The following is a 57671-nucleotide window of genomic DNA, read 5'->3' as shown; positions in this document are numbered from 1 at the left end:
CGATACAAATACAGAAAAGTCGGATTTTGAAATCGGTATTTATACACTTGCCGATCTAGGTACCGATCCACATACGGGAAAAACGATTAGCGCACCACAACGCATCAAGGAAATCATCGAGGCCGCCAAACTCGCTGATGAGGCAGGTTTGGACATCTTCGGTGTTGGCGAGCATCACCGTCTGGACTATGCTGTATCGGCGCCGCCAGTTATGTTGGCAGCCATCGCCCAGTTAACCAAGCGTATTAAGCTGACCAGCGCGACTACTGTGCTCAGCACCGTTGATCCGGTACGGCTGTTCGAGGACTTTGCTACGTTGGATATCTTATCAGACGGCCGCGCTGAAATCATAGCCGGCCGGGGAGCTTTTATCGAGTCATTTCCGCTATTTGGTTATGACACCAACGATTATGATGCCTTGTTCTCTGAACATCTGGATTTGCTTTTGAAGCTGAACAAGAACGAAACCATCTCGTGGAATGGTCGTTTTCGCCCGTCCTTGAATCAAGCACAGATTGCACCACGTCCTGTTCAAAATGAACTGCCTGTCTGGGTAGGCGTCGGCGGAACGTACGAAAGTGCAGCCCGCGCAGGTAGGATGGGGGCAGGTATGGCGTTGGCTATCCTGGGCGGCGATCCGGCACGCTTTACACCGCTGGTCGACATCTACCGTGCAGCGGGTGCAGAAGCTGGTCATACGCCAGAGCAGCTCCAGGTAAGCGTAACGGGACACACGTTCCTCGCGAAAACCACACAGCAAGCCAAGGATGACTTTTACCCGTATTATTCCAATTATTGGTCATACCTGAATCGTCAGCGAGGGATGAGTGGAAGAAAAATATCGCTTGCCGAGTATGAGCAGATGACGAGTCCAGAGACAGCCTTGTTCGTGGGCAGCCCGCAGCAAGTCATTGAGAAAATCCTTCGACAATACGAGCTGTTTGGGCATCGGCGGTTTATCGCCCAGCTTGACATTGGCGGTATGCCTTTTCATAAAGTCGTCGAGGGGATTGAACTGTTGGCAACGGAAGTAGCTCCTGTCGTACGGAGAGAAACGAAAAAGTAATACATGACCACACTTTGCTTTGGTGCATACCGAAGAAGTGTGGTTTTTTGTGTGAATCAGACTAACAAATGGTGTCTAAAATTCGTTCATTTTCAGATATTCCGTGTCGTAGTTTCCTTTCCTTTCCTTCATTACGATAGAGGTGTAAAAGTTATGGAATATTCACGCAATTTATCGTGAGCAATGATGGGAGGAGATTACAAGCAATGATGAATGGCAACGAGTATTTAGAGAGCTTGAAGGACGGTCGGGTTGTTTATCTGAACGGCAACCAGATTCATGATGTTACCACTCACCCTGCTTACCAGAATTCTGCCAGATCGATTGCGCGCATGTACGAAGCGCTGCACGATCCGCACAAAGCTCACATTTTGACCACCAAAACAGAGGAGGGACACATCACCCACAAATTTTTTAAAGCACCGAAAAGCGCCCAACAATTATTGGAGGCACGAGATGCGATTGCGGAATGGTCCAGACTGAGCTACGGCTACATGGGAAGAACGCCTGATTACAAAGCTTCTTTTACCGCCAATCTACATGCCTTTGCCGACTATTACAAAGGCTTTGAAACCAATGCAAAGCGATGGTATGAGAAGGCAGTGAAGGAGGTACCATTCTGTAATCACACGATCATAAACCCTCAAGTCGACCGTTCAAAACCGCTGCATGAGAATCGAGACGTTTTCGTCCGTGCTGTTGGCGAACGCGACGACGGCATAATTGTAAGCGGTGCCAAAATGGTAGGAACAGCCGCTGCTTTAACGCACTATAACTTCGTCTCGAATTACGGACCAACCGATCTTGGAGACGGCGATCAGAGCCATGCCCTTATCTTTTTCGTGCCGATGAATGCACCAGGGTTAAAAATGATCAGCCGACAATCATATGAACAATCCGCAGCGAAAAATGGGTCGCCTTTTGATTACCCGCTCTCGAGCCGTTTCGATGAGAATGACGCAGTAATCGTGCTCGATGATGTGTTTATTCCTTGGGAAAACGTCCTTGCCTACAAAAACATCGAAGTGACGAACGGATTCTTCGTACAAACAGGCTTCTTCCATCGCTTTGCACTACACGGCTGCACTCGTTTTGCCGTTAAGCTCGACTTCATGGCCGGTCTTTTAATGAAGGCCACGGAGATGTCAGGGACCAACCAGTTTAGAGGCGTGCAAGCCAATATCGGCGAACTGCTCGCATGGCGAAACACGTTTTGGGCTCTCTCGACAGCGATGTGCACGGAGGTGACTCTTGGACCAAACGGCATCGTTTTTCCAGGTGCAAATGCAGGGACAGCCTATCGTGTGTTGGCGCCAATGGTCTGGTTGAAGGTAAAAAGCATTTTCGAGACAGTCGTTGCCGGGGGATTGATTCAATTGCCATCCAGTGCAAGTGATTTCCTGAACCCCGAGATCCGCCCATACCTGGATAAGTATTACAAAGGCTCAGGAGTCAGTGCGGAAGAACGCGTCAAGCTGATGAAGCTGGTTTGGGATGCAATTGGCACGGAGTTTGGTGGACGACACGAGCTGTATGAAGTCAACTACGCCGGCAACCAAGAAAACATACGTCTAGAGACCTTGAAGATGGCTGATGCTTCGGGTCAATCAGCGAGATTTCACGCATTCGTTGATCAAGCGATGAGTGATTACGACCTCAACGGCTGGACAACGAATACGTGGGTGAACGTGAAAAAAGAGGAAGTGTTGCGCTGATGGAAATCGATGACCGTCTCTTTCGCAATGCCATGGGAAGATTCGCCACCGGCGTTATCGTAATCACCACGGAGTTTGAAGGACGACCATATGGGATGACAGCCAATGCGTTTGTTTCCGTGTCACTGAATCCCAAGCTCGTGCTCGTCTCGATCGGCATACATGCCCACATGCACAAACGACTCGAACAGACCAAGCGTTATGCGGTCAATATCTTGGCGAGTAACCAACAAGCGCTGTCAGCCCTTTTTGCTGGTCAGAGGAAAGAAGAGACTGAAATTGAATTCGACATACTTGATCAATTGCCAGTTCTACAGGGAACAATTGCAACCATTACCTGCAACGTCGTCGGAGAGCATCAGGCGGGCGATCACACCTTGTTTGTCGGGGAAGTAACGGATATTCGCTTGAATGAAGGGGAGCCGTTGCTTTTTTCTCAGGGAAGGTATCGAGAGCTGACTGCACTAGAAGAAAATGCTGCTCGATAATGAATCACCCAACCAAAGGAGTGCACTCATGTGAAAACCGTGCACATTACGCATTCACCAACCACCACGACTTCCTGCACGGATGCTGAATCTTGTGTGATGGCACTCGGCTTTTTCGATGGTGTTCATCTGGGGCATCGCGGTGTTATCCAATGCGCGAAAAGGCTGGCAAGGAAACAGCGCGTGAAGCTGGCGGTCATTACCTTTGATCCGCATCCAAAAGAGGTGCTTGGTAATGGAGGAACTGTTCATTACCTGACGCCATTTGCCAAGAAGGAAAGGCTGCTCGCGCAATTGGAAGTGGACATTCTGTACGTCATTCGGTTTGATTCTGAGTTTGCGAGACTGTCGTCGACGGAATTTGTGGATCGCTACATTATCGGACTACAGGCGAAGCATGTCGTTGCCGGGTTTGATTTTCATTACGGATATCGAGGTCAAGGAAACATGCACACCATGAAAATAGACGTCAAGGACCAGATTCCCGTCATGACTATCCCGAAAATCGAAACGAATGGTCAGAAGGTAAGCTCAACTTTGATCCGAGAGCTGTTACAGACTGGCCATGTGTGCATGATCCCCCGATACCTGGGGACGTTTTACGAGACGAGCGGAACACTGACAACCTGCACCAGGAAAGGAGCAGGAAGCAAGAACGTCATAGCCGAAGTCACACTAGATCAAGGCTACACGTTACCCGTCGAAGGTCGTTATGAGGTAGAGGTCGAATGCGAAAGTCAACACTTTATTGGAATCGCTTCTACCAATAAACATAGTAATCCTATCTGTAAGCTGAAAATTGAGTTATCAGACTTTCCCTCTAGCATGCTTGGCGAAACGATGCAGATGAAATGGTTAAAACAGGTGTAAGAAAAGAGGAGGAATTCAGGATGTCCAAAGAGCCTATTTTTGATGTTGCCCAAATTGCTCATGTCGAGATCTTTTCACCCAAACCGGAAGAGACATTATGGTTTTTCAAAGAACTGCTTGGAATGGAAGAAACGACACGGCAAGGGCAATCTGTCTATTTGCGTGCCTATGAAGACTTTTATCATCACACCTTGAAAATTACGGAAGCGAAGGAGGCTGGCATGGGTCATGTGGCTTGGCGGGCGACTTCCGAAGCAGCATTAGAACGTCGCGTACAAGCACTGGATGCCAGTGGCTACGGACAAAAATGGATCGAGGGTGATTTGGGTCATGGAGCCGCGTATCAATTTGTCACTCCTGATGGTCACCAGATGGAGCTTTTGTGGGATGTTGAATATTTCCAAGCGCCTGAAGAGCAAAAAAGCAAGTTACTGAGCCGGCCGCAGAAAAAACCGCTTCGAGGTGTACCAGTACGCCGCTTGGACCACATCAACCTGCTTGCCAGTGATGTCACTGCGAATCGAAATTTCATGATGGATCAGCTGGGCTTCCGGGTGCGGGAAAACATCATCATGAACGATCAAAGGGAAAGTGCCGCATGGTTAAGCGTGAGTCCATTGGTTCACGAGATTGCCTTCTTGGGCGATCAGCTTGGCGGTCGAGGACGTATGCACCATCTCTGCTACTGGTACGGCTATCCTCAGCATCTGTCTGACATTGCCGACATCTTCACAGAACATGACATCAGGATCGAGGCTGGTCCAGGCAAGCACGGTGTGAGCCAAGCTTACTTTATGTATGTGTTCGAACCGGGCGGAAATCGTGTCGAATTGTTTGGTGACGCTGGTTATATGATCTTTGATCCGGCATGGAAAACGCTCACCTGGAATGAAGAGCAACTGAGCAAAGGAATCATTTGGTACGGTTCTCCACTGCCCGCTGAATATTTCATGTACGGGACACCAGTTATACAACCTGCCAAGGTATAGAAGTGGGGAAAACAAGGAAAGGCAGGAGCACACGATGCTCCTGTTCTTCCGCTTTACCCAAAATGAGACCGGAGTGGATGTGAGATAGATGGGAACAATCAGTCCTTCAGAGATCGCGAAACAATTACTCACTGCAGAACAAAATAGAAACACGGTCGAGCCATTGACAACGACTTACCCTGGCATTTCTGTTGCAGATGCTTATGCGATTCAGCTTGCGAACATACAGGAAAAGGTCGCACAAGGGGCTACCGTAGTGGGCAAGAAAATTGGTTTGACCAGTGAAGCCATGCAGAAAATGTTTCATGTCACAACCCCGGATTACGGGCATCTGCTCGATTCCATGATGCATGTCGATGGAGATACGATCTCTCTCGATGGCTTGATCCAACCGAGGATGGAAGCAGAAATTGGATTTGTTTTACACAAAGAGCTGAAAGGTCCCGGTATCACCGTCACGGATGTGATTGATGCGACTGCTTACGTCATCCCTGTGCTTGAAGTGGTGGACAGCCGCATCCGTGATTGGCAAATCAAATTTGAGGACACAGTGGCAGACAATGGTTCTTCCGCTCGGGCGATTCTCGGGGGCAAACCGACCTCCTTGCTTGACTTGGATTTGCATCATATCGGGATGATCTTCAGCCGTAACGGAGAACCAATCGCTACAGCAGCGGGTGCCGCCGTGATGGGCAATCCGATTCATGCTGTCGTTTGGCTGGCAAACGAGCTAGGGTGGTTTGACATCCCGCTCAAAGCAGGTGAGGTCATCTTATCCGGAGCTCTAACTGCCGCCGTACCCGTCCAGGCAGGAGAAACATACACTGCGCAATTTGCCCATATCGGGTGTGTCACTGTCACGTTTGACCAAGGGAAGGGGACGAATCATGAGTAAAGTCAAAATAGCCATTCTCGGTTCAGGAAATATCGGGACAGATTTGATGTACAAAATCGAGCGAAGTGAATGGCTGGAGCTAGGCGTGATGATCGGGATTGATCCGGAATCGGAAGGCTTGAAACGAGCAAGAGAACGCGGCTATCCCGTGATTGACAACGGTATCGATGGATTTTTGAAGCGTTCGGAGCTGGCGGATATCGTTTTTGATGCGACATCTGCCAAAACCCATTTGCAGCATGACAAATTGCTTCGCAAGATGAACAAGCAGATGATCGATTTGACTCCGGCCGCAATCGGACCGTTTGTCGTTCCGTCTGTGAATCTAGGAGAGCACTTGGACGCACCGAACGTCAACATGATTACATGCGGCGGTCAGGCGACGATTCCGATCGTACACGCGATCAATCGTGTGGCGTCTGTAGAGTACGCGGAGATTGTAGCGACGGTTGCGAGCAAAAGTGCCGGACCGGGAACGAGGGCCAATATTGACGAATTCACAAGAACGACAGCAAAAGGGATTGAAGTCATTGGCGGAGCGAAAAGAGGCAAGGCCATTATTATCTTGAATCCCGCAGAGCCGCCGATCATCATGCGTGATACGATCCATGCCCTGTTTACGGAAAATGGCAAAGAAGCAGAAATCATCGACTCCATACAAAAAATGGTCGCCTCCGTGCAGACGTACGTTCCCGGTTATCGCTTGATTAACGCGCCGATTTTCGATGGCAACCGTGTCACTGTGTTTATCGAGGTTGAGGGCGCAGGAGATTTTTTCCCTCCATACTCCGGAAATTTGGACATCATGACCGCAGCTGCTGTCAAGGTTGGCGAGGAACTGGCCAAAAAGCAGCCGCTCGTCCGTAAATAGAAAGTGAAGGAGAAAATACCGATGACAGCTACTCATGCAAAACTCCATCTCGTCGACGTGACGTTGCGCGATGGAAGTCATTCCATGAAGCATGCCTTTACAGAAGAACAGGTAAGGAACGTCGCGCGCGGTCTGGATCGAGCAGGGATTGAGTATTTTGAAGTTTCTCACGGAGATGGACTGGGAGGCTCTTCGCTCCAGTACGGCTTATCCGCAGTCGATGCGATGAAATTGATCGCAGCCGCTGCAGAAGAATGCAAACAGGCGAAAATCTCCGTGCTTTTGTTACCAGGTATCGGCATCCAAGAAGATTTGGAGGAAGCTGTACGGGCAGGGGCGCAGATGGTCCGGGTCGCCACTCATGTTACGGAAGCAGACGTAGCGAAGCAACATGTCGAGCTCGGGCGCAATCTCGGCATGAAAACAGTTGGCTTTCTGATGATGGCACATATGGCGCCTGTTGAGGTGCTCGTTCAACAAGCGCAGCTGTTCGAGAGCTACGGCGCGGAGATCGTTTATGCTGTGGATTCGGCAGGAGCCTTGCTTCCACACGAGGTGAAGGAGCGTATTGCTGCGATGCGTCAAAGCCTTTCCTGCGAGATTGGCTTCCACGGGCACAACAATCTGTCATTAGCTATGGCAAATACGATCGCTGCAGTGGAAGCAGGAGCCACTTACATCGATGGAAGTCTCCGTTGCTTGGGAGCTGGAAGCGGGAACACACAAACAGAGGTTATGACAGCCGTTTTTGACCGACTGGGATATGAGACAGGGGTAAAGCTGTACCCGATCATGGATGTCGCCAATCAGGTGGTGGCAAAGTTTATGCCACGGCCTCAGGAAATTACGGGAGCGAGCTTGATCATGGGGTACTCTGGTGTTTATTCCAGCTTCCTGTTGCACACACAAGATGCAGCGAAAAAGTTTCATGTGGATGAACGGGACATCTTGGTTGAACTTGGTCACAGAAAAGCCATTGGAGGCCAGGAAGACTTGATTGTTGAAATTGCAGCCAAATTGGCCAGTTCCAAGCAGAAATAAGCTCACGATTTCACTCGAAAGGACGGCGATACTTTTGCTGCATAAAGACACGATCGAGAAAATAGCAGCTTCTTTATTTCGTGCGGAAAAAGAAGGATTCGAGGTAGACAAGTTCGTGGATCAGTACCCCGATTTAAATGCCGACTTGGCGTATCACGTCCAGGAACGCCTGATCGAGCTGAAATGCGAAGCAGAGCAAACCATAAGGACAGGAAGAAAATTGGGTCTGACCAGTGTAGCCAAACAGCAGATGATGGGTGTACACGAGCCTGTGTACGGTGTTCTGTTGGAGAGTATGCAAATGAGTGAGCATACACCAGTTTCGTTGGAGCCGTTCATTCATCCCAAGATAGAGCCGGAAATAGCGTTCGTATTTAAGCGTGAGTTAAAAGGGCCAAGTGTTTCGGTACCGGAAGTGCTTGACGCGACAGCATACGTCATGCCGGCATTAGAGATTATTGACAGCCGCTACCAGAATTTCTCCTTTACACTCGCAGACGTTATTGCAGATAATTCGTCTTCCTCCCGCTTTATTCTTGGGGGACCGTGCTCCAAACCGGACAACACTGATTTGCAGCTCACTGGCATGGTGTTCAAAAAGAATGGTCGCGTCATCTCGACGAGTACAGGAGCATCCGTGATGGGGCATCCGGCGAGAGCAATTGCTTGGCTGGTCAACAAATTAGCCCAAGTCGGTCAGTCTATTGCACCTGGTGAGATCGTGTTAAGCGGCGCGCTCTGCGAAGCGATTTCAATAACGGATGGTGACGTGATTACCATGAGTCTCGATGGAATTGGCTCCGTGTCAACCGTGTTTACCAAATAAGGAGGAGGAGCTAAGGATGCCTTTGATCCAAATCAATCTGTTAGAGGGACGTTCCCCTGAACAAAAAGAAAAGCTGATCTATGACGTCTCTCATACCGTTGCAAATATCCTGGAAGCCCCAATTGAGACGGTTCGGGTCATGATTAACGAAATGGCACCGGAGCATTGGGGAATTGCAGGGGAATCAGTGAAAAAGCGCCAGATTAAATAAAAGGAAGTGATGACATGACAGAGGTCATTTCGAAAATACGAGAGATCAAGCTGTTTATCGACGGAGAGTATGTATCCTCCTCCGTAAATAAAACGTTCGCTGTGTACAATCCGGCTACACAAGAAGAAATTGCCCGTGTGCACGAGGCGACAGAAGCGGATGTGGATCGCGCTTGTCAAGCAGCAAGGCGAGCGTTTGAGGCTGGTCCCTGGCGAACCATGACAGTCAAAGAACGTTGTGTGAAAATTCGCCGCATGGCCGAAATCATCCTGGAGCGGAAAGAAGAGCTGGCTCGTCTAGAAGCAATGGATGTCGGCAAGCCGTTTCATGTGGCCTACGATTTTGAAATTCCGCGTGCTGCCCACAACTTACGGTTTTTTGCCGATTTTATGGAGCAACTCGGCAGTGAAACCTATCCAATGGATGAAGAATTTTTGAACTACACGCGGTATGAGCCAGTAGGTGTAGCGGCATTAATCACTCCGTGGAATTTGCCATTTATGCTGACAACCTGGAAGCTGGGGCCATGCCTTGCAACTGGGAATACAGCGGTCATCAAGCCAGCGGAGCCGACGCCCTTGACGGTATCGTTACTCGGCGAAATTGCCAAAGAAGCAGGAATCCCGGATGGTGTCGTAAATATCGTACAGGGCTTTGGTCCGAACTCGACTGGTGAATTCATGACGACTCACCCGGAAGTGGACCTCATTTCCTTCACAGGAGAAACGTCCACAGGAAAAGCGATTATGAAAAACGGCGCTAACACTCTGAAGCGGGTCTCTTTTGAACTCGGAGGAAAGGCAGCGAACATCGTTTTCGAGGATGCCAATTTAGACAAAGCCATACCGACCTCGATTCGTGCCGCTTTCTTAAATTCTGGGCAAGTATGTCTTGCTGGCTCCCGCATCTTGGTACAGCGCAGTATTTTAAAGGAGTTTGTGGACCGCTTTAAAGATGCAGCTTCCAAATTGAAGGTTGGTGACCCGCAAGACACCTCGACGAGCATGGGCCCACTTGTCAGCGAACAGCACTACAACAAGGTAACCAGCTACCTTCAAATTGGTAAGAGTGAGAATGCCACGCTCGTATATGGAGGGAAGCGTCCAGAGCTTCCTGAATATTTAAAGGACGGATATTATTTGGAACCAACGATATTTGTTCAAGAAGACCCGAAAGCTCGCCTTTGTCAGGAGGAAATCTTCGGACCGATTGTGACGATTATTCCATTCGACACTGAAGATGAAGCACTGGACATCGCCAATGACACACAGTATGGGTTAAATGCGGTTGTCTGGACGGATAATTTACAGCGGGCTCATCGGGTGTCGCATCGTGTTCGCGCAGGAACCATTTGGGTAAATTGCTGGTTCATCCGCGACCTGCGCGCACCGTTTGGCGGCTTTAAAAAGAGCGGTATCGGACGTGAAGGCGGTCATCACAGCCTGGAGTTTTTTACTGAAGCTAAAAATATTTGCTTGGCTCTAAAGTAACCAGGCAGTCAATCGGACTGAGTTTTGAGGGATCGTTCCAAGCTCAGTCCGTTTTCGCTTGCGATAGGTCCACTGAAAACTTGTGAATATTCCGTATCTGTGTTCTAGTGGTAGAAGAGGTAACCACGCAAGGATTCAATTCGGAAAAAGGTGTGGTGACAATTGGCGAATCAAAAGCTTTTATACGATCATCTCACTGTATCAGAAAAAAATGGAGCCATTTACATGAACGATGAACGAATGATCGTCATTTCTGCCTCGGCATTTGGCACACTTCGCAAGGATTTACTGGCAAACCTTGGGCTCGAGAGGATGAAGGGCTTTCTCATTCGGTATGGCTGGGATCTGGCTGTTAAGGACGCACAGAAAGCCATGGAAATGAAACTGTCTTCTATCGAAGAAATCGCCTCGACTGGGCCTGCTTTGCATATGATTAAAGGACATGCCCAAGTCCACACGGAGTATTTAAAGGTGAAACGAGCCCCGGATCAAACAGTGGAGTCGATCCACATGGAGGGCTCGTGGCGTAACTCCTATGAAGCAGAAGAGCATGTATCGCGATTTGGCCTCTCGGAATCCCCGGTTTGTTATACGTTAATCGGTTATGCAAGTGGATACCTGAGCACGATATGCAACCATATGGTTATCTTCAAGGAAATCTCATGTGAAGCAGTGGGACATGAAGAGTGCCGCTGGGTGGGGAAATCGCTTGCGTTGTGGAACGGAGAAGTAAACGATCTTCTGCAGTACTTTGAAGATAAACCGATTGTCAAAGAACTGGAAATGACCTACGAGAGTCTGCTGGAGGAAAGAAATAACCTGTCCAGAACGTCTACGATTCACAAAAAGCTCACGGAAGAAATTATCAATGGAAACGATTTGCAGTCCATTGCAGACGTCGTGTTCGATACAACCAGCTTGCCATTGATTATTGAAAATGCCAATTTTCGTACATTTGCCCATTCAGGCTTGTCACAAGAAGAGTTTACTATCGTAGACGATGATTTTAAAACATTTCTGCGTAACAATAAGAAGCTGATTCATCCACAAAAAGTGCATCACTACGAGTCCTTTTCGTTTACAAAAAAAGTGATGGCAGGCAAGCATTCGCGTTTAATTACCCCGATCATTCTTAGGAAGAAAGTAATCGGTTATTGCTCTTTTATTTATCCCGAAGGTGTAGATCAGTGCCCCGAAATCGATTCGATCATCCTGGAGCGGATCGCAACAGTTTCGTCGCTTTATTTGTTGAATGAAAAGACCAGCTTTGAAGCGGAAGAGCGAATGAAGGGGCATTTTTTGGAGCAAGTGCTACAGGGACAGCTTACTTCAAAACAGGAAATTCTAAAGCGTGGCAGTTTTCTTGGTTTAGACCTCGATCAACCGTATTACATCATGGCATTACACTATCAACAAATCCAAGGTCAATCGGATAACGAACTACTCATTCATGAAGAAGTGTTGGAAACGATCCATTCCTACTTGAAAGAGAAGAATTTGAAGGCTCTAGTGGGGAATCTTGCTGGCAATATCGTATTGTTGATTCAGTCCGACCTCATGGGATTCAATGACATAACGGCGTTCCATGAAAGCTTCATCCATTATTTACGAAAGTCGCACAAGAGATGTACGTTTCAAATGGGGATCAGTTCAAAAGCAGAACACATGGATGCTGCATCAGTGTATTACGAAGAAGCTATTATCGCCCTGCGGTTGACCACACCGACAAACAAAAATGTCGTGATGTTTGATTCCCTGGGTGTTGTCGGACTCTTCTTCAACAGCCAAAATGAGAGCGCTCTTAAAAGAAACGCACAGAAGCTTCTAGGTCCGCTTTACAATATGGGCAGCACCAAACATTCAGACTTGCTCAAAACACTATACGTATTTCTGGAAAACGGTGGAAACCTGGAGCAGACAGCCACTGATTTGTCTTTATCAATGAGTGGGCTGCGTTATCGGATTCAAAAAATCGAGACGATGCTGGGACAGGACTTGCGTAATCCCGCTGTGAACTATCAACTGTTTCTTACCTTGCAAGTGCTTATTATTTCTGGGGAAGTCATGATGTAAACGATATCGCAAATGACATATTCGAGTAAGTTGTTTACAACCTGTAATGTATCATTAACAACATTTTGTTAATGGCTCGTTACAGGTTTTTGCGTTGTCGGCCTAATTCTGTCTTTTTCAAGTTGGCATAATGCTTGCGTGTATTTGAATGAAGAGGTGATCAATTATGAAATTCGATGAGATTTTTATTGGCCAAATGCTTGTTACGAAATCATATAAAATGAACAAGGAAGAGATCATAGCATTTGCATCGGTGTACGATCCGCAGTACATGCACATCGATGAGGAAAAGGCAAAGCAAAGCCGGTTCAAAGGGATCATTGCATCGGGACTACATACCGTCAATATCTCCTTTAAGTTATGGGTGGAAACGGGGGTTTTCGGTGACGATGTCATAGCAGGTACAGGTATTCACAATCTAAAATTTCTTAAACCGGTATATCCCGAAGATGTTTTGTACGTCACAGCTACAGTCATAGAGAAAAAAGAAAGAAGGGAGGCAGGGGAAGTAACCGTCTTGCTCTCCACCTTTAAAAACGAGGGGGAGCAGGTCTTGGAAGCAGAAATGTCTGCATTAATAGCCAAATAGTATTCCACAAGATTGGAACAGGCTGTTTTTGAAAGTGGCGGACAAGATATCAGCAAAGAGCCCACTTGTTTTACAAGAAATAAAAAAGCTCGTACGTGAAGGACTTAACCCACTCAAAAATCATACGCGCTCTTATGACTTCCATGAAGGGATATCCGCTTTTACGGAAAAAGGCTATTAATCTTAAGGAGGACAAGCGAAATGAATATCGTAAAAATGTTAGAGGTGAACGCCGCCAGACATCCGTGGAAAGAAGCGATCATTTATCAGGACAGACACTATACGTATGACGAATTTAATGGGATCGTCAATCAGCTTGCGCATGGGTTGATAGCCAGAGGAGTTGCCAAGGGTGACAAGGTAGCGCTGATGATGAAGAATTCGGATTACTTTGCGATCGCCTATTACGCTTGTGCGAAAATTGGGGCGGTGCTTGTACCGATAAATTTTCGTTTATTGGCAAACGAATTGAACTATATCCTCACGCAGTCCGATGCGAAGCACATTATCTCAGATACCGAATTTGAAGAAGTCATCCTGCAAGCAATTTCCAATCACGTACCGATCCAAAACCTCGTTTCCGTTCCACAGGCGAAGCACGAAGCCTTTACATCCGTTTTGGATCTATTATCAGAAAATAAAGAAAACACAGGGGTGGAACTGACAGGGACGGATGATTTGCATATTTTGTACACGTCCGGGACAACTGGTTTTCCAAAGGGGGCTGTCTTCGATCATGATCGCGTAAAAGACGTTGCCTTACAATTTATTTTAACGTTAGGCTATCATGCTGAAGAACGAATGATGAATTTTGCTCCGCTCTTTCACTGCGCGCAGCTTACCATTGGATTGATCAGTGGGTTGTATGTAGGCGGTTTGTCGGTCATTTATCGGGAGTTTAAACCGAGAGAGATATTGGCTGACATCGGGAAATACAAAATCACCACCTTTCTAGCCGTCCCTACCATGCATCTCGCTTTTCTGCAAATCCCCAAACAGGATGATTTTGATTTCTCGACCATGGAAAAATACACGTATGGCTCCGCACCGATGTCAGAACATGTTGTCAGAAAATGCATGGAGTATTTTGGTTCTCATCAATTTTATAGTTTGTGCGGTCAGACAGAAGGCGGCCCAAACGGTATCCTGTTATATCCAAAAGACCACGAGAGGCAAGCAGGCATGGCTGGAAGAGAGTCATCCGCTTTTACCATATTTGATATCGTCAATACCGATGGACATTCCACAAAACCAGGAGAGGTAGGGGAGTTTATCGTCAAAGGCCCAACGGTGATGAGAGAATACTATAAAAATCCGCAGGCAACAGCAGAAACCATTCGCGATGGTTGGTTATACACGGGTGACTTGGCAGTAAGAGACGAAGAAAACTACGTGAAATTAGTAGATCGCAAAAAAGATATGATCATCACGGGTGGGGAAAATGTGTACTCCGTTGAGGTGGAAAACGTATTAGGGATGCATCCGGCTATTGCGGAAGCAGCAGTCATTGGTACCCCGGATCCAAAGTGGGGAGAGCTCGTAACAGCGGTAGTAGTAGCAAAAGCGGGCGAATCTTTGAGTGAGCAAGCCATCATCGATTATGCCAAACAGCACGTAGCTGGTTATAAAGTACCGCGAAAAGTGATTTTTGCCGACAGTTTACCGAGAAATGCTTCTGGTAAACTGCTGAAATATCAGCTAAGAGAGAAAGTGAATGCCTAAACGAAAAGGCGGTTGACCCCAATAAAGGTCAGCCGCACTTTTTATTCGAGCTGATATTTCTTCATTTTTGCGTACAACCAAGGTCTACTGATCCCGAGCAGCTGGCTCGCTTTTGATTTATTTCCTTTCGCTTCCTTAAGGGCAGCGATGATCATTTCTTTCTCCGTCGATACAATCTTGTCCTTGTAGGTGGAGGGAATCTGCTGCGGTACTGCTTTTTCTTCCGACTCGTGCTGGAACGTTGGGAGATCATCCGCATCGATATAGTCACCCGTTTTTAAGTTAGCGGCTCTTTCCAGAACATTGTGGAGCTCTCTCACATTTCCTGACCACGTATGCTTCATCAGTTTCGTCAACGCAGAATGGGTGACACCTTTCACGTAAAAGCCACTTTGATTGAGTCGATTGGTAATGGATTGAATGATGTCGGGTAAATCTTCTATTCTTTCTCGTAAAGGCGGAATGTTTAACCGCATAATATTTAATCGATAGTATAAATCCGCTCTGAACTTGCCCTCGGCGATTAATTGTTCAATATTTTGGTTGGTAGCAGCAATGATTTTGGTATGTAAATGAATCGTTACCCCGCTGCCAATCGGCTGAAATTCCTTTTCCTGCAGCACGCGCAATAGTTTGGTTTGCAGGGGCAGCGACATGTCTCCGATTTCATCCAAAAACAGCGTACCGTTTTGCGCGAGTTCGAACTTTCCTTTCATACCGCCTTTTTTCGCACCGGTAAATGCACCATCCGCATATCCGAAGAACTCAGATTCGAGCAATTCTGAGGGGATCGCCGCACAGTTCACTTGAACAAATGACCCCCTTTGTCCAGAAGCTGCATGAATTCCTTGGGCAAATAGCTCTTTTCCCGTTCCGCTTTCACCTACGATCAACACCGTAGACATGCTCTTCGCTACTAATGTCGCCTCATGCTTGACCTTGCGGATCGCCTCAGATTCGCCAGCTATATCAAACAAGGTGTATTTGGTTCCTTTCATTTTGTTGATTTCGTTTTGATAGTCGGATACTTGTTTTTCCAGCTTTTTCACTTTCGTTAAGGCTTCGTGCAAATGGGGTAAGCCACGATACGTTATTTTACAAATTGCGCTAATCGTTTCTTCTTTTTCCTTAATGGGCAAGATGGAAATGAGCGATTGTTGTCCGGCAATGATTTGTGGTGTATTGAGAATGCTGATCCCGCTATGAATGACATTTTCAATAGCGAGCTCAGGGAACAGCTCGGTTGTAGAACGCTGTAATAGATCCTTGCTATCTACGCCAAACAAATCGGTGAAGCCTTTATTCACCATGGTAATCTCTGCTTTTTTATTGACGAGAATGATCCCATCATAGGCGAACTCGATGACAGACCTGAGCTTTTGTTCCCATTCTTTTGTGAGCTGCAGTTCATTAATGGTTTGTTCAATTTGCGTAACATCCTCCAAAATAACCATCGCACCGACCAGCTCATCATGACTGTGTAGCGGATAACAATGTACGTACAGGTTTAAATCGTTCAAGGTGATTTGTTTCTTCGCTACCTTGGCGCGTTTTTGTAGAATATCCTCAATCAACTCTCGGATCACTTGTAAATCCGGATGATTATGAAAAGCATTGAGCTGATTTTCGTTGGTGTTTAACAGTTGGTGGGCGAGGGAATTCGAGGCGTTGATCTGAAAGCTCGTATCAATTGAAAGTAAGCCAAAGTTTAGATTATGAAAAAGGAGTGCCAGCTGAGATTCGAATTGATTGAGGACAATATTATAGGAGCTCAATAGTTGTTCAGTGGAGATGACTCCAATCGGAACCATGTCTTCGTTCACTACTGGCGCATGTCCAACTTTATGCTTCAACAGATACTGCCTGGTGTATTCAATCGTAACGCTTGGGGTTAGAAAGATCGGATTCGGATTGTAGTATTCGGCTATGGTTGTATCAAAGGATGGTTGCGTGGTCAGGATTTTGAATATTTTGTTTTTGGTGATGATACCGATTAAACGATTGGATTCATCAATGACCGGAAGCATATTGGAGTGGGTTCTTGTAAACAGGGGTAGCACATCATGGAGTGTGTCATGCTTGGAGCAGCAAACAAAATTCTTCGTCATAATATCAGCAGCGAGCATAAGATCCCCCCTTATTAACGGCATTATAGCAAACAACAGAGGAGACGTTAACACTTTTTGATAAGTTTTTTTACACTTTACACTCTTCTGTAAATAATCATTAACACATCTAGAGGAAATACACGTAACAAATCATTGGCATGGTAATTGCGATAGTCGATAGTAACGGTACGAAAAATGATAAGAACGGAGGAGCCAGCATGTTTCAAACCATCGCCATGGAAGACGAATTGAAGCTGTTCAAAAAATCGATTGAGGCCTTTGCCAAGAAAGAAATCGAAGGTCACTACAGCAAATGGGAAGAAGAAGGGATGTTCCCAAGAGAACTGTGGAATAAGCTGGGGGAGGCTGGCTTCCTATGCGTGGGCATTCCCGAGCAATACGGCGGTTTAGGAGCACCTATTTACTTCGAGGCGTGTATCATTGATGAATTCAGTAGACTCGGATACAACTCTATTTCCGGGGGACTCGCCGTTCACTCGAACATCGTCGCTCACTACCTGTTAAACTCCGGTACGGAAGCACAGAAAATGCATTACTTACCGAAGATGGCATCGGGGGAATACGTGGGTGCGATCGCAATGACTGAGCCTGGCGCCGGAAGTGACCTTCAGGGGATCAAAACAACCGCAATCAAACACCCGGAAACAGGTGAATACACCATCAATGGCTCGAAGACATTTATCTCCAATGGTCAGATGTTTGATTTTGTGATCGTTGTAGCCAAAACCAATCAAGAAGCTCCCGTTTCAAGAGGTACAACTCTTTTTATTGTGGATGCGACGACCACAGGCTTAACAAAAGGGAAAAACCTGAAGAAAATAGGCCTTCATTCTGCCGATACGTCTGAGCTATTTTTCGATGATGTTTGTGTGCCGCCTGGTCAAATCCTCGGTGCATTGGATGGTGGCTTTATCACCCTGATGAATGAATTGCCGCGGGAGAGGACGATCTTGGCAGTTGGTGCATGCGGGGCTATGGAGGGAGCTCTGGAGATCACAATTCAGTACCTGCATGAACGAGAAGCGTTCGGAAAACCACTCAGCAAGCTGCAGGTGATCCGTCATAAGATCGCCGAGATGGTAACCGAAGCAAAAGTGAATCGCGCGTTTGTGAATCAGTGCTTGGTCTTACTGGAGAAAAACCAGCTGTCAACAGCCGAGGCGAGCATGGCAAAGCTGTCGACGACAGAAGCACAATGCCGAGTGGTTGACGGATGCTTGCAGCTGTTTGGCGGCTACGGCTACATGGAAGAATATCCAATCTCCAGAGCATACACAGACGCGAGAGTCCAACGCATCTATGGCGGTACTTCCGAAATCATGAAAGAAATTATTAGTAAGGACATATTGGGAAAGTAGAGTAGGAGGTGTTGCTGTGGGGATTTTATCAGGATTGAAAATATTGGATTTCTCCACGCTCCTGCCAGGACCTTTTGCAACCATGATGCTTGCAGATATGGGAGCGGATGTGTTGAAAGTGGAATCACCTCATCGAGAGGATATGGCTAAACATTTGCCTCCAATGGATGGTGAGGTGTCTGCTACATTTGCCCATCTCCATCGTTCAAAACGTTCGTTAGCTCTCGATTTGAAAACGGAGGAAGCGAGAGAGGTCGTATACGAGCTGATCAAAGAGTATGACATCGTGGTCGAGCAGTTTCGACCAGGCGTTATGGACAGATTAGGCATTGGCTATGAAAAGCTGAAAGTGCTGAACCCTCGAATCATTTTCTGTTCGATTTCGGGTTATGGGCAGACAGGACCACTTCGGGATCGGGCAGGTCATGATATTAACTATTTATCGCTAGCAGGCGTTGCAAGTTATTCCTCCAGGAAAAATGAAGCCCCGGTACCTTCTGGGATACAAGTAGCCGATTTGGCAGGAGGCTCGATGCCAGCAGTCATTGGGATTTTAGCGGCCGTTTATCACCGGGAACGAACAGGAGAAGGTCAGTATATCGATGTGAGCATAACAGATGTGGTTTTTGCATTGAATGCCTTGTACGGTCCGGGGTATTTAGTCGGAGAGATAGAACCCGAGGCTGAATCGTTGCTTTTAAATGGCGGTCATTTTTACGACTATTACGAAACAAAGGATCAACGTTATTTCTCCGTCGGCAGTTTGGAACCGCAATTCCAAGCAAGATTATGTGAACGAATCGGTGATCCTCAACTATCTGACTTGGGCAACAGTCGTCGTCGAGATGATCAGCAAGCGTTCAAAGCACGTCTGTCGGAACTTTTCAAACAGAAAACATTCGCTGAGTGGGTCACGATTTTTAGCGATGATTTTGACGGCTGTGTCGAGCCTGTTCTGAAATTTTCAGAATCGGTCAATCATGCGCACATAAAAGCAAGAGAACTGCTTGTGTCTGTTCCAAAGTTACAGGGAGGCGAACAAAAACAGATTGCTTTTCCGATTAAGTTTTCTTCGCAACCCGCTGAGTACCGTTTTGCAGGTGTACAAACGGGAACGCATACCGAGGAGATTTTAAAAGAAGTTAGATTTCATCGAAGTAAAGGAAGAGGAGACGATCAGATATGAATGTACGAGATAAAGTAGCGATTGTAACAGGTGGCGCGTCAGGATTAGGATTAGCGACGGTAACCAGACTGGTCGAGAAGGGTGCTAAGGTGGTTATTTTTGATGTAAATGAAGCAAAAGCGAAGGAAGCTGTCGACCAATTGGGAGATGATGTCTGTTATGCATTGGTGAATGTAGCCGATGATGAATCGGTACAGCAAGGGATCAATGAAACGCTCGAAGCTTTTGGTGCCATACACATATGCGTAAACTGTGCAGGTGTCGGGACCGCAGGGAAAACCATTGGGAAAAAGGGCGTACTGCCTCTAGAGGCATTCACGAAAGTCGTCGGGATTAATTTGGTGGGTACCTTTAATGTATTGAGACTGGCTGCGAATGAGATGAAAAATAATGAGCCACTCACTGACTCGGGAGAAAGAGGTGTGATTATTAACACGGCTTCCGTTGCTGCCTTCGATGGACAAATGGGGCAAGCTGCTTACGGGGCAAGCAAAGCAGGCGTGGCAGGGATGACCTTACCGGTTGCACGTGACCTGTCTGAGTTCGGGATTCGTGTCAACACGATCGCACCTGGTTTGTTTCTGACACCCATGGCTGATTCTTTGCCCGAAACTGTAATGGCGAAGCTCGCGGAAAGCGTTGAATTTCCAAAGCGATTGGGGCGTCCATCAGAATATGCAGAGCTGGCAACATTCATCATGGAGCATGAATATATAAACGGCGAAGTCATACGTTTAGATGGCGGTATTCGGATGTCCCCACGGTAAAATTAGTAAGCCAAACAGGAGGTTAGTGATATGACGAACCAAGCAAATGTGATTGGTGTAAGCATGGTGAAATTTGAAAAGCCAGGTAAAAATGAACCCTATGAAGTCATGGCCGCAAAAGCAATTACGGGGGCATTGGCTGATGCTGGTATTACGCTTGCAGAAGTCGAGCAAGCCTATGCGAGCTACGTATATGGAGATAGCACATGCGGGCAAACATCATTGTATCAAGTAGGTATGACAGGGATACCGATCATAAACGTAAACAATAATTGCTCTTCAGGGTCAACCGCCCTTTACATGGCACGACAAGCAGTGGAAAGCGGCGCCTCTGAATGCGTGCTGGCGTTTGGCTTTGAAGAAATGCAACCGGGTGCGTTAGGGGAGCATTGGACCGATCGGACATCGCCTTTTCAATGGATTTACCAACGGTTTGATGAATTAAACCGTGAATTGCCTGAAGGACCCGTTGCTTTAAAAGTTTTTGCGGCGGCTGGTTCAGAGTATATCGAAAAATACAGAGCGAATCCTGATATTTTCGGAAAAGTAGCCGTGAAATCGAGGCAGCATGCGGTTAACAATCCATATTCCTTGTTTACAAAAGAGCTTCATTTAGACGAAGTGATGAATTCGCCTGTCGTATATCCAGGCTTAACAAGATTGATGGCGTGTCCACCGACATGTGGAGCAGCTGCGGTCATCGTATGCAGTGACAGCTTCGCCAAAAAGCATAACATTCATAAAACAGTGAAAATCATCGCCCAATCTATGGCCACGGATAAGCCGAATAGCACAAACAATAACATGCATCTAGTCGGCAGTGATATGACAGCTCGTGCAGCAGCGCAGGTTTATGAAAAAGCCGGACTCGGCCCCGAAGATGTCGATGTTGTAGAGCTGCATGACTGCTTTACCCCGAATGAAGTCATTACGTACGAAGGATTGAGACTTTGCGGGGAAGGCGAGGCAGAGAAGCTGATCAATGACGGTAATAACACGTATGGCGGTAAATATGTGGTCAATCCATCCGGTGGACTCATGTCAAAAGGACATCCGCTAGGCGCAACGGGATTGGCTCAATGTACGGAATTGGTCTGGCACTTGAGAGGGGATGCAGGTATTCGCCAAGTAGAAGGGGCGAAGATTGCGCTTCAGCACAACCTTGGTCTCGGTGGTGCATGTGTGGTCACTATGTATAGCAGGGGTTAATACATGAGATAGAGGAGGCATTTATTCATGAGAATGGTAAAAGGAAGCCCATCTACTTCGATGAATGACTATCAATTGAACACGACAACTCTGATACGTCATGCTGTGCGAAATTTTCCGGATCAAGAGCTTCTTTATCGCAGTAACAATCAGTTACATCGTTATACGTACAAAGATGCATACCAGCGCATGATGAAGGTAGCCAATTTTCTTGAAAATCAATTGGACTGCAAACCAGGTGACAAAATCGGCGTGCTAGATTGGAACTCTCAGCGGCATTTTGAACTATACTTTGCCATCCCTGGGATCGGCGCTACGCTTCTGCAAATGAATTTGCGCATTTCACCAGATGATCTATCCTATGTCACGAATCATAGTGAAGCCTCGTATATTTTTGTCGATGAGTCATTGCTGTCGGTAGCCGAAGCCATTGCTCCAAGCCTGCAAACAGTAAAAGGCTTTATCGTCATGTCAGATAAGCCCATGTCTGAAATCAAAACAACGTTGTCGCCAATCTATCACTATGAGGAAAGCATAAAGGAAGAGCCTGCCGAATATGACTGGCCAATAATCGAAGAGACGACCGCTTATAGTGCTTGTTATACATCGGGAACGACTGGCAGACCAAAAGGCGTCTACTATTCGCATCGCAACATCTATTTACACACCTTGACAGCCGCTAACTACTTTGGCGTTAACAGTCATGACTGCTTATTAGTACTTATTCCAATGTTCCACGCCCAATCATGGGGACTCGTGCAAATCTGTGTAATGATGGGTGCAAAAATGATTTTTCCTGGACGTTTTCAGGCAGACAACACATCACCACTTGTAGACTTGATGATTGCAGAAAGTGTAACGATTTCAGGGGGATCACCGGCTCTTTTACTCTCCATGCTTCACTATATTCAATCCTTAGAGAAAAAGCCGAATCTGAGTAAGGCAAGGCTATTATGCGGTGCATCAGAACCGCCAGTCTCCTTGATGAAAGGGTTTAAAGATTTGACAGGTGCGGAAGTGATTCATGCCTATGGCGGAACGGAAACGACGCCACTGGTTGCCATCAACTATCACTTGAATCCAACGCTACGCAATAAATTAACAGAGGATGAAATATGGGATTTACGACGAAAGCAAGGTCTGCCGGTATCAGGCATCGATATCAAGCTATGTGATCCAATAACAGGCGAGGAAGTCCTGCGTGATGGCAAATCAGTCGGAGAAATATGCCTAAGAGGCCCTTGGATTACAGGTGCTTACCACAATGCACCCGAACTTGAAAGCGGTTTTTGCAATGGCTACTGGCGAAGTGGTGATGTTGGTACCATCGACCAGTATGGATATGTAAAAATTGTCGATCGTATGAAGGATGTCATTAAGAGTGGAGGCGAATGGATATCCTCTATCGATATGGAGAATGCGTTAATGGGCCATCCCGAAGTATTGGAGGCAGTAGTCGTAGGCATCCCGCATGCCAAATGGCAGGAACGCCCTCTGGCGCTCGTTCGTCCCAAGGACAACAAAACCATTCCAAGAGAAGAGCTTGAGCATCTCTTGTACGAACATTTTGCGAAATGGCAGTTCCCGGATCAAATTCTTTTCGTTGAAGAGATACCGAAAACGAGTGTGGGTAAGTTTAACAAGAAAGACATTGTGAAGCAGTATGAGAATTTATACCTGGGGTCGGAGTCTGAGGAAATCGCGTCGTCATGACGCGTTTTTCCATGATATGTATTGAAATGAAAAAATGGTTGTGTTACACTGCAGTTAAATTAATGACAGGAGCTGAAAGGTATAATGGATTCTTTTCTTGCTTAAAAAATAAAACAGAAAAGCGATACCCATCGCATGTTTTATTCTTTCTATGCAAGAAAGTTACATTATCTTTTCACTCAATCAATATATCCTTATCTAACTCCTTTTTGAGTTGGATTTGCTGTATTTATTTGAGCTACAAGAGAGGGTGACTTTCTTGTAGCTTTTCTATTTTTATACAGGAGGATGATTGTATGTCATTAATCAATGTGTCAAACCTGACATTTGCCTATCCGGGCAGTTTCGATAATATCTTTGAAAACGTGAGCTTCCAACTCGATACAGATTGGAAATTGGGCTTTACAGGAAGAAATGGTCGAGGAAAGACGACCTTTCTCAACCTGCTGCTTGGTAAATATGATTACAGCGGAAAGATTAGTGCTCATGTCAACTTTGAATACTTTCCTTTCCCAGTCGAGAACAAAGAAAATCAGACGCTTGATATCATCGAAGACATTGTCCCAGACTATCAGCTATGGGAATTAATGCGAGAGTTCTCACTCTTAAAGGTCTCCGATGATGTCCTGTATCGTCCCTTTGAATCTTTGTCAAACGGCGAGCAAACGAAAGTGCTGCTAGCTGCCTTATTTCTTAAGGAAAACAGCTTTTTGTTAATTGATGAACCAACGAATCACCTCGACATGCATGCAAGGAAGCTCGTCAGTGATTATCTCCAGTCGAAAAACGGTTATATTCTGGTATCTCACGACCGAGCATTTCTAGACAACTGCGTAGACCACATCCTGTCCATCAACAAGACAAACATCGAGGTGCAAAAAGGGAGCTTCTCCGATTGGTGGGAAAATAAACAGAGACAGGATAACTATGAACTCGCTGAGAACGAGAAGTTAAAAAAAGACATCAAACGATTGTCGGACGCAGCCAAACGCACAAGCAACTGGTCGGACGCAGTGGAAAAGACGAAAAATGGGACATTAAATTCCGGTTCCAAAGTAGACAAAGGGTATATTGGCCACAAGGCCGCGAAAATGATGAAACGCTCCAAGTCGATGGAGCAAAGACAGCAATCCGCCATTGAGGAAAAATCGAAGCTGCTGAAAAACATTGAAAACCAGGATAGCTTAAAGATTGCACAGCTTGCTTATCATAAGAACCAATTGGCAGAACTGGAAAAGGTTTCGATTTCTTACGGAGAGAAGCTAGTTTGCTCAGATATCAGCTTTACGATTGAGCAGGGAGAGCGTATTGCGCTGTCAGGCAAAAACGGCTCTGGCAAATCTAGTATTCTCAAGCTCATTTGCGGGGAGAACATCGATCATTCGGGTACCTTCCGAAAGGGGAGTCAACTGAAAATCTCGTATGTTTCTCAAGACACCTCCCATTTAAAGGGTAATCTAACTGACTTTGCGCGAGACAACGGGATCGATGAAAGCTTGTTTAAATCGATTTTGCGCAAGCTGGACTTTTCCCGCGTGCAATTTGAGAAGGACATCTCCGCTTTTAGTGGCGGACAGAAGAAGAAAGTACTTATTGCGAAAAGTCTTTGCGAGAAAGTCCATCTGCATATTTGGGATGAGCCGCTAAACTTTATTGACGTAATTTCTCGCATGCAAATTGAAGAGCTACTGCTCGAACACTCCCCAACGATTCTTTTTGTGGAGCATGACAGGGAGTTCTGCAATAACATTGCTACGAAGATCGTTGAATTGTAGGACGAAAAGTCCCAAAAGAAGTAAGAAGGTGGGGAAAACCGTTTCGTTTTCCTCATCTTCTTTTTATGTATGAATGCCACAGGAACAAATAAGCAATCGAGAAGAAATCCCGAGAAGTGACATGTGGTAAATTTAGGTTAATAGATACGAAAGAGAGGTGAAGATTCGATGGGGAAAATAATTGCAAACGTAAGCAGCACGTTGAATAGTATCTTTACTGGGCCGACAGGAGATGAAGACAATATGGTAAGCTGGGCGTTGCCTGGCATCATGGATGCTACAGATGATGGTCTGGCGTTCTTCCAGAAGGCTGACGCAATCTTGATGGGGCGGGTCACCTATGAAGGTTTTGCGGGTTTTTGGCCGTTCCAAGAGGGGGATTGGGCTGATGCTATGAATAAGACTCCAAAGTTTGTAGCAACCAATAATAGTGAGTTTACGGAAGTTCACTGGGGGGACTACACCGATACCATTACACTCCTTCATTCTGATGTCATGTCGAAAATAAAGGAGTTAAAAGAACAAATACAGGGTGATATGATTGTTGCGGCAAGCGCAGGACTTGTTCAAAGTTTGATCAATGCTGCTTTGCTTGATGAACTCCGAATGATCTTTCATCCGGTCTTATTGGGCAGTGGCAAGCATTACTTTGACAACATTCATACACGTCACGATATGAAGTTGATAGAAACGAAGCTTTACGAAAAAAGCGGCTCAATGCTAATGCGATATGAGATCGTAAAATAGTGGGTAACAATAAAAGCCCAATTTCTCAATTTTTAACGGGAAATTGGGCTTTTTCATGTTGTTCTAATTCGTTCGTAATGCAGGGTACACGAAGGCTTTTAACGTAACGCCCGTAAAGGAACATCCAGAAGCCTTTGGATGACCGCCGCCCCCGTAATGCTGGGCGATCACAGACAGATCCACGTCTTCACGAATCGTTCGGAAGCTAATCCTGCCTTTCCCAGGATCGAGCATCGCGACGAAATCAATCATCTCCGCATTTTTACATAAGAAATTGCCAGTCGTGGAGTGATATTGTTCAAGGAATACCACGCCTACTTGATACGTTTTCGGCTCGTCTAAATCGATTTCTACGGGAATCAGCTTCATTTGCTTCAGCTTTTTTTGTTCAAATTCATCGATTCGTTTTTCTTCTGTATAGATGAGAATCGATTCTATTTCGTTAAATACGAACTGATCCGTATTGGCACCCTCACTACGCAAGCGTCCCAGCACATTTTGAACAAACGTTTCTCGTTCGACCATATAGAATAATATGTTCAGTTGATTGGCTTGAACAAGACCGGTTGCATCCCAGTCCCACGTATCAAAGGAACGAACCAGCTCCACATAGTCCGAGAGAACGCCTGTAGGAGCAAGATATCCTTGGCTTACCAGGTTAGCATAATAAAGGCTCGTTGCCGAGGTCTTTTTCCCCGATTCTTCCGTGATAACATTTGCCCATTCGTACTTGGAGGCCAATGGCAGGGCGGTTGGGTGATGATCGAGTAAAACAAACGCATGTCCCTGATCGACCTTTTTCTGAATGAGCGAAGCGACCTCGTCATTGACACTTACATCTGTAATCACGACATACATTTCGAGGGTAAGCTCTTCTTCTATGAACTTCTGTACTTCTTGATTGACAGTGTAAGGTGTCACTCCGCGCGAATCGACTTCTTGATTGGAAAAAGCAAGCTGACTCAGGATCGCACATGATACGCCATCCAAGTCCTTGTCACTGAAATGCACGATTTTTTGATGATTCATGAAGTGTCTCCTTTGGAAGATAACCGTCGTTCAAACGATCTTCCATCATTATTTCCCATTCTGCCTAGAATCAATAAGATGTGCTTTGAGAAGACATCAATTGGTGATTATTTGCAAACTTATATTCTATGTAATATAATTCATGGCGTGTTCGCGACATTTCGCGATCGCCCTTATTTCTATTAGTAAGTAGAAGCGTGGAGAGAATATGTAAAAGGTGGTCCTCAACATGAAAAAGTCTACATTGATCCCAGCTGCACTCCTGTTAGCAGTCCTAACTGCTTGTGGCAACACTCAGCCTGCAGAGCAACCAACGAATCAGAATCAACCGGCAACGGGCACCCAACAACCAGCAGGTGAAGCAACATCACCACAGCCTGAAGAAGCGAAAAAGGAAGAGCAACAAGTAATCGCTGCACCGCAAGAAATCGTGGTGTACAAGCAAGGGGAGAAAACATCCCTGAAGCCGGAAGATGATAAGTTCAAAGAAATTGTTTCGTTAATGAATAAGCGTTTTGAAACACCAGCGGATCAAATGCGTTTTGACGACAGCACGCAAGCGGTGGAGAAGGACAAGAAAGAGGCTTTGGCGGTTGAATTCAACTATGCTGAAGTAACGACAAACACATTGCCAGCAACTGTTGGTACAGATAACAAAGCGGAAGTAAAGGCGAAGACACTGTTCTTCGTATTGAGCGGAGACAACAAAAACCACATGTTTGATTCTGAGGATGGCAAAGCATATGGAACGGCACCGCTGCATTTGACCGAATCCACTGAACTGACCGAGCTGTTGAATAAGTAATCTACTGTATAACCGAACTACACCAGGCTGTCGAGAAATCGGCGGCCTTTTTGTATGATTTCATCAAGGAAAAACCCTCTTGATCTGGCAGAATCGATCGATCAAGAGGGCAGGGCAGCTATTTGTTTCGTTGATCAGGATCCGGTTGTACGATCGTAAGCTCCGTATCTCCATCTGTCTCCACCATGTGCTTAAGCATAGACAGCTTGTTGTTCCAAAACTGCTCGTAAAAGGAAAGCCACTGTTTTACTTCTGTCAGGGGTCCAGGATGTAACCGATATATTTTCTCGCGACCTACCTTATGACCCGTAACCAAATCTGCATCGGCAAGAATATGGAGATGCTTGACCACAGCAGTTCGGCTTATGGGGAAATGAGAGGTAATCGCCGAGATCGGCAATTCTTTTTCAGCCAGCAAGCGAAGTACTTCTCGTCGAGTAGGGTCAGCGATCGCTTGAAATACATCAACCTTTTCTGCTGAAGCAGACATTTAGCTTTCCACAACCTTTTTCAGACGTTCGTGAACAATACCAACCCAGCCTTGATTCATTCTGTCGCGGATCACAGCGCTCTTCTCGTTCGCTTTTCCAAGGATCTCATCTGCAGCTTTCCATCCGCCATGAATAAGGGTAAACTCCGTTTTGTCTCCAAGGTCTTTTAAGAGAAACGAGACTACCCAGCCGTCTGTATCCCAGGCAAAAGAAAGGCGATGAGGGGCTTCTACCTCCAGCACTTTACACGGCGAAGGGCCAAATGGGGATTGGATATGAAACTCATGACCAACCACTGGCTGGAAATCGTTGGGCATAAACCATGTAGAAATAGCTTCAGCAGTCGATACTTTTTCCCATACTTTTTGAATGGGCGCATCGAAAACGATGGTTTGTTTAATATCTTGTACTTGTTCCACAATAATCTCTCCGTTTCGTTACGTAAATATAACACCTTTTGGTTTTACTTCATGATGATATAACACCTTTTGGTATCATGTAAATGGTAATTTTCCTCCAATGACCAAAGCTTATGCAAAAATAAAAGGCAGCCTCAGAAATACGGAAGCTACCAATAGGTTGGGTAAAGTCATTCAATATTTCGTCATTCTCTAAATTGATTCGCTTGAGCTTGAAGTTCTTTCAAAAATTCTTTGCCTACAGCGGAAAAATATTGGTTTTTCAATTTGATGCAATAATAGGAGAACTGAGGTTCCTTGCCGATTACTGGCTTTACAATAATATCTTCTCGTTGAAAAAACGGATCGAATCGGGTAGTTAAATCTGATTCAAATCCTAATGCCAAGCCTTGTAGCAGGAAATGCTTTTTTGTTTCATAGTTTTGCGATTGTACCAGGAAATTGATTTTGTTAAATTCACCAAAAACATAAGCATGAAATTTTCTGGTGTCGTTTAGATTGGAGGTGGCGACAATCGGGTGCTTATATAAATCCTCCATGAACAGAACATCTTTATCAGCTAAGGGGTACCCTTTTCGAAAACAAACCATCATAGTGCTATCGATAATATGTGTGGCCGTAAGTAATTGGTTTTCTTCATGGGAAGAAGGAAAGGAGTAGATGATACCCAAGTCGGCATCACCGTTTAACACATCTTTTCGAACCTGAGAAAGATGTGTTTCTTTAATTTGTAGATGAACCTTCGGGAATTTTGTATTAATAGCTGCCAAGGTTTTCGGGATGATACTTCTACAGATGCCTGGGACAGTTGAGATGGATAGCTGTCCTTCGAGCTCGGAAGAATCACTTTTCGCCTCGTTCTTAAATTCCTCGATATGATTTAAAATTTCCTGCGCGCGCGTAATCAGCTTTTTTCCTGTTGGGGTTGGTTCTAATCCAGTTCGTGAGCGTTCAAATATTTTGACGCCAAGCTCTTCTTCTAAACTGCTGATCGCAAGGCTTATCCCAGGAGAAGAAACGAAGAGACGTTCAGACGTATTCGCAATGGAACCCGTCTTGGCTATTTCCGTTATGTATATCAGTTGCTCGATACGCATAGCTTCACCCCACGAAATTTTGATTAGTGTACAGAATGTCTTTTAGGCTTGCTTACTTATATGAGCCAATAATATTTACATAACATACGTTTTCATTTCTAAACTTTTAAAATTGCTATTTTAAAAATATCATAAACCTAATATTGTTAACACTCTGAATTATTTTTATATTGATAACGCTTTCAAAATGTATAAAAAACAGGAAGGGTGATTTGTGTGTCATTCGCATTAGAATCTGTACGCGTTTTGGATTTATCTAGATTGTTACCGGGTCCCTTTTGTACGATGTTTCTTGCCGATTATGGCGCAGAAGTAATTAAAGTAGAAGATACAAGCATGGGTGACTATGCAAGAGAATTAAAGCCAAAGATCGGAGAAAATAGTGCTTTTTTTCATTCTGTAAATCGCAACAAAAAAAGTATTTGTATCGATCTCAAAACAGAGCAAGGCAAAGAGATTTTTATGAAGCTCGTTGAAAAAGCAGACGTTGTTGTGGAATCTTTTCGTCCTGGTGCTATGGATCGTTTGGGTCTCGGTTACGATGTACTGAAAAAATATAACCCAGGCCTTATTTATTGCGCCATTTCTGGCTATGGGCAGACTGGTCCTTATTCAAAATTGCCTGGACATGATATCAATTTTATTAGTTATGCAGGGCTACTCGAATACTGTGGGGAGAAAGATCGCAAGCCTGTTGTTCCCCCCGTACAAATTGGTGATATTGGCGGTGGTGCGCTAATGGGTACGATTGGGATTTTAATGGCTTTATATGAGAGAAACCGTTCTGGAAAAGGTCAGTTTATTGATGTGTCGATAATGGATGGCGCTCTTTCGTGGCTTCATGTCATTCTTCCTGGATACCTAGCGACGAAAGAGAAACTGGAGCGCGGCGTTCATGATCTATTTGGAAAAAAAGCGAACTATGAAGTATACGAAACAAAAGATAATCGATACCTGTCAGTTGGAACTTCAGAACTCAAATTTTGGGAGGCCTTTTGCAAAACCATAGGAAGAGAAGATTTTATCTCCAAAATTCATGCACCTATTCATGAACAGAACGAAATGAAAGAAGAAATCCAGTCCATTATTATTCAGAAAACACTGCAGGAATGGAGTGAAAAATTAGATGGTGTAGATACGTGTGTATCCCCAGTAAATAGGCTAGAAGATTTAGAGACTGATCCTCAATATATAGCGAGAAACATGTTCCAATCGTTTCATGATCCAGAGCTTGGCGAGATTACACTGATTGCACCTCCCATTCAATTATCAGAAACACCAGGCGCTATTCGTCACTTAGCACCGAAGTCAGGGGAGCATACGCATGAAATATTGGCAGAGATCGGATACTCTGAGCAACAGATAGCGAATATGCAAAATCTTAATATTATCAAAAATCAAGCAATTAAGGCTCAGACTAACACAATGTAAACCTGAATTCAATCTGAGATCGTAAAGAGGTGAGCGGCATGCATACAAAAAATACGGTGACGACGATAGATAACAAGGTTTGCTTCATCAAAATGAATCGGCCAGAGATCCGCAATCCGATATCGGAAGTCATGTGGGAAATACTCGGTACACTCCAGGAAATTCAATATGATGACCAAATAAAAGCGGTGATCATTACCGGAGCAGAACGAGTGTTTTGTGCTGGAGGAAATTTGAATAACGTCAAAGGCGATACTTCGAATGCCTTTGAGACTCGCAAAAGATTGAAGTTGATCCAAGAGCTACTTCTCATAATGAGAAAAGTAGAAAAGCCAATCATAGCAGCGGTGAATGGAGCTGCAGCAGGAGCTGGTGTCAGTTTAGCGCTTGCCTGCGACTTGGTCATTGCAGCTCGGTCCGCTTTCTTTGTACAGAGCTTTGTTAAAATTGGTGCTCTACCTGATTTCGGCGGTATTCATATGTTGACACAATTACTAGGTCCTCATCGAGCCAAAGAACTCATGCTGTTAGGTGAGCGTATTTCAGCTGAACAAGCTAACCAAATCGGAATGATAAATGAAGTAGTTGATGATCACGTCTTACTGGAGCGGGCATTTGCCATCGCAAATAAGATTGCAGAAGGTCCGAGCTTGTCAATCGGACTGATCAAGCAATTGGTTCATACTAGCGGAAATGTCAGTTTAGAAGATTTTTTGGAAATGGAAGCCTTTGGCCAAGGAGTATGCTTTCAGACGGAAGATTTTAAAGAAGGGGTTACAGCCTTCCTGGAGAAACGTGCGCCACAGTTTAAAGGGAAATGATTTGAAATTTTTGGGATGGGGGGGCATCTACATGAATATAGGGAGTTCACTTAGTAGAAATGCAAGTATCATACCAGAAAGAGTTGCCATCATCTTTCAAGATAAGACATACACGTATGAGCAGCTAAATCGTATCGTTAATCGCTTGGCACATGGCTTGCTATCACTTGGAGTCCATAAAGGTGACAAAGTATGCTTGATGATGAAAAATTCCGATCTCTTTCCAATCGTTTTGTTTGCAGCCGCAAAGATCGGTGCTGTCACTGTTCCGATTAACGTTCGGTTAACGAAAACAGAAGCGGCGTACATCATTGATCATTCTGATGCCAAGGTGATCTTTTATGATGAAGAATACGGAGACTTAATTGAAGAGGCTCGATCCACCAAAGTAGCTCATTGTATTGCTGTTCATCGTGCACATGTAAAAGGACATTTGTCTGTTCAAGCTGTACTGACAGAAAATGAAAAAGATCCAGAAGTAGTTGTGGAACAAGATGACGATTCTCACATTTTGTATACATCCGGTACAACGGGAAAGCCAAAAGGTGCAGTCTTCGATCATCACCGGGCCATCTTGTACATTTTTAATTCGCTAGGTTTGAACGGTGAAAAATTGGAGAGGCGCATCCTGCATTTCATGCCGTTTTTTCACGGGGCAGGATTTAGCACCATTTACAAAGATCTTTTCTTGGGTCAAACGGCGATCATTCAACAAAAATTTGATCCTGTAGAAGTCTTGGAAGCCATTGATCAATATAAAATCCATTCCTTTATTGCAGTTCCTACCATGTATAACATGATTCTCCAAGTCCCTAACAAGGAAAAATACGATCTGTCTTCGATTGAAAGTTTACGATATGGGGGAGCGCCCATGTCTCCAGAATTAATAAAACAATGCATGGAGCTATTTAAGACGGACCAGTTTAACAACAGATGCGGATTAACAGAAGGAGGACCTTGTGGGATATACTTAAATCCAGAGGATCACAAGGATAAGCTGGGTACAAGTGGAAAGCCGAGATTTTTGGCGGAAGCGAAGGTCGTTGACATTTATGGAAAAGAAATTGTACATGGAGAGATCGGGGAATTAATCCTGCGGGGCGAAATGATGATGAAGGGTTATTATAAAAATCCTGAGGCGACAGCTGAGGCAATTCGTGACGGATGGTTATACACAGGTGATTTGTGTTCCATTGATGAAGACGGCTTCATAACGCTTGTAGATCGGAAAAAGGATATGATTATTTCGGGTGGCAGCAATATTTATTCCGTTGAAGTGGAGAACATCTTGCACGCATATGAGGGGGTATTGGATGCGGCTGTAATTGGGGTTCCCGATGAGAAGTGGGGCGAATTAGTTACAGCCATCATTGTCGCCAAACCTGGTTATACCATCGATACTACCCGGTTAATTGAATTTTGCCGGGAACATCTTGCGGGTTACAAGATTCCTCGCAAAGTATTTTTCATGGACGTATTACCTAGAAATCCTTCCGGGAAAATACTGAAGTATGAATTGCGTAACCGTTACGTGGATCATCAATCTGAATCCACAATTTTATAAATGGCTTCAAGAAAAGGAGTGCCTGTAAATGAGGCATTCCTTTTCTTGTTTTGAAGGGTTGATTCGTGAGTCCGCTTTGCCTGTTAGTAAAATTTACTTAACGTACCTTTTGATTTTTAAACTTTTAAAAATCAGCGAAGATCATCAACATGAATATAAATTACCTGAATATTCAAAAGGTTCGTTAGGGGTCGCCAGCAATCACAAAATGATGGAGGTGTGTTTTACATGCGCTGGATTAGTCTGGGATTATTGTTTCTAACTACACTTATTGCCTATGCAGATAAGGTGGTTATCGGTTTGGCAGCAGTCCCGATGATGGATGAATTTAGCTTGACTCCCAGTCAATGGGGAATCATAGGTAGCAGCTTTTCCATCCTGTACATTTTGACAACAGTAGTTGGTGGAGCATGGTCAGATCGCTTAGGTACCACCAACATGATCTTTATTGTCTTAGCAGGTATCAGCCTTTTACAGTTTGGATCATTTGCTATCACCGGACTGACTATGCTCATCATTTACCGATTACTGCTGGGGGCTGTAGAGGGGCCGCTGTTTCCTTCTGGGGTAAGTCATGTCGCGAGAACCTTTCCTGCACATATGAGAGCATTCGCCATGTCTATCATAATTGCTGGAGGCTCTATTGGTGGGATGGTTTCTGCACCGATCCTGGTCGGTTTGATTGGGAATATCGGATGGCGTTGGACATTCGTGTCGATGGGCTTTTTCAGTCTGGCGATCCTCATTGTCTGGGCTTTGGTTGATCGATATGACAAAAATAAGCTGAACAACAATACAGCGCAGGCACCAAAATTGAGATGGACTGATGTTGCACCAGTACTTCGTAATCCAGCCTGTATATTAACGATCGCTATATCAGCTGCCAGTTTTTGGCTCATCACATGGGGAGTGTTATGGGCGCCTCTCTATTTAACCAAGATCATTCACTTGACCCCCATGCAGATGGCTTTCACTGTTTCGGGAACCGGAATAGTCTCATTACTATTGGTTTTTCTCATTTCATTTGTTTCTGACCGGATTTTCAAAAAAACAGAGAGCTTCAGAAAAGCGCGTGTATGGGTCGCAGCAACTAGCACTCTCATTGGTGGACTCGCGCTCGGAGCAATCCCCTTTGCAGGAGATTCCATTGTTTTGATCTTTGTGGCCTTGTCCTTGGCAAAAGGGGCTGCCAATGTCAATATCTCCATGTCTGCACAAGTTATGATAAAACTGATGCCAGAGCGGGCCGGCTTCATTTCCAGTATTTTGGGCGTAGGTAACAATATTGCCCAAATCATTGCGCCATTGCTAACCGGTATCTTTATACAAGCTGCTGGCGCCAATCTCGCGTTAGGTTTCCATACTTCCATTTTCGTGATGGTTGGTCTGTTTATCGCTACAGCTGTTCTATATTATTTGTTTGTTAAGCCCGATCACGTTACCAAAACGACTGAACTGGTAACGATGTAAGCAGTCACTGGATGGGAGCTATCGCTCGACAATAATAATTACTTAACGTATCTTTTCATATTTAAACTTTAAAAAAACGTAGCAGGAAAATATCATAAATGAAAGATTCTAACTATTTAGAAATTAATTAGCTGCATACTTGTAAGGGAGTGTTAAATGCATGAAAAAGCGGTGGCATGCCTTTTACCCGAAAACGATTCCATTTGAAATCGAAATTCCCTCTTGCTCCATCTACCATTTTTTGGAACGTGCAACGCAGGATTATCCTGAACATCTTGCCATTATCGAAAACGACAAGGAGGTTACTTATTCGGAACTGAAGCTTGCAGTCGATCGTTTTGCCGCAGCTTTGTATCGACGTGGATTTAAGAAGGGCGAACGAATGGGGATCATGCTGTACAACTGTAAAGAATACATCATCGCTTTCTTCGCTGTTCAACGATTGGGTGGCATTGTCGTTCAATTGAATCCCATGTATCAGCAGCATGAATTAGTATCGATGCTGGGTGATTCGGAACCGGCGTGGCTGGTTTGTGAAAGCACGCAAATCGAGAAAATGGAACGTACAGGCTACAGGAGCAAGTGTACGATCATTACTACGGATTGCGATCAAAGTGGAGATGCTTATTTATACAATTTAATCCAGGAAGAGAACGATACGCTACCTACATTACAAATCAACAGTAGAGAAGATATTGCCTTTCTCCAGTACACAGGAGGAACGACAGGCACGCCAAAAGGCGTAATGATTACACATTACAATTCGGCAGCCAATATGTATCATACGGCTATCACAGACGATGGAGCACTTCGTCGTCCAGGTGAACGTTTTTTTGGTGTTTTTCCGCTGTTTCATGGTGCGGGATTAATGGTCATGTTATCGGCCGTCTATTATGCAGGAGCTTATATCCCCATCAAGCACTTCCGTATTCAGGATGCTCTGGAGATGATCCGAAAGTATCGTCCTTCCCAGCTTTCAGCCCCACCGACTGCCTTTATAGCCATGTTACTTCACCCTGACTTTACAGACGATGATTTACAGTCATTAAAAGTATGCAGATCAGGTGCGGCTCCGATTCCGCTGGAAGTAATGAACGCCTTTGAACAAAAGTCGGGAGTACAAATCTCTGAGGTTTATGGCTTGACGGAATCCACCACCATTACGCTGCGAAACTTTATGAAAGGAGTAAGAAAACCAAGAAGTGTTGGAATTCCTGTTCCCAACTCGGATGTCAAAATTGTGGACTTAGAAACAGGTCGAAGAGAAATGCCAATAGGAGAGCCCGGCGAGATTCTCTTAAAGGGACCTCAAATTATGAAAGGCTATTGGAAAAATCCTGAGGAGACAGCTCGTGTGCTACGCGATGGTTGGCTGCATACTGGCGATACCGGGATCATGGATGAAGATGGATTCTTGTACATTGTGGGAAGAAAAAAGGAAATGATCATCGCCGGAGGATACAATATTTATCCAAACGAGGTTGACGAGGTACTGTACCAACACCCGGCGATTGCCGAAGCTTGTACATTTGGGATCCCCGATGCCTATCGCGGAGAAACCGTCAAAGCAGCGATTGTCGTAAAGTCAGGGTACTCGCTAACGGAAGAAGAGATCGTAGAGTGGTGCAGAGAGCGGTTGGCCAGATACAAAGTGCCCAAGCATATAGAGTTCAGATCACAATTACCGAAGTCGGCGGTCGGCAAAATTTTGCGCCGCTCCTTGGTTGAGGAATATCATACACAATTGAAAACGGAGTAACACCAACCGGACAGGGTTAATCACATTCCGAAAAACGAACGGAGGCTGTTTCGCGTGGCAAATACAACATTTAGCTCCAAACCGGTAACGTTTGATTTGTTTAAAACCAAAAGACCTTTCTATACGGAAGAACATGAAATGTTTCGGACTTCTCTACGCAAGTTTATCGACAAAGAAATCGTCCCTCATTTTGAAGAGTGGGAAGAAAATCAATATACACCGCGCGAGGTTTTTACGAAAATGGGTGAACAAGGTTTTCTCGCTACACAGGTCGATCCTGCGTACGGTGGTCTCGGACTTGATTTCGGATTTAATCTAATCCTGGGAGAAGAGGCTCACCGTCTGGGGGGAGGAATGGTTGGAGCTTCGTTGCACAGCACGATTACCGTACCTTATATGGAAACGTACGGAACGGAAGAACAAAAGAAAAAATACTTGCCCAAATTTGTAAGCGGCGAAATTATTACGGGTGTAGCCATGACAGAACCAGGAACAGGATCAGATTTAGCCAATATACGAGCAACCGCTGTGCGAGATGGAGACGAGTACGTAATCAATGGGCAAAAAACCTTTATCTCCAATGGATTGAATGCAGAATTGTTCTTCGTCGTCGTAAAAACGGACCCACATGCAGTTCCTGCCTACAAAGGTGTAAGCGTTATCATTGTTGAAAAAGGAACACCCGGTTTTTCTAATGGGAGAAAATTAAAAAAATTAGGACAGCGATCATGGGATACAACAGAACTGGTATTTGAGGATGTTCGCGTGCCGGTAACGAACTTACTCGGTGAAGAGGGTAAAGGATTTGCTATTCTCATGGATAAGCTGGCCCAAGAGCGAATTAGCGCAGCGAACTCGTCCTTAATTGTGGCAGAAGAGATCTTAAAGTCAACCATTGCCTATGTAAAACAAAGAACTGCTTTCGGAAAACCAATCAGTTCCTTTCAAAATACGCAGTTTGAAATCGCTGAAATGGCAACAGAATTATCTTTAGCACGGAGCTTTTTAAACGACATTATTACTCGTCATATGAATGGTGAAAAAATCGATACTGAGGTCTCCATGGCAAAAGCGTATGTACCCGAAATGGCTAAACGGATGGCTGCACGTTGCTTGCAGCTACACGGCGGATACGGTTTTATGGAGGAATATTCGATTGCTCGTCGATATCGTGATATCCCCGTTATGTCCATTGGCGGAGGAACTACGGAGATCATGAAAACGATCATCGCAAAAAATTTGGGAATGTAAATTGGAGTCTTCATCATTTGTAAAAGTCCAAACGCTTTTCGTATTTGTTCGAAGTTAGAAGCGTTTGGGCTTTTTCTATATCTGATTCTGTAACTGAATCATTCATACTCCTAGGCAAAATACTTATGTAACTGGAGGTATGTTGCATGACAAAATATCAGTCAACGCAATCTGGAGTAGCTACGTCGTATACAAAAAAGGTACATGAAGAGATTTACAAGTATCTGGATTTTGAGGACAAACAAGATTTTGCAGATGCTCATAGAGGGCTGATTGCCCCATTAGAAAAGAAGATTATGAATGAAAATGGCAAGGTCTTATGGGATTTGGGAAAGATAGAGTTTCTTGAGCATGATCCTGCACCAGAAACCGTCAATCCAAGCTTGTGGAGAAATGGACAATTACAGGCAATCACAGGCTTGTTTAAAGTAGTAGATGGTGTTTATCAAGTTCGCGGACAGGGATTAGCCACCACGATTTTTATTGAAGGGAAAACAGGCATCATTGTTTGTGATACCCAAACAACGATTGAATCTGCAAATGCAGCCATAGAGCTATATTATAAACATCGTCCGAAAAAACCGGTGAAAGCGGTCATTATCAGTCAAAGTCATATTGACCATCATGGGGGAATTCAAGCGGTTTTTAAATACTCTGAAAAATCAGAAATAAATATAGTTGCCCCTAAAAATTTTGCGAAAGAAGCGGTCAGTGAACAAATGCTTCTAGGTACCATTATGAGCCGTCGTTCCCAGTATCAGAGCGGCTCTATGTTACCGGTTGATCCTTGCGGGCAGGTTAACGTAGGGATTGGTCATAGTTTAGGCTCTGGCACAATCAGTTTTGAATTGCCTACGGTTGAGATTGAAAATGATATTCAAGTAATGGAAATAGATGGAATCACCTTTACATTCGTGTTAACACTGAATACAGAAGCGCCATCTGAAATGCATTTTTATGTTCACGATTACAAAGTCATTTACGCATCGGAAAATGCCAATAAAACCATGCATCAAATATACACGGTAAGAGGTGCAAAAACACGCGATGCCCTAGCTTGGGCAGAAGCTCTGGATAAAACAATCGATCTGTTCAAGCAGGAAGAGATTGATGCGTTGATGATGGCACATGCTTGGCCAGTAATGGGGAAAGAAGAAGCGTTGCAGCATCTAAAATTGCAACATGATCTATACAAATATATGCACGATCAAACGATCCGCCTGGCTAATCATGGCTATACGATGGATGAAATAGCAGAAATAATGAAACTTCCAAAGACACTAGATAAATATTGGGGAAATCGCGGGTATTACGGCACGCTTAAGCATAATGTCAAGGGGATTTACAATTTCTATTTGGGCTATTACAGCGGTCATCCATCTGATCTCGATCCGCTGCCACAAGTAGAATCCGCACAAAAATATGTGCAATATATGGGTGGGTCAGCGAATGTAATCAGCCAAGCCCAATTGGATTTTGAAAAAGGAGAGTATCGGTGGGTAGCTCAAGTAGTAAAGCATGTCGTGATGGCTGATCCCAATCATGTAGAAGCACATAAATTATTAGCAAATACTTATGAGCAATTAGGATACCAAGCGGAATCAGCTATATGGCGAAATATTTACCTCGCTGGCGCTCATGAGTTGAGAAACGGTGTAAAGACTGGAAGTTTTAATTCAGCAACATCCGCACTCAATATGCCTGTTGATGAATTCATGAAGTTGCTCGCAGTTAAGTTAAATGGACCAAAGGCGGAGGGTAAAAAGATTACGCTAAATGTGAATCTATCAGATACGAGTCAAGCCTATACCATCTATTTGGAAAATAGTGTTTTGATTCATAAGGTGAATAGCTTGGATGATCATCCAAATGCGACCTTAACGATTGATAAAGCAACCTTTTATAAAATGGGATTGGGGCACCTTACACCGGAGCAAGCCGTAGCTGAAGGCAAGCTCGAAATAACCGGTGACATACTTGCACTAAATGAATGGATCGCATTACTGGATAGCTTCCAACTTTCTTCCCATATCGTTACTCCTTGAAGGTAGTTTTATTCAGGATGTTCACTAAAACAAGAAGGGGTGTTTTACATGCGTTGGATGATACTCCTATTATTATTTTTTGCTTCACTTATCACCTATGCGGATAAGGTGGTAATTGGATTTGCGGCAGACCCTCTTATGAAAGAATTTGATTTAAGCGCTTCGCAATGGGGAATTGTTGGGAGCAGTTTCTTTATTTTATACATCGTTACGAGCCTGATTGGAGGACCATGGTCCGACAGGTTCGGAACGACTATCATGATTTTCATTGTCTTAATAGGCGTGAGCATTACACAGCTTGGATCGTTTGCCATTATGGGATTGCCCATGCTGATTTTATATCGCTTGTTATTGGGTGCAGCCGAGGGACCAATCGTTCCGGCAGGGCTGAGTCACATTTCCAAAATTTTTCCTGCTGAATCCAGAGGGTTAGCGGTGTCGATTTTCATTGCAGGAGCGTCAATTGGCGGCATTATTTCTGCACCGATCCTCGTCAGTTTGATTGAAACATACGGTTGGCGATGGACTTTTGTCTTACTCGGCATTGGTAGCTTGGTGTTATTCCTTGTCTGGTTGTTAATTGACCGAACGGACAAGGGACGGAAGAATGTCGTGAAACCATTGACCCAGAAAATGAAATGGACAGATATTGCTCCTATCCTACGTAATCCAGCTTGTTTTTTAACCATTGCTTTGTCAGCCTCTACTTATTGGCTAGTCACTTGGCAAGCGCTATGGGCGCCCGTTTATTTAACCAAGGTCATAAATTTGGAACCGATGAAGATGGCTTATACCATTATGGGAACGGGGATTGTATCCATCCTGTTGGTATTATTGATATCCACGATTTCTGACCGTCTCTACAAAAAGACTACAAGCTATAGAAAAGCACGTGTCTGGATTGCAGGAATCAGCACAATCGCCGGGGGACTTGCTCTTGCTGCCATTCCACTGCTAGGCAATTCGATTGTCGGAATATTCATTGCTCTTTGCGTGGCAAAAGGAGCTACCTATACGAATGTCTCGATGTCAGTACAAATTATGATTAAGCTGATGCCAGAAAGAGCGGGCTTCATGTCTAGTATCTTGAGCTTGGGTAATAATATCGCCCAATTAGCAGCACCTGTTGTTACCGGTATACTCGTACAAATGGGGGGAGCAAATCTTGTGCTTGGCTTCAACTATTCCATTTATATCATGGTTGCGTTCTTCCTGATCATTGCGGCTTTTTTCTTAGTGTTTGTGAAACCTGATCACGCGAATGAAGCGATGACAGCTGAACCGGCAACGGTATAAACAGTCAGTTGTTTATCAGATTAAAGAAGGTGAAACTACGATGAATGAAAAAATTGCAAAAATTAGCCTTCCCACTACTTTTCAGTCAGAAGGAGTAAATGTTTTTGTACTAGAGGGAGATTCACTCACACTTGTGGACGCTGGTCAAAATGTAGAGGGTTCATGGTATGCGTTCACAGAGCAATTGAAATTTCATGGGTACACAGTGAAGGATATCAAGCAAATCATCATCACGCATCACCATGTGGATCACATTGGTCTGGTGAAATATTTTGACCATGATGTTACCTTTATCGGTCATCCGGACTGCGAACGCTGGGTGAATCCACCGTCCGTTTTTCTAGAAGAGCACGATGCTTTTTTCCATGAATTCTTTCATCAATTAGGTGTGCCGGATCAGCTGGCGAAACCATATATTCACCAAAAAAATCAGAACATCATTGCGAATTCCCAGCGCAGCCTGGATTTACATGTGGTAGAAGGATCAGAACTTCCTGGGCTATCGGAATGGAGGATCATCGAGACATTCGGTCATTCTCAAGGCCATCTATCCTTATTTCACCCTGATGATCAACTTCTGATTGGCGGAGATATATTGTTGCCACGTATTTCTCCGAATCCGATTATCGAACCTCCTATATCTCCAGTCCTAAAACGACAAACGCCCCAAATCCAACTAAATGATACGCTACGCAAGTTATTACAATTGGACATTCAAAGAGTTCTGCCTGGTCACGGGGAGGATATTACTGAACTTCTGCCATTCATCCATTCTCGTTTAAAAAAACAGCATGAACGTGCCATGCAAGTAAGAGAGTGGCTGAAGAAAGAATCGCTGACAGCTTATGAAGTGTCTAGACGTCTATTCCCTGACAGCTATAAGTCAAGTCTCGGACTTATCTTGTTTGAAACAATTGGGCAACTCGATTATTTATTATCATTGCGATTCATAACAGAAGAACGAAGCGAGAAAGGTATTACCTATTCGGCAAATCCCACATTTCAGACGTAAAGAGGAGGGACATCGTTCGCATGGAGAAACCATGGCATGCCTTTTATCCGAAGACGATTCCGTTTGAAATAGAGATTCCCTCGTGCTCCATCTATCATTTTCTGGAGCGTGCTGCTCAAGATTTCCCGCATCAGACGGCAATTATCGAGAATGACGAAACGTACAGCTATAACGACTTGAAGCATGCTGTCGATTGTTTGGCCGCCGCCTTGTATCGACGTGGATACAAGAAGGGCGATCGATTGGGTATCATGCTGTACAATTGCAAGGAATACTTGATTGCCTATTTCGCTGTTCAACGATTAGGTGGGATTGTCGTTCAACTGAATCCCATGTATCAGCAGCGAGAATTGGACATTATGCTAGAGGATGCTGAGCCGAACTGGTTGATTTGCGATAGTAGCCAGATTGAGAAACTGAAACATACAACTTATAAAAACAGGCTTACGATCATAACTGCAGATAATGCTCAGCATGGATATGACTTTCTGTACCAGTGGATTGCTGAACAAAACGAGACACTTCCTCCGTTGCAAATCAATAGTAGAGAAGATATTGCCGTTCTCCAGTACACAGGGGGGACGACAGGAACGCCAAAAGGGGTCATGATCACGCATTACAATACAGCTGCCTCCACGTACCATACTTCCATCACGGATGAAGGAGCTCTTCTACGTCCAGGTGAACGTTTTCTTGGTGTTTTTCCCATGTTTCACGGCGCTGGTTTAATGGTCATGCTCGCCTCCGTCTTCCATGCAGCAGCTTATATTCCTATCAAGCACTTCCGTATCCAAGATGCACTTCCCATCATTCGAAAGTATCGGCCTACTCATCTGTCGGCGTCACCGACTGTCTTTGTGGCCCTGATTCATCATCCTGATTTTCGAGATGATGATTTACGCTCATTGAAAATATGCAGATCGGGTGCTGCTCCTATCCCGCTAGAAGTATTGCGAGCATTCGAACAAAAGTCGGGAGTCCGCATCGCAGAAGCGTACGGACTGACGGAATCCAACGCGGTAACGATTCGTACATTTGGAAAAGGGGTCAGAAAAACAGGGAGTGTCGGAATTCCCGTCCCTAATTCAGATGTGAAAATCGTGGATCTCGAAACAGGCCTGCAAGAAATGCCCGTAGGTGCTCCGGGGGAGATTCTGCTAAAAGGTCCACAAATCATGAAAGGTTATTGGAAAAAGCCAGAAGAGACAGCCCGTACACTACGTGACGGATGGCTCTACACAGGTGATACCGGCATGCTAGATGAAGATGGATTCTTGTACATCGTCGGTCGAAAAAAAGAAATGATCATCGCAGGTGGATACAACATTTATCCTAATGAGATTGATGAGGTTCTGTACCTGCATCCAGCGGTAGCTGAAGCATGTACGTATGGGATCCCGGATGTGTATCGCGGAGAAACAGTCAAGGCAGCCATCGTTGTCAAAAAAGAGCATTCGCTGACAAAAGACGAAATCATTCAATGGTGCAACGAGCGTCTGGCCAGATACAAGGTACCCAGACTGATCGAATTCCGGGAACAATTGCCGAAATCAGCGGTTGGTAAAATCTTGCGTCGGGCATTGGTAGAGGAATATCACGAACAAAATAAGTAGGAGGGGAAAAGGAATATGATTCAAACGATAACTGCGATTGGACCTAATGGAGAAGTTGCGAATGCCAAACTGATCGAGCACTCCAAACATTTCGAAAAGCGAATAATTGAAATCACAGAAGGCGTTTATCAAGTAATGGGGGTAGGTCTTGCGAACACCACCATGATCGAAGGGAAAAATGGAATGATCATTGTAGATACCGGGGATGGAATGGAAGAGGCAGCAGAGCATCTGGAAGCCTTCCGAAAAATTACCGATAAACCTGTTTCTGCGATTATTTATACACACTGGCATTATACATTGGGAACGAGAGTCTATGTTCCGGAAGGGCAAGAGGATACAGTAGAAATCTGGAGCCATGAATTGGTGGACTTCAATCGTTCCTCGAATCGAGCGGAACTCCTGCTTACAAATACGAAGAAAGCACTGACGCAATTTGCGATGTTCCTGCCGTCAGAGGGTCCGGATTCATGTCCAAACCTCGGGATCGGGTCCTATTTTATCGACCGCAAAAAAGGAAGAACGACAGGCTATGTGAAGCCGAATCGGACGGTGTCAAAGGCAACAAAAACGGTGATCGACGGGATCAATGTTGAGCTAATCCCTTCTGTTTCCGATACAAATGATGGCTTAATCATTTGGCTGCCGGAAAAGGGTGTAGCGATTAATAATGTGATGTGGGGTATTTTTCCAAACATAGGGGCGCTCAGAGGAGACAGCTTCCGAGACCCGAGAAAATGGATCGAGAGTATACGTGATATACGCTCATTACATCCTACACATATCATCGGCGTTCACGGACTTCCGATTTCCGGTGTAAAAGAATCTGCAAAAGCAATCGAAGACTATCATGACGGCATGCAGTTTGTCTATGATCAAACCGTTCGTGGAATCAATCTGGGCCTATCCGGAGATGAGCTCGTGGAGTTCGTGAAGCTGCCTCGTCATTTAGAAAGCAACCCCATTCTACAGCCATTTTACGGGGAAGTGGCAAACGCTGTGAGAGGGATCTATTCCGGTTTGATCGGGTGGTATGGGAATGATACCGCAACGATTCATCCCGTATCGAAAAAAGTAGAAGCAGAAAAAATCATTACGGGCTTCGGTGGGATGGACAACGTAATTGAACAAGCGCAAGAAGCATATGAGGAACAGGAGTACGCCTGGGCGGCACAGCTCATCACTTATGTCTTGAAGCTTGCACCAACTCACAAGATCGCACGCCAAGTAAAAGCAATGGTCCTACGAAAGCTTGCACAAGCAACCCCCTCTACCATCACCAGAAACTTTTATCTTACGCAAGCTCTTGAACTGGAAGACAAGCTCAATCCAACTATCAGTGGTGTGACATCCGGCGTCCTCGTCAGTACCTTCAATCCGGAAGCGTATATGCATTTTCTACGCGTAAAAGTAGACCCGCTGAAGAGTGAACATGTCAGTCAAGTGATGAGAATCGCATTCACTGATGCGACTGACGTATTTGGATTACACGTTCGTAAGGGGTTGGCGGAGGTCGTCAATTTCCATACGAGCTCCATGTCTCCCGATATCATCCTCCATTCTACCTGCAAAAGCTTCGCTCAACTGCTAACAGGAGAATGTACGCTTGAGGATACCCTTCAGACAGGCAGCATCATAATTGAAAAGGGGACGAATGCACAGGTAACGCAATTCTTTTCGATCTTTGATCATGTGGTGATTCACTATTAATAAGCGGAGGTGATTTACATGCGTTATGTGCTGGAAGGAAAAAAGATACAGGTTCAGGATCTGCAATTTCATGTTGTAGATGAAGGGAGTGGGCCAGCAGTGCTTCTGCTCCACGGATTTCCCGACTCCTCCTACCTCTGGAGAAATCAAATTCAGCCATTGGTTGAAGCCGGCTACAGGGTGATCGCACCGGATCTGAGAGGCTTTGGTGAATCAGATAAACCGCAAGAGGTGGAAGCCTATGCGATGCAGCTACTGATTGGGGATGTTCTTGGGATCTTGAAGGAATTACAGGTAGAACGTGTCCGATTGGTTGCTCATGATTGGGGTGCAGTCCTGGGCTGGGCACTGACAGCCCTTTTTCCGCAAGTCGTCGAACAATACGTTCCCATATCGGTTGGACATCCTGGTGGACGACTCGCCATGGGCATCGATCAGTGGGAAAAATCGTGGTACATTTTCATGTTTCAGACTGAACATTACGCTGAACAATTTCTAATGAAGGATAATTGGGAGCTTCTCCGCGTGTGGGGTCGCATGCATAGCGAACAGGAAAAATGGGTACAGGAGCTATCTCGACATGGCGCTTTGACAGCCGCACTGAATTGGTACAGAGCAAATGCATCCGTGAAAACATTCTTGAATCGTGCGGCACTTCCGAAGGTGCAAGCACCAACGCTTGGTATTTGGAGTAGCTTTGACAACTGCTTGACAGAAGCGAAGATGGTTCAATCAACTGAAATGGTAGATGGGCCTTGGCGTTATGAAAGACTCAATTGCAGTCATTGGGTGCCGCTTGATCAACCAGACCTTTTAAACAAGTTATTGCTTGAATTTTTCGCGAATAAATAAAAAGATCATGAACTGTGACTCTCCTGCGGGTCACGGTTCATTGACTTTCAAGGAGGAGCGTATGGAGCACTTCACCGCAACATTGCCGAACGGAGCCATCGTGAACAAAAAGATATTCGACTTGATAAGCAAAAAGGGGCCGCCCCAAATCCAAAAGCTTACCAACGGTATTTCCGTCATGCTCGGTTTCTCAGTCGAAAACACAGTCATCATAGAAGGCGAGACTGGACTGATTGTGTGGGACACCGGAGCTCACATGAAAACAGGCATGCGCAAGTATCAGGCACTTCGTCAAACAACAACTAAACCGATTAGCACAATTATTTACTCCCATAATCACTATGCCATGGGAACCAGAGCGTTTGTGCCTGAAGGACAAAGTGTTCAAATTATCGCCCACCCCGATCTGGATAGAAACATCATAAATTCAGCGATCGAGCTTGGACCAACGATAACTAGGAACGGAGCACAGCATTTTGGATTCTATTTGCCGCCAACAGGTCCAGATGCAACGCTTTCCACCGCTGATGCAGGATCATCAGGCTATATTCCGCCAACGTATTGCGTGAAGGATGGGGAAGAATTAGTAATAGATGGCGTTCGCATGCAATTTTTTCATACACCCTCAGATACTTATGACTCCCTAACTTTATGGTTGCCGGACCATGACACGGTAGTAACAAACAGCATCTGGTCGACATTGGCCAATCTCTATACGCTTCGCGGTCAGCCATTTCGTAATCCAGTTGATTGGATTGGGGGAATTGATACCATTCGTCAGCTTCACCCGCAATATCTGATTCCCGAGCACGGTTTACCCACAAGAACAAAAGAAACAAGCTATGATTTGGCAACCGTTTACCGGGATTCGATCGCTTTTATTTACAGCCAGGCAATTCGTGGCATGAATAAAGGGATGAAGCCGGACGAGATTGCTGACAGCGTAAAGCTGCCTGAGCATTTAGCCAACCATCCTTACTTGCAAGAAACGTATGGGGAGTTTAAACATCACCTCAAAGGAGTCTACAGTGGGCTGATTGGCTGGTTTAGTCTGGATGCAGCTGATTTGAATCCGGTGTCGATACCATTTCGATCCGCGAGAATAATAGATGGTTTTGGAGGAAAAGAAAACGTGATCGCAGCATCAAAAAAAGCTTTTACTAACAAGGAATTCGCATGGGTAGCAGAACTGATCACGCATGTATTAAACATAGAGCCTGAGAATAAAGAAGCACGACAAATAAAAGCGGATGCATTGCGCCAAATGGGATATGTGACGACAGCAACATCGTCAAGAGCTTTTTACCTTACACAAGCATTAGCATTAGAAGGAAAAGTAGACTTCAATCGTATTCCACCCGGATTCCCAGGAACAATTGACGAAGATGGTGCAAAGAAACTCCCGATAGAGAACTTGATAAAATTAGTAGAATATAAGGTCTGCCCAATCAAGTCGCAGAACTACGACAAGCTGTTATCCATTGTGATTCCAGATCTTAATAAAGAATTTGGCTTACATTTGCGCAAAGGAGTGGCAGAATTTATCAAGCATCAACCAGAAAAAGCGGATTTGTCCATTGAGCTTACGCGCGAAACATGGGGAGAAATTGTTTTCGGAAAAGTATCCATAGCGGATGTATTGGCAAGCGGTCAGGCTAGTTGTTTTGGAGAAGAAACCGCGGTTGTTCAATTTTTCAGCCATTTCGAGTTCGATTAAGTTCACGATAGCATCTACTTCATGAGCCCCCATTAATTTTTTCTTAACGTACCTTTTGTGTTCTAAACTTTATTAACTACCAGCATAAATTTATCATTAATTTAAAGATTCTAATTATTCATAATTCAAACAAGCAACTACATCCATTTTTCAAAGGAGGAAAGACTGTTGGGCAAAAAAGTAAAGGTCATCGGCGTAAATATGATACCGTTTACAAAACCAGGGATGCACGAGCCATATGAAGTCATGGCAGCGAAAGCAGTAAAGGGAGCGTTGGAGGATGCCGGAATTGATTACTCCGAAATCCAACAAGCCTATGCGAGTTACGTCTACGGTGACAGTACATGCGGCCAAAGAGCTTTGTATCAAGTGGGGATGACAGGTATCCCGATTTTTAATATCAACAACAATTGTTCCTCCGGTTCCAATGCACTGTTTCTAGCGCGACAGGCAGTAGAGTCCGGTACTGTAGATTGCGCTCTGGCAGTTGGGTTTGAAGAAATGAGGCCTGGCGCTTTGAAATCTCATTGGGATGACCGAACACCAGCAACTGGATGGTTGCAAGAACGCCTGAAGGAATTATGGCCTGAAGTGCCGGAAGCGCCGAATGCCATTCGCTTGTTTGGATCTGCGGGTAAGGAGTATCTGGAAAAGTATGGGGCGAGTCCGGACATTTTTGCGAAGGTGTCTGTGAAAACAAGGAATCATGCCGTTCAAAATCCATACTCGTTGTTCAGCAAAACACTGACAGTCGAAGAGGTAATGAGTGCACCAGCCTTGATGCCTAATCTGACTCGCCTTATGGCCTGCCCACCAACATGTGGAGCAGCAGCAGCGATTGTATGTAGTGAGGAATTCGCGAGGAAACATGGAATTTCCAATGCCGTTGAAATTGCCGGGCAAGCGCTTACAACAGATCTGAGCGTCAGTCATGACAGTATCCTCAATCTAGTCGGTGCCGATATGACACGCCGTGCCGCAATGCAAGTGTATGAAGCAGCAGGAATCGGTCCGGAAGAAGTAGATGTGCTAGAACTGCATGACTGCTTCACACCAAATGAAGTCATCACGTATGAGGGTCTCGGCATTTGTGAAGAAGGCGGGGCAGAGAAATTTATCAATGACGGGAATAACACGTACGGTGGGAAAGTGGTTGTCAACCCATCTGGAGGCTTGATGTCAAAAGGTCATCCCATCGGGGCAACCGGTCTGGCCCAGTGTACCGAGCTCGTCTGGCAGCTGCGCGGTCAAGCACAGAAACGTCAAGTAGACAATGCAAGAGTGGCTTTGCAGCATAACTTGGGTCTGGGTGGAGCATGTGTCGTAACCATGTATCGTGTGGGATAAATACCAAATGAGAGAACAAATGAGAGGATGAATCAAAATGGCAAAAATGCTGGAAAATCAAGTAGCAATCGTTACAGGGGCTGGACGCGGAATTGGTCGGGAAACGGCACTCGTATTAGCTGAACACGGCGCACGAGTACTTGTGGCAGACCGTGATGAAGAACCGGCTGCAGAAGTAGTTGCCGAAATCAAGGATCTCGGAAGCGATGCAATCGCATTTTGCGGTAGCGTAACTGATCCTGCTTTTCCGAAGCAAGCGGTAGAAGCTACGATTTCTGCCTTTGGGCGCCTGGATATTTTGGTAAATAATGCTGGTTATTGTATTGACGGATTGATTCACAAAATGTCAGACGAAGCGTTCCAGGCGATGCTGGACATTCATTTGATCGCCCCATTCCGCTTAATTCGTGAAGCATCTCCCTACATGCGCGACGTTGCCAAGAAAGAGATCGAGCAAGGAATCGTCCATCACCGTAAGATTATCAACGTTTCCTCTGGTTCCGGTGTAAGAGGCAACATGGGCCAAGCCAACTATTCGTCAGCGAAAGCGGGCGTTATCGGATTAACCAAGGTCGTTGCAAAAGAGTGGGGTCAATTCAACATCAACAGCAATGCAGTCGCGTTTGGTTTCATCGATACTCGTCTTACTCGTCCAAAAGAAGAAGGATTAATTGTCAACGGAGAAGCAGCGGGCATTCCAGATAAAGTACGAAACATGTTAATCAACAACATTCCACAAAAACGTGTCGGAAGTGGAAGAGAAGCAGCCGAAAGTATTTTATTCCTCGCGTCGCCATTGTCCAACTATATTAATGGACAAGTGCTTGGTGTAAACGGTGGTTCTTTGACGTAAGTATCCTGTCCAAAATATTCAAAAGAGGTGAAGAAACGTGTCGAACGTGAAAGAGTTAATCGGGCTTGAGTTTGAACCTTACAGCATGGCTGTGGAAAAAGGAAAAATAAAAGAATTGGCGCTCGCTCTCGGTGATGATAACCCTATTTACTATGATTTGGAGGCTGCAAAAAAAGAAGGCTATGATGGCATTCCGATCCCGCCTACCTTTTTGCAAGTGATTGATTTGTGGGGTGGATTGGGCGCTCCAGAAAAAGTGGAGAAGCTGAAATTAAACCTTGTTCGCGTTTTACACGGACAGCAATCGTATGAATATTTGGGAGATATCGTAGCTGGGGATGTACTGTTTGTAACGAGCAAGGTGGTAGATGCAGAAACGAAGTCAGGAAGTACGGGCACCATGGATTTGATCACATCGGAAAACCAATATCGCAACCAGCGCGGCGAGTTGGTAGCCAAAACTAGAAGCACATTAGTCCACCGTCATTAATTTTTACGAATAGACAGAAAGGGGAAGTGGCGAATGTTTTATGAAGATGTAAGTGAAGGATATGAGTTCCCGGTTTTGATTAAGCAACCTATCACACGTGTTCAGCTCGTCAGGTTCGCGGGTGCATCAGGAGATTTTCATCCACTCCATCTGGTCGAAGAGGTGGCAGAGAAGGCCGGCATGAAAATACTCGCACACGGCATGTTGGTTATGGGGATGTTATCGCAAGGAGTCACTTCATGGGTTTCTCGGAAAAATATCAAAAAAATTCAAGTGCGATTCAGCAAAATGACGTTTCCAGGGGAATCCATCCAGATTGTAGGCAAAGTGCTGGAGAAAAAGGCTGACAACACAGTGGTAGGCGAAGTGCTGGCGATGAACAGCGAAGGTGAAGTAAAAGTTGCAGGCATTTTTGAAGCGACACTACCCTCAAGAAACGTCTAGATTCATCTGATTATCCTAATTGACCGGATTGAGAACCGTGAATTGGTTACCACGATAGCCTTTCATGGTTCTCAAAAACGGTCTTTCCTATATATGTTTCGCCACACCAAAATTTGATCCAGGAGGGATGCGTGGTGTCAAGCACATCTACCTCATCAAAAACAAAGCATTTTGATTTATTCAAGAGAGAACGAACCTTTCTTACTCATGAGCATGAGATGTTCCGAACTTCTTTGCAAAAGTTTCTCGAAAAAGAAGCTGTACCTCATATTGAAAAATGGGAAGAAGAGAACTACACACCACGAGAATTTTATGAAAAGCTGGGTGCCCAAGGGTTTCTTTGCCCGCAAGTAAAGCCGGAATATGGCGGTCTCGGACTCGATTTTGGATTTAATCTTGTCTTGGCGGAAGAGTTGAACCGCGTTGGAGTAGGAATGCTGGCAAGTACGAGTTCCTCGATTATCGTCCCTTATCTGGAACGATTCGGAAACGAAGAACAAAAGAAAAAGTATTTGCCAAAATGTGTAAGCGGAGAGATTACGACTTCCGTTGCGATGACAGAACCAGGTATTGGCTCAGACTTGGCCAGCATGAGCACGACAGCTATTCGCGATGGTGATCACTATATCGTGAACGGGCAGAAAACATTTATCTCGAATGGTGTCAATGCAAGTCTGTTCTTCGTAGCGGTCAAAACAGACCCAAAAGCGACTCCAGCTCGCAAAGGAATCAGTATCATCTTGGTTGATGCGGACACTCCTGGCTTTTCCCGTGGACGGAAACTGAAAAAACTGGGTCAGCATTCTACAGATACCGTTGAATTAATTTTCGAGGACGCACGAGTCCCCGTCACGAACTTACTCGGCGAAGAAGGGCAGGGCTTCTATTACTTAATGGAAAAACTCCAACAGGAGCGCCTTTTGATCGCATTGGGTGCCCTGGTCGTAGCCGAAGAGATGCTCAAGACAACCATGAGCTATGTAAAAGAGAGACATGCTTTCGGAAAGCCAATCAGCTCCTTTCAGAACACGCAGTTCGAAATTGCTGAAATGGCAACTGAATGGAAGGTGGCGCAGACCTTCCTTGATGATTTAACAGCCAAACATATGCAGGAGGAAAATATTGTTACCCAGATTTCCATGGCCAAATGGTTCATAACGGACATGGCAAGAAGGATGTCTGCCCGCTGCTTGCAGCTTCATGGTGGATACGGCTTTATGGAAGAATATCCGATCGCCCGTCGTTATCGAGATGTTGCGGTCATGCCTATATACGGCGGTACAACAGAAATTATGAAAAACATTATCGCTAAAAACCTCGGCTTGTAAGAAGGGGAGAATAAAAAACGTAAGGGCTGAGAGAGAATGAAGTTCGAGACAAACATCGGCATGTCAAAACCAGATGCCATCTATGTTCATGGCTATAACTTAGCAGAGGATTTGATCGGGAATATTACCTTAGCGGATATGGCGTTTTTAGGAGCCATGCATCGTCGTCCAACCGAAGCAGAGTCAAAAATGCTCAATGCGTGTATGGTAGCCGTTTGTGAGCATGGCTTTACGCCCAGCTCCATTTCTGCTCGTCTCACGTATTTAGGCGCACCTGAAGCTGTGCAAGCAGCAGTAGCAGCCGGTTTATTGGGAGCAGGCTCTGTCTATCTCGGAGCGATGGAAAATACAGCACAAATGCTGCAAGAAGGCTGGGAAAAATACGGCGAAGCGCAAGACATTAGCGAAGTGGCTACCCGTATTCTGGAAGAACGAAAAGCAAAAAAACTACAAGTCATGGGATTCGGACATCCGGTCCACAAGCCAGTTGATCCGCGTACGACTAAGTTATTTGCTTTAGCGCAAGAGTTGGGGTTTAGCGGCAAACACATTGCGTTAATACAAGAAATCCACCAGCAAATGAGTGAACAAAAAGGTAAGCAAATGACTTTGAATGCTGCAGGTGCAATTGGTGCCATTCTTTCTGATATGAACTTGCATTTCAGTGTGGTCAAATCATTTGCCGTTGCTGCCCGAGCGGTTGGTTTAATAGCTCATATCGTCGAAGAAATGGAAGCGGGCCGCAAAGAGAGCATGGCTCAGAAACTCTACGATCATATCGAAGAAAATACTATTTATTTGAAGGAGAACCGATCATGAACATTCTCGTGTTGATGAAACAAACGTTCGACACAGAAGAAAAGATTGTGCTTCAAAATGGCTCCATTAGTGAAGAAGGCGTAAATTTTATCATCAATCCTTACGATGAATATGCAATTGAAGAGGCAATTAAGCTACGTGATGAACACGGTGGTGAGGTAACCGTTATTACCATTGGACCTGAACGAGCAGAGAGCGCACTGCGAACAGCACTTGCGATGGGAGCAGACCAGGCAGTCATGATAGATAGTGAAGGTCTTAACCTGGATGAATACAGCTCAGCCAAAATTCTCGCAGCCGTGATAAAAGATCGAGAATTTGACCTGATTATCGGGGGAAATGTTGCGATTGATTATGGCTCAGGACAAGTTGGCCCGCGCTTGGCTGAGGAACTGAATATTCCGCAAGTCACGACGATTACCAAGCTGGAGATCGAAGGCATTCAAGCCACGATCGAACGTGATGTTGAGGGCGACAAGGAGATCATTGCCGTAACACTTCCCGTGTTGGTTACAGCACAACAAGGCTTGAATGAGCCACGGTACCCTTCCCTGCCTGGCATTATGAAAGCGAAGAAAAAACCGATCGAACGAGTAGAAGTAGGCGATTTACCTATCGAAGCCGATATAGAAGCAAGAACAGTTGTGACAGAGACGTTTTTTCCTCCTAAGAAACAAGCCGGTCGTATCTTGAACGGAACGATTCAAGAGCAGACTACGGATCTGGCCAGACTTCTTCGCAGTGAAGCGAAGGTCATTTAACAACAGAGGAGGACGAAAACTATGAAAAAAGTTCTTGTGGTAATCGAAGCGAAAGCCGGCAACCTAAGAGGTGTTTCCCTCGAAGCACTCACAGCTGCCCAACGCATTGCGGGAGGTGGGGAAATCATTGCTGTCTCCTTCGGAAGTGATGCAGCCAACTATGCGGAAATAGCTGGACGATACGGGGCAAACAAATTATACATGGTTGAAAACAAAGATTTGGATACGTATACCACGGATGCGTATTTTCAAGCTTTGCGACAGGTCATGGAAGCTGTAGAGCCTGAAGCGATTTTCATGCCGCATACAGCCATCGGAAAAGATCTTGCACCGCGCATCGCAGCCCGTTTTGGACTTGGTCTTGTATCCGATGTGACGGATGTTCAGTTGGAAGAGGGGGATGTACTATTTACACGTCCGATTTACTCTGGAAAAGCATTTGAGAAAAAGAAAGTCGTATCGGGCATCCCATTTGCAACGATACGTCCCAACAATATTCCAGCCGTAGAAACCGGCAATTCCATAGAAGTCCTGCCATTTGAAGCAGATATCAAAGACTTGCGCACCCTCGTAAAAGAGGTGGTACGAAAAACGACTGGCGGTGTAGACCTGTCAGAAGCGAAAGTCGTCATTGCAGGTGGACGCGGAGTAAAATCAGCAGAAGGTTTTGGACCGCTGCAGGAGCTGGCGGACGTCTTGGGCGGTGCGGTAGGTGCTTCACGTGGGGCATGCGATGCTGAATATTGCGATTATTCCCTGCAAATAGGCCAGACAGGAAAAGTGGTTACGCCTGATTTGTACATTGCATGCGGGATCTCAGGTGCCATTCAGCATTTGGCAGGGATGTCGAACTCGAAGATCATCGTAGCGATTAACAAAGATCCGGAAGCCCCCATATTCCAGGTAGCCGACTACGGAATTGTAGGCGATTTGTTTGAAGTCGTTCCACTGCTTACGGAAGAATTCAGGAAAGCATTTGTCAACGCATAGAAAGAGGAGACCCAACGATGAATTTTCAATTAACGGAAGAACATCAAATGATGCAAAAAATGGTTCGCGAGTTTGCACGCAATGAATGCGAGCCTACTGCTGCCGAGCGTGATGAAGAAGAGTATTTTGACATGGCAATCTGGCACAAGATGGCCGAGCTTGGCTTTTGCGGAATCCCTTGGCCGGAAGAGTACGGGGGTGCTGGTGCCGATTACTTGAGTTATGTGATCGCGGTGGAAGAACTGTCGAGGGTGGATGCATCCATAGGCGTTACCCTCTCTGCCCATACATCTTTAGCCGGGTGGCCAGTTTACAAGTTTGGCACCGAACAGCAAAAGCAAACCTATTTACGGGCCATGGCGGAAGGAAAAAGCATGGGGGCGTACTGCCTGACAGAACCGGGCTCTGGCTCCGACGCGGTCGGAATGAAAACAACGGCCGTTTTGGATGGAGACGAGTGGGTGTTGAACGGCTCCAAGATTTTTATTACCAATGGCGGCCATGCAGACATCTACATCGTTTTTGCACAGACGAATCCGGAAGCCAAGCATAAAGGCATCGCTGCGTTTATCGTGGAAAAGAGCTTCCCCGGTTTCTCCATCGGAAAGAAGGAAAAAAAACTCGGCATTCGCTCATCCTCCACGACCGAAGTGATCATGGAAGACTGTCGCGTTCCGAAGGAGAATCTGTTGGGTCAGGTGGGAGAAGGCTTCAAGATTGCGATGATGACGCTCGACGGTGGTCGCAACGGCATCGCTTCCCAAGCGTTGGGTATTGCGCAAGGCGCATTTGATAAGGCGTGTGCATATGCGAAGGAGCGTGTACAATTCGGCAAATCAATAGGCAGCTATCAAGCGATTCAATTCAAAATTGCAGATATGGCGACCAAAATCGAAGCGTCTCGCTTACTGACATACCAGGCGGCTTGGCGTGAAGACCAAGGAATTTCTTATGGGCTTCAGTCTGCCATGTCCAAACTGTTCGCTGCGGATAGCGCGATGGAAGTAACGATCGAAGCTGTACAGATTTTCGGAGGGTATGGGTACACGAGAGAATATCCCGTAGAGCGCTACTTGCGAGATGCCAAGATCACCCAAATCTATGAAGGAACGAATGAAATTCAGCGTCTCGTTATCAGTGGATACTTGCTCAAAGAATAGCGAAAAAGGAAGATGCTTATGCGTTTTGCAGGGAAAGTAGCGATTGTTACCGGTTCAGGCAAAGGGATTGGCAAGGCAATTGTGCAAAAGCTGGTTCAAGAAGGAGCCCTCGTGACCGTAACGGATGTGAATCAGCAAACATGCGAAGAAACTGCCATGGAAATCAACAAAAGCGGTGGTCGTGCATTCGCTGTGCAGGCAGATGTATCAAAGGCGGAGGATACGCGAAGAATCGTCGAAAAGACCATAGAGAACTTTGGGAGAATTGACATTCTCGTCAACAACGCAGGACTTGTAAAAGATGCGCGGATCAACGACATGGAAGAGGCCGATTGGGATCTAGTCGTCGACGTTTGCCTGAAAGGGGCATTTCTTTGTTGCAAATATGCTTCGCCCTATATGATTGAGCAAGGTTACGGAAAAATCGTCAATATTGCCTCCAGAGCTCATCTCGGAAACCCGGGGCAGGCGAACTACTCTTCGGCAAAGGCTGGCATTGTTGGTCTTACACGCGCCCTCGCCAAGGAATTAGGGAGAAACAACATTACGGTCAATGCAGTCGCACCTGGCATGATCGAGACGGACGCAATTAAAAACCATCCGAAGTATGAAAAAATCAAAGAACTTCAAAAAAGAGATACCCCTATTCAACGGATAGGTTTTCCGGAGGATGTGGCGAATGCGGTTTTGTTTTTTGCATCCGATGAATCATCCTATATCTCGGGTGACATTCTGCACGTCTCCGGTGGGAGATTTGGTTGAGATTGATAGCTGCTGAGGTGATCATGTTTGACGAAGGAGACCTTATATTTTGAAGACTTTGAAGTAGGTGAAAGCTTTTTATCACCTGCCCGAACCATTACCGAAACGGATGTTGTGAATTTTGCGGGATTATCTGGTGACTACAATGCGCTTCATGTAGATGATGATTATGCCAAGAACTCCATTTTTGGTGAACGGATAGCGCATGGCCTCCTTGGGTTAACTGTTTCCTCTGGCTTATTTACGAGGACCGATCTGAATAGGCGCATGTCTACCACCCTGATAGCCTTATTGGGTATTAACTCCTGGAGATTCCTACGACCTCTCAAGTTCGGCGATACCATCCATCTAGATATAGAAATCATAGGAAAAGAAGAAACCAGCAAACCAGACCGGGGAATCGTTTACTTTAAGAGAAAAGTGGTGAACCAAAGAGGGGAGCTTGTACAAGAAGGAACTACACCGATGATGATTTTAAGAGAGAAAGCAAGACGGCCATAGAGGAGGAACGTAACATGTCTCTCGTTTTATCAGATGAGCAAACGATGATTAGGGATACCCTAAGAAGATTCTTGGATCGGGAAATTCATCCCATGGTCGATGAT

The 57671-nt window shown here is 45.2% G+C and carries 52 protein-coding genes (2 of these 52 running past the window's edge); 47 read left to right on the top strand and 5 right to left on the bottom strand.

Annotated elements, in window-relative coordinates; translation table 11 throughout:
- The 14 genes from AB1L17_RS03090 to AB1L17_RS03025 all read left to right on the top strand — a co-directional run.
- A protein-coding gene (locus AB1L17_RS03090) for an LLM class flavin-dependent oxidoreductase (RefSeq protein ID WP_412844066.1) crosses the window boundary here: on the top strand, positions 1–1066 show its 3' portion. The gene continues 8 nt to the left of window position 1, outside the view; 1066 of the gene's 1074 nt are visible here — the last part of the coding sequence; its start codon lies beyond the left edge, outside the window; its stop codon occupies positions 1064–1066.
- 206 nt (positions 1067–1272) lie between these two features.
- On the top strand, positions 1273–2781 hold the full coding sequence (locus AB1L17_RS03085; RefSeq protein ID WP_412844065.1) for a 4-hydroxyphenylacetate 3-hydroxylase family protein: 1509 nt from the start codon (positions 1273–1275) through the stop codon (positions 2779–2781).
- A 5-nt stretch (positions 2782–2786) separates the two neighbouring features.
- On the top strand, positions 2787–3269 hold the full coding sequence (locus AB1L17_RS03080; protein WP_412844126.1) for a flavin reductase family protein: 483 nt from the start codon (positions 2787–2789) through the stop codon (positions 3267–3269).
- A gap of 30 nt (positions 3270–3299) precedes the next feature.
- Positions 3300–4139, top strand: a complete 840-nt coding sequence (locus tag AB1L17_RS03075) for a cytidyltransferase (protein WP_412844064.1) — start codon at positions 3300–3302, stop codon at positions 4137–4139.
- A 20-nt stretch (positions 4140–4159) separates the two neighbouring features.
- Positions 4160–5128: a catechol 2,3-dioxygenase gene (locus AB1L17_RS03070; protein WP_412844063.1), complete on the top strand. Its 969-nt coding sequence runs from the start codon at positions 4160–4162 to the stop codon at positions 5126–5128.
- Between the two features lie 88 nt (positions 5129–5216).
- Positions 5217–6023 carry a 2-keto-4-pentenoate hydratase gene (locus tag AB1L17_RS03065; RefSeq protein ID WP_412844062.1) on the top strand — a complete coding sequence of 269 codons (807 nt, stop codon included), beginning with the start codon at positions 5217–5219 and terminating at the stop codon, positions 6021–6023.
- Positions 6016–6894, top strand: a complete 879-nt coding sequence (locus tag AB1L17_RS03060) for an acetaldehyde dehydrogenase (acetylating) (RefSeq protein WP_412844061.1) — start codon at positions 6016–6018, stop codon at positions 6892–6894. Before AB1L17_RS03065 ends, AB1L17_RS03060 begins: the two co-directional genes overlap by 8 nt.
- A 21-nt stretch (positions 6895–6915) precedes the next feature.
- On the top strand, positions 6916–7935 hold the full coding sequence (gene dmpG, locus AB1L17_RS03055) for a 4-hydroxy-2-oxovalerate aldolase (RefSeq protein WP_412844060.1): 1020 nt from the start codon (positions 6916–6918) through the stop codon (positions 7933–7935).
- Between the two features lie 34 nt (positions 7936–7969).
- Complete coding sequence (locus AB1L17_RS03050; RefSeq protein WP_412844125.1) at positions 7970–8761, top strand: 2-keto-4-pentenoate hydratase; 792 nt, start codon at positions 7970–7972, stop codon at positions 8759–8761.
- Positions 8762–8777: 16 nt separating this feature from the next.
- A complete protein-coding gene (gene thmT, locus AB1L17_RS03045) occupies positions 8778–8972 on the top strand; it encodes a 2-hydroxymuconate tautomerase (protein ID WP_412844059.1) in 195 nt (64 codons plus the stop codon).
- Between the two features lie 14 nt (positions 8973–8986).
- Entirely contained in the window at positions 8987–10462 is a 1476-nt protein-coding gene (locus AB1L17_RS03040; RefSeq protein WP_412844058.1) for an aldehyde dehydrogenase, read from the top strand.
- A gap of 162 nt (positions 10463–10624) precedes the next feature.
- Positions 10625–12535: a XylR N-terminal domain-containing protein gene (locus AB1L17_RS03035; protein ID WP_412844057.1), complete on the top strand. Its 1911-nt coding sequence runs from the start codon at positions 10625–10627 to the stop codon at positions 12533–12535.
- Between the two features lie 166 nt (positions 12536–12701).
- Entirely contained in the window at positions 12702–13124 is a 423-nt protein-coding gene (locus AB1L17_RS03030; protein ID WP_412844056.1) for a MaoC/PaaZ C-terminal domain-containing protein, read from the top strand.
- Positions 13125–13325: 201 nt separating this feature from the next.
- Positions 13326–14846, top strand: a complete 1521-nt coding sequence (locus AB1L17_RS03025; protein ID WP_412844055.1) for a class I adenylate-forming enzyme family protein — start codon at positions 13326–13328, stop codon at positions 14844–14846.
- Between the two features lie 41 nt (positions 14847–14887).
- Here AB1L17_RS03025 and AB1L17_RS03020 read toward each other — a convergent pair whose 3' ends face one another.
- Positions 14888–16972: a sigma 54-interacting transcriptional regulator gene (locus AB1L17_RS03020; protein ID WP_412844054.1), complete on the bottom strand. Its 2085-nt coding sequence runs from the start codon at positions 16970–16972 to the stop codon at positions 14888–14890.
- Positions 16973–17172: 200 nt separating this feature from the next.
- On the opposite strand from AB1L17_RS03020, the gene AB1L17_RS03015 reads away from it, so the two are divergent.
- The 7 genes from AB1L17_RS03015 (at position 17173) to AB1L17_RS02985 (ending at position 25730) form a co-directional block, all read left to right on the top strand.
- Positions 17173–18333 (top strand): acyl-CoA dehydrogenase family protein, encoded by a 1161-nt coding sequence (locus AB1L17_RS03015; RefSeq protein WP_412844053.1) that lies wholly within the window; start codon positions 17173–17175, stop codon positions 18331–18333.
- A 16-nt stretch (positions 18334–18349) separates the two neighbouring features.
- Entirely contained in the window at positions 18350–19519 is a 1170-nt protein-coding gene (locus AB1L17_RS03010) for a CaiB/BaiF CoA transferase family protein (RefSeq protein ID WP_412844052.1), read from the top strand.
- Positions 19516–20286, top strand: coding sequence for an SDR family NAD(P)-dependent oxidoreductase (locus tag AB1L17_RS03005; RefSeq protein WP_412844051.1), 771 nt, complete (start codon positions 19516–19518; stop codon positions 20284–20286). Before AB1L17_RS03010 ends, AB1L17_RS03005 begins: the two co-directional genes overlap by 4 nt.
- 30 nt (positions 20287–20316) lie before the next feature.
- Positions 20317–21495 (top strand): lipid-transfer protein, encoded by a 1179-nt coding sequence (locus AB1L17_RS03000; protein WP_412844050.1) that lies wholly within the window; start codon positions 20317–20319, stop codon positions 21493–21495.
- Positions 21496–21522: 27 nt separating this feature from the next.
- Positions 21523–23208 carry a long-chain-fatty-acid--CoA ligase gene (locus tag AB1L17_RS02995; protein WP_412844049.1) on the top strand — a complete coding sequence of 562 codons (1686 nt, stop codon included), beginning with the start codon at positions 21523–21525 and terminating at the stop codon, positions 23206–23208.
- Between the two features lie 296 nt (positions 23209–23504).
- Positions 23505–24983 (top strand): Lsa family ABC-F type ribosomal protection protein, encoded by a 1479-nt coding sequence (locus AB1L17_RS02990; RefSeq protein ID WP_412844048.1) that lies wholly within the window; start codon positions 23505–23507, stop codon positions 24981–24983.
- 168 nt (positions 24984–25151) lie between these two features.
- Positions 25152–25730 (top strand): dihydrofolate reductase family protein, encoded by a 579-nt coding sequence (locus AB1L17_RS02985; protein WP_412844047.1) that lies wholly within the window; start codon positions 25152–25154, stop codon positions 25728–25730.
- A 63-nt stretch (positions 25731–25793) separates the two neighbouring features.
- Here AB1L17_RS02985 and AB1L17_RS02980 read toward each other — a convergent pair whose 3' ends face one another.
- A complete protein-coding gene (locus AB1L17_RS02980) occupies positions 25794–26759 on the bottom strand; it encodes a DHH family phosphoesterase (protein ID WP_412844046.1) in 966 nt (321 codons plus the stop codon).
- Between the two features lie 229 nt (positions 26760–26988).
- Between AB1L17_RS02980 and AB1L17_RS02975 the strand changes: the two genes are divergently transcribed.
- Positions 26989–27564 carry a hypothetical protein gene (locus AB1L17_RS02975; protein WP_412844045.1) on the top strand — a complete coding sequence of 192 codons (576 nt, stop codon included), beginning with the start codon at positions 26989–26991 and terminating at the stop codon, positions 27562–27564.
- Between the two features lie 118 nt (positions 27565–27682).
- Here the strand turns inward: AB1L17_RS02975 and AB1L17_RS02970 are convergent, their stop codons facing one another.
- The 3 genes from AB1L17_RS02970 to AB1L17_RS02960 all read right to left on the bottom strand — a co-directional run bounded on the left by AB1L17_RS02970 (position 27683) and on the right by AB1L17_RS02960 (position 29571).
- Entirely contained in the window at positions 27683–28054 is a 372-nt protein-coding gene (locus AB1L17_RS02970; protein ID WP_412844044.1) for an ArsR/SmtB family transcription factor, read from the bottom strand.
- Positions 28055–28474, bottom strand: a complete 420-nt coding sequence (locus tag AB1L17_RS02965) for an SRPBCC family protein (protein ID WP_412844043.1) — start codon at positions 28472–28474, stop codon at positions 28055–28057.
- 185 nt (positions 28475–28659) lie between these two features.
- Positions 28660–29571 carry a LysR family transcriptional regulator gene (locus AB1L17_RS02960; protein ID WP_412844042.1) on the bottom strand — a complete coding sequence of 304 codons (912 nt, stop codon included), beginning with the start codon at positions 29569–29571 and terminating at the stop codon, positions 28660–28662.
- Positions 29572–29787: 216 nt separating this feature from the next.
- Here AB1L17_RS02960 and AB1L17_RS02955 point away from each other — a divergent pair, with 216 nt between their 5' ends.
- From AB1L17_RS02955 to AB1L17_RS02835, 25 genes are all read left to right on the top strand, one after another.
- Positions 29788–31002, top strand: coding sequence for a CaiB/BaiF CoA transferase family protein (locus tag AB1L17_RS02955; protein WP_412844041.1), 1215 nt, complete (start codon positions 29788–29790; stop codon positions 31000–31002).
- A 38-nt stretch (positions 31003–31040) separates the two neighbouring features.
- Entirely contained in the window at positions 31041–31823 is a 783-nt protein-coding gene (locus AB1L17_RS02950; protein ID WP_412844040.1) for an enoyl-CoA hydratase/isomerase family protein, read from the top strand.
- 31 nt (positions 31824–31854) lie between these two features.
- Complete coding sequence (locus tag AB1L17_RS02945) at positions 31855–33387, top strand: class I adenylate-forming enzyme family protein (protein WP_412844039.1); 1533 nt, start codon at positions 31855–31857, stop codon at positions 33385–33387.
- 228 nt (positions 33388–33615) lie between these two features.
- Positions 33616–34857, top strand: coding sequence for an MFS transporter (locus tag AB1L17_RS02940; protein ID WP_412844038.1), 1242 nt, complete (start codon positions 33616–33618; stop codon positions 34855–34857).
- Between the two features lie 160 nt (positions 34858–35017).
- On the top strand, positions 35018–36616 hold the full coding sequence (locus AB1L17_RS02935) for a long-chain-fatty-acid--CoA ligase (protein WP_412844037.1): 1599 nt from the start codon (positions 35018–35020) through the stop codon (positions 36614–36616).
- Positions 36617–36670: 54 nt separating this feature from the next.
- Positions 36671–37867: an acyl-CoA dehydrogenase family protein gene (locus AB1L17_RS02930; protein ID WP_412844036.1), complete on the top strand. Its 1197-nt coding sequence runs from the start codon at positions 36671–36673 to the stop codon at positions 37865–37867.
- 146 nt (positions 37868–38013) lie between these two features.
- Positions 38014–39912 (top strand): alkyl/aryl-sulfatase, encoded by a 1899-nt coding sequence (locus tag AB1L17_RS02925; RefSeq protein ID WP_412844035.1) that lies wholly within the window; start codon positions 38014–38016, stop codon positions 39910–39912.
- A gap of 48 nt (positions 39913–39960) precedes the next feature.
- Positions 39961–41208: an MFS transporter gene (locus tag AB1L17_RS02920; RefSeq protein WP_412844034.1), complete on the top strand. Its 1248-nt coding sequence runs from the start codon at positions 39961–39963 to the stop codon at positions 41206–41208.
- A gap of 40 nt (positions 41209–41248) precedes the next feature.
- Positions 41249–42220 carry an MBL fold metallo-hydrolase gene (locus AB1L17_RS02915; RefSeq protein ID WP_412844033.1) on the top strand — a complete coding sequence of 324 codons (972 nt, stop codon included), beginning with the start codon at positions 41249–41251 and terminating at the stop codon, positions 42218–42220.
- Positions 42221–42240: 20 nt separating this feature from the next.
- A complete protein-coding gene (locus AB1L17_RS02910) occupies positions 42241–43833 on the top strand; it encodes a long-chain-fatty-acid--CoA ligase (RefSeq protein ID WP_412844032.1) in 1593 nt (530 codons plus the stop codon).
- 15 nt (positions 43834–43848) lie between these two features.
- Positions 43849–45543, top strand: coding sequence for an alkyl sulfatase dimerization domain-containing protein (locus AB1L17_RS02905; protein ID WP_412844031.1), 1695 nt, complete (start codon positions 43849–43851; stop codon positions 45541–45543).
- 18 nt (positions 45544–45561) lie between these two features.
- Positions 45562–46395, top strand: a complete 834-nt coding sequence (locus AB1L17_RS02900; protein ID WP_412844030.1) for an alpha/beta fold hydrolase — start codon at positions 45562–45564, stop codon at positions 46393–46395.
- A gap of 61 nt (positions 46396–46456) precedes the next feature.
- Positions 46457–48112, top strand: a complete 1656-nt coding sequence (locus AB1L17_RS02895) for an alkyl sulfatase dimerization domain-containing protein (RefSeq protein WP_412844029.1) — start codon at positions 46457–46459, stop codon at positions 48110–48112.
- Positions 48113–48280: 168 nt separating this feature from the next.
- Positions 48281–49459, top strand: a complete 1179-nt coding sequence (locus AB1L17_RS02890; RefSeq protein WP_412844028.1) for a lipid-transfer protein — start codon at positions 48281–48283, stop codon at positions 49457–49459.
- Positions 49460–49496: 37 nt separating this feature from the next.
- Positions 49497–50312, top strand: coding sequence for an SDR family NAD(P)-dependent oxidoreductase (locus AB1L17_RS02885; RefSeq protein ID WP_412844027.1), 816 nt, complete (start codon positions 49497–49499; stop codon positions 50310–50312).
- 37 nt (positions 50313–50349) lie between these two features.
- Positions 50350–50802 (top strand): MaoC family dehydratase N-terminal domain-containing protein, encoded by a 453-nt coding sequence (locus AB1L17_RS02880; RefSeq protein WP_412844026.1) that lies wholly within the window; start codon positions 50350–50352, stop codon positions 50800–50802.
- A gap of 33 nt (positions 50803–50835) precedes the next feature.
- Positions 50836–51246, top strand: a complete 411-nt coding sequence (locus tag AB1L17_RS02875) for a MaoC/PaaZ C-terminal domain-containing protein (protein WP_412844025.1) — start codon at positions 50836–50838, stop codon at positions 51244–51246.
- Between the two features lie 131 nt (positions 51247–51377).
- Positions 51378–52574, top strand: coding sequence for an acyl-CoA dehydrogenase family protein (locus AB1L17_RS02870; RefSeq protein ID WP_412844024.1), 1197 nt, complete (start codon positions 51378–51380; stop codon positions 52572–52574).
- Positions 52575–52610: 36 nt separating this feature from the next.
- Positions 52611–53393 carry a citryl-CoA lyase gene (locus AB1L17_RS02865; RefSeq protein ID WP_412844023.1) on the top strand — a complete coding sequence of 261 codons (783 nt, stop codon included), beginning with the start codon at positions 52611–52613 and terminating at the stop codon, positions 53391–53393.
- On the top strand, positions 53390–54154 hold the full coding sequence (locus AB1L17_RS02860; protein WP_412844022.1) for an electron transfer flavoprotein subunit beta/FixA family protein: 765 nt from the start codon (positions 53390–53392) through the stop codon (positions 54152–54154). Before AB1L17_RS02865 ends, AB1L17_RS02860 begins: the two co-directional genes overlap by 4 nt.
- Positions 54155–54175: 21 nt before the next feature.
- Positions 54176–55144 (top strand): electron transfer flavoprotein subunit alpha/FixB family protein, encoded by a 969-nt coding sequence (locus AB1L17_RS02855; protein ID WP_412844021.1) that lies wholly within the window; start codon positions 54176–54178, stop codon positions 55142–55144.
- A 17-nt stretch (positions 55145–55161) separates the two neighbouring features.
- A complete protein-coding gene (locus tag AB1L17_RS02850; RefSeq protein WP_412844020.1) occupies positions 55162–56304 on the top strand; it encodes an acyl-CoA dehydrogenase in 1143 nt (380 codons plus the stop codon).
- Between the two features lie 18 nt (positions 56305–56322).
- Entirely contained in the window at positions 56323–57066 is a 744-nt protein-coding gene (locus AB1L17_RS02845; RefSeq protein ID WP_412844019.1) for an SDR family NAD(P)-dependent oxidoreductase, read from the top strand.
- A gap of 27 nt (positions 57067–57093) precedes the next feature.
- Positions 57094–57567, top strand: a complete 474-nt coding sequence (locus tag AB1L17_RS02840; RefSeq protein ID WP_412844018.1) for a MaoC/PaaZ C-terminal domain-containing protein — start codon at positions 57094–57096, stop codon at positions 57565–57567.
- Between the two features lie 14 nt (positions 57568–57581).
- On the top strand, positions 57582–57671 hold the 5' portion of the coding sequence (locus AB1L17_RS02835) for an acyl-CoA dehydrogenase family protein (RefSeq protein ID WP_412844017.1). The gene runs 1062 nt beyond the window's last position; only the first 90 of its 1152 coding nucleotides appear in the window; the start codon lies at positions 57582–57584; its stop codon lies off the right edge, out of view.

The sequence above is a fragment of the Brevibacillus jepli genome (assembly GCF_047229145.1).
GTDB lineage: Bacteria > Bacillota > Bacilli > Brevibacillales > Brevibacillaceae > Brevibacillus.
This window is presented reverse-complemented; position numbering and strand designations above follow the sequence as displayed.

Coding starts and splice junctions, on each gene's coding strand:
- AB1L17_RS03005 (WP_412844051.1), top strand. CDS start 19,516: ATGAATGTACGAGATAAAGTAGCGATTGTAACAGGTGGCGCGTCAGGA.
- AB1L17_RS02910 (WP_412844032.1), top strand. CDS start 42,241: ATGGAGAAACCATGGCATGCCTTTTATCCGAAGACGATTCCGTTTGAA.
- AB1L17_RS02900 (WP_412844030.1), top strand. CDS start 45,562: ATGCGTTATGTGCTGGAAGGAAAAAAGATACAGGTTCAGGATCTGCAA.
- AB1L17_RS03065 (WP_412844062.1), top strand. CDS start 5,217: ATGGGAACAATCAGTCCTTCAGAGATCGCGAAACAATTACTCACTGCA.
- AB1L17_RS03060 (WP_412844061.1), top strand. CDS start 6,016: ATGAGTAAAGTCAAAATAGCCATTCTCGGTTCAGGAAATATCGGGACA.
- AB1L17_RS02875 (WP_412844025.1), top strand. CDS start 50,836: ATGTTTTATGAAGATGTAAGTGAAGGATATGAGTTCCCGGTTTTGATT.
- AB1L17_RS02850 (WP_412844020.1), top strand. CDS start 55,162: ATGAATTTTCAATTAACGGAAGAACATCAAATGATGCAAAAAATGGTT.
- AB1L17_RS02885 (WP_412844027.1), top strand. CDS start 49,497: ATGGCAAAAATGCTGGAAAATCAAGTAGCAATCGTTACAGGGGCTGGA.
- AB1L17_RS03085 (WP_412844065.1), top strand. CDS start 1,273: ATGATGAATGGCAACGAGTATTTAGAGAGCTTGAAGGACGGTCGGGTT.
- AB1L17_RS02860 (WP_412844022.1), top strand. CDS start 53,390: ATGAACATTCTCGTGTTGATGAAACAAACGTTCGACACAGAAGAAAAG.
- AB1L17_RS02865 (WP_412844023.1), top strand. CDS start 52,611: ATGAAGTTCGAGACAAACATCGGCATGTCAAAACCAGATGCCATCTAT.
- AB1L17_RS02975 (WP_412844045.1), top strand. CDS start 26,989: ATGAAAAAGTCTACATTGATCCCAGCTGCACTCCTGTTAGCAGTCCTA.
- AB1L17_RS02945 (WP_412844039.1), top strand. CDS start 31,855: ATGAATATAGGGAGTTCACTTAGTAGAAATGCAAGTATCATACCAGAA.
- AB1L17_RS02985 (WP_412844047.1), top strand. CDS start 25,152: ATGGGGAAAATAATTGCAAACGTAAGCAGCACGTTGAATAGTATCTTT.
- AB1L17_RS02915 (WP_412844033.1), top strand. CDS start 41,249: ATGAATGAAAAAATTGCAAAAATTAGCCTTCCCACTACTTTTCAGTCA.
- AB1L17_RS03020 (WP_412844054.1), bottom strand. CDS start 16,972: ATGCTCGCTGCTGATATTATGACGAAGAATTTTGTTTGCTGCTCCAAG.
- AB1L17_RS02980 (WP_412844046.1), bottom strand. CDS start 26,759: ATGAATCATCAAAAAATCGTGCATTTCAGTGACAAGGACTTGGATGGC.
- AB1L17_RS02940 (WP_412844038.1), top strand. CDS start 33,616: ATGCGCTGGATTAGTCTGGGATTATTGTTTCTAACTACACTTATTGCC.
- AB1L17_RS03015 (WP_412844053.1), top strand. CDS start 17,173: ATGTTTCAAACCATCGCCATGGAAGACGAATTGAAGCTGTTCAAAAAA.
- AB1L17_RS02950 (WP_412844040.1), top strand. CDS start 31,041: ATGCATACAAAAAATACGGTGACGACGATAGATAACAAGGTTTGCTTC.
- AB1L17_RS02960 (WP_412844042.1), bottom strand. CDS start 29,571: ATGCGTATCGAGCAACTGATATACATAACGGAAATAGCCAAGACGGGT.
- AB1L17_RS02935 (WP_412844037.1), top strand. CDS start 35,018: ATGAAAAAGCGGTGGCATGCCTTTTACCCGAAAACGATTCCATTTGAA.
- AB1L17_RS02990 (WP_412844048.1), top strand. CDS start 23,505: ATGTCATTAATCAATGTGTCAAACCTGACATTTGCCTATCCGGGCAGT.
- AB1L17_RS02845 (WP_412844019.1), top strand. CDS start 56,323: ATGCGTTTTGCAGGGAAAGTAGCGATTGTTACCGGTTCAGGCAAAGGG.
- AB1L17_RS03070 (WP_412844063.1), top strand. CDS start 4,160: ATGTCCAAAGAGCCTATTTTTGATGTTGCCCAAATTGCTCATGTCGAG.
- AB1L17_RS02895 (WP_412844029.1), top strand. CDS start 46,457: ATGGAGCACTTCACCGCAACATTGCCGAACGGAGCCATCGTGAACAAA.
- AB1L17_RS03040 (WP_412844058.1), top strand. CDS start 8,987: ATGACAGAGGTCATTTCGAAAATACGAGAGATCAAGCTGTTTATCGAC.
- AB1L17_RS02905 (WP_412844031.1), top strand. CDS start 43,849: ATGATTCAAACGATAACTGCGATTGGACCTAATGGAGAAGTTGCGAAT.
- AB1L17_RS02970 (WP_412844044.1), bottom strand. CDS start 28,054: ATGTCTGCTTCAGCAGAAAAGGTTGATGTATTTCAAGCGATCGCTGAC.
- dmpG (WP_412844060.1), top strand. CDS start 6,916: ATGACAGCTACTCATGCAAAACTCCATCTCGTCGACGTGACGTTGCGC.
- AB1L17_RS03030 (WP_412844056.1), top strand. CDS start 12,702: ATGAAATTCGATGAGATTTTTATTGGCCAAATGCTTGTTACGAAATCA.
- AB1L17_RS03025 (WP_412844055.1), top strand. CDS start 13,326: ATGAATATCGTAAAAATGTTAGAGGTGAACGCCGCCAGACATCCGTGG.
- AB1L17_RS02925 (WP_412844035.1), top strand. CDS start 38,014: ATGACAAAATATCAGTCAACGCAATCTGGAGTAGCTACGTCGTATACA.
- AB1L17_RS02920 (WP_412844034.1), top strand. CDS start 39,961: ATGCGTTGGATGATACTCCTATTATTATTTTTTGCTTCACTTATCACC.
- thmT (WP_412844059.1), top strand. CDS start 8,778: ATGCCTTTGATCCAAATCAATCTGTTAGAGGGACGTTCCCCTGAACAA.
- AB1L17_RS02995 (WP_412844049.1), top strand. CDS start 21,523: ATGAGAATGGTAAAAGGAAGCCCATCTACTTCGATGAATGACTATCAA.
- AB1L17_RS03000 (WP_412844050.1), top strand. CDS start 20,317: ATGACGAACCAAGCAAATGTGATTGGTGTAAGCATGGTGAAATTTGAA.
- AB1L17_RS02855 (WP_412844021.1), top strand. CDS start 54,176: ATGAAAAAAGTTCTTGTGGTAATCGAAGCGAAAGCCGGCAACCTAAGA.